We start from the raw sequence: 57,671 nt of genomic DNA on the forward strand, positions 1-57,671 counted from the left end.
TCATTTGCCTTTAGCCTAATGCAAATAGGCCTTAAATGTGGGTGTCTGAAAAAAATTGTCACGGAGAAAAAATGATGAAAGTCTGCTCAAAAATATTGGTTAGTTTTATGGTATTAGCTGCCTTTTGTTATAAGACTGACCTACCGCTTTTTGCCCAAACATCTGTGCAAAAACTTACCCCCGTTCTGCAACCGACCATGAATTTGCCGGATACCCGTATTGGCGATCATTGTTCTTTTATGCTTAACCTGCAAAAGGAACCGGTTTTCTTTTGTTTGACTGCCGTTGATCTACCTTCCGCCAACCCGCAAACACCTCAATATGAGTTTAAAACCTACCTGTATTCCAGAGCCATCAATGCGGCTGTTTCGTGGCGTGCAAAACCGGTGCAAGCAACTTGGATTCAAGAAGATATATATGATCAAAGCATTCATCAACTAATGGCAGATGGAAAAATTTTAATATGGCAGGGGGCTGGGAATGGGGGGTTAGGTGGGCCTGTTTTATTAGATAATCAGGGGTACCAAATCACCGTTCCAGGAATTTTCCGGTTAGGGAAAGATCAGGTTTATCAACCGGTGGATTTAACAAAAATACAAGATCCAGAATTTATTAGTACCCCAGATGGTAGATATATTTTGGTTTTTTCTGAAACGAAGAATGGCCAGAAGCTTTGGAAGGTTTGGGGATTAGCGGAGGTATCGGACAAATTTGGCAACGGCCAATTAATAACTGTATGGGAAAAAACTCTTCCCCTTACCGGAAATATTGATCGCGTGACGTTCTTTCAAACTTCCAATCAGCAAACCATCGTTGCCTATTCGGAAACAGTGAAGAACAAAGTAAAAATTCAGGTGATTAACTTTGGAAGATTAGCGCAGGCCGCAGCCCTTAGACCAATAGCGGTTTGGAAAAATACTTTTGAAATTCCAGGGTTTGATGCAGAAAAATTTTTGGAAAAACAATCGCTTATCAATATTCAAGAGTATAAAACCGGACAATTCCTTTTATCGGTTGGTGGGCTCGGTTCTGAAAAATCAAACACTTATACCAAGCAGTGTTTCTGGGTGTTTCGTGAGGGTGTTAATTTAAAGGATGGGTTTAGTTCGCCCGTAGTATGTAAAAACTATTATTCACATTCTGTAATTGATCAGCAAGGAAATCTGTGGTTAGCCCATTTAGAAAAAGCACCTTCCTCAGAAAGTCCTGATTTGGTGGTGGAGATTCTTTATCCATTCGTTTCACCATTTTGGGGGGATCGAGCATTCAAAAACTTAAAAATTAAATTACCGGCCGGGGTATTTTTAAGCGAATGGTCACTTAGCGGCCAATCGATCCCATGGATGGATACAATAGCGACCCAACCAGATCAAATGCCAAAACTGATGTTAGTGGTAGGGGGAGTGTATGAGGAAAAGATGGTGGATGTATTTTTAGAAATCGGTGCCAATGGGAACATGGAAAAGCCTTTTATTCTGCCAAGGCCAACAGGGGATAGTTTTGTAAGGGCGAAAGACGTAAATACGTTTCAGCCTACCTTTTTTGCAGGAAAAATAAGTGCGGATCAAAAATATGTGTGGATTTCTGGCAGATATTGGTGGCCTTTTTCTACATTGTTACCCGGCGGTAATTCCCGCAGCCAGTTATTCTATGTGCCGCTTAGTCCATAATATGTGGATAATAAATTTTGGTTTATTTTTGATGGTTCAGTAATTTATTAATTAGTATTCAAAGTTTGTTTGGTGAACCAAACTGGATATCAATCTGCTTTTACTAACGGAGACAAATTCATGGGCAACATATTTTTCAAACGATTGCTTCTTCTTCCCTTATCAATTGTTAGTTTTTCAGGATTATTTTTTTCGTTATCGGCGGAAGCGGCTGAGTGGCAGAAAATGGAGCTGCCGCAACCGTCAGCAACTGTTTTGCAGGGGCGCGGCTTATTTCAATGTGAATTAAAAAGCTTCCCCTCTGCCCAACGGTTATTTTACGGCTGCCGTGTGGGAGCAACTGGTTCTTCAGCCAAAACCAGACCTTATGATTATTGGGTGGTTGAATTAGATAATCAGGGCAAAAAAAAGCAAGAATGGGTGATCAAGAACGTTAGTGAGGGAAACAAGTTGTTTTCGGCCTTAATCATTGCGGCCGACAACCAGGATTTCTATTTGGCGGTAACAGAACTGGATGATGAGGCGAATAAGAAGAACCGCGATGTACAGGTTTTAAGCAGCTGGTTAATCAAAACCCTGAAAATTTATCGTGTTTCAAAAAATAACAAACAAGAAGCCATTGATTATGGCTGGGTAACAGGGTCATTGAAAACCTTGCCAGCCGTTATGGTGCAACCATCAGGCTCTGCTGGCAAACGTCCGGCCTGTTTATGGATTGCCATTGGTCGCCCATCAGAGGCCAGTGATAACAATGACGGTGCTTTCTTTGAAATTGTTGAACAATGCTATGACCGCAAAGGTAAGGAGCGGTTACGCATCATAGCCCAATGGAAAGGGGATCCAAAATCCGGCTGGTATGAATTATCATTTTTGGGTAGCAACGGGGGTAGTATTCAAGTCGGCGGGGAAAAGTTTGAAATTGGCGCCAAAAAAGCAGTGTTTCAATCGGCATCCCAATTATGGCATTACAGTCTTATTGAGGGGAATCCTTCAATGTGGGAGCAACAAGCCCGTCGGCCTGCGGGATCGCAAACATACACTTACGCAAAACCTATTTTAGCCAATGATATTTATGGGTTAAACGGCTTTTTTTATAGGAATTCAACAAAGGTAGAAAATGCTGAAACGCACATTATCATTCCCAATGTCTCATCAAAAACTGTTGAACTTCTCATCCATCAGGAACCAAAGGGCGGTGCCCAACCCTCCGCAAAAGCTGAATGGCCTATTATCGGGAAAATTGATCTGACCAAATTACTGGCGCGCTACCAATTGGCGGGGGCTAAATATCTGTGGGATTCATCCCTTATTCAAGGCCCAGATAAAGGTTGGGTGCTGGTTGTTTCACAATTAGACGGTGCGACGTCTATGATTCAAGCTCCTGGTATGCTTTATACCTTTCTGTTGAAGGCGGATGGCAGCCTTATTCGAGAATTGCCAGCAGTGAAGTTAAATCGTCCGAGACCTTCGGATAGCCAGGTAGAAATCCTTCCGGGATTAAATGACCGTACTGCTTTCTTATTGCTCACGGGAACGGCTCCAAATGATCAATTGAGCTTGTGGCGCTTGCAATTGGATCAGTAAAAATATTTGGGAAGGGTGCGCCAAAAGTGCACCACTCGTAAAATACAGAATATCTTGATATCGGTTTCATAATTGGTGGGCGCGGCAAGGATTGAACTTGCGACCCCATCCGTGTGAAGGATGTGCTCTCCCACTGAGCTACGCGCCCGCTCCTGGTGAGCAGGTATTTATCATTGGCTCACCATAAAAACCTTGGGATGATTGGTCAATCATTATTTCCACTCAAAATCGAAATGATATTTTATTTTCCATTCCCTAAAATAGTGAAGATGATTTTTCGTAAAATCCACTGTTGCATATTTATCAATGACGTTTGATTTTAAGCATTGTGCAGCTGGCAATACTTGCAAAAATAACAGACTTCAGGCAGAATCAAGGGGCTTATGCGATAAATCATTCATGTGGGTTGTCTTCATTCGCATAAGATAAAACGTTTTTATTATCATTTTTTAAAAAAGGTGTGATATGACTTCATTAACAAAAATTACGGTTAGCAGCTTATTGATGGTTGGTTTATTGGGATTATCTGCTTGTGGTGAAAGCGATGCCGATAAGGCAAAAAATGCCGCGCGTGAAGGCTGTGAAAAAACATATAATCAAAACACAGCTATTGCAAAAGAACAGCGCGATCAATTGATTAAAGAATGCCAAGCAGCTATAAAATAGTTTCCTTCATTTGTTCTATGTCAAGATGCTTGCAGCTGCTGGTTGCAAGCATCTTTTCTGTGCAGGTAAGATGACGAATGCTTCCGCCAATAATTAAATGTTTTAAGGGAAAAAATAATGAAATCAACTTATAAAATATCATTAAAAATATTCTTAACCACCCTAAGTTTAGGGGTTTTAGCGGCGTGTGGGGATGGTAAGGAGTCGTTTATCCGCGACACATGCAAACAAGAGATGGATAAAAATCCGAAAGTTGCCAGTTTGCCGAAAGCCCAACAAGAGATGATCTTGAACATGTGTATTGAAGAAGCAACAAAGGCACTGAATAAGTAAAGTAATAATATAACCTATAGGTTGTTGTGCTTGATATAAAAACGGATCGTCCAAGAACCGGCGATCCGTTTTCTTTTTGATCAAAACCAATCAATTTTATGACGAATACTACCTAATAATCGTCATTATCTTTTATTTGCGTCGATGCTGATAATTTTTTTCTTTAATGCCGTGATTAATTTACCTAAATCCGCTGAACCTTTCAATGCGGTTGCAAAATCATCACGCATAGTGCTGGCTTGGCTTAATCCTTCAACCACAAAATCGGTAATAACGAAGGTTTCCCCCTCTGGGCGTAATTGCCAATCAATTTGTACTTTATCGGTCGCCGCCTTACCGATAATAACAGTTTGCACAATATAATTCGTTTTATTACTGATCGTGCGTGTAATCTCTAATTTTTGCCCGGAGTAAGTAGATAGAAGGGCTGCAAAATTTTTGGCATTATATTCCCGGAACACTAATAAATATTCCTGTTGTTGATCGGCCGAACCTTTCGTCCAATATCTGCCCACCACAAACTTAGCCAAGGCTGGTATATCGGCATAACGGTCAAGGAATTTTAACATCCGTTCTTCCCGAGTTTTTTTATCAAGGCCTGCAACGGTTAAGGTATGGATAGCCTCATCAGCAATGCCACGGATAAAATCCGTGGGCTTCGGTTGTTCCGCATGCAAAGTCCCTGCAAGACCGGTCATCAAGGCGACCAACATCCATTTTACAGAAAATCTTACATTTAAACCGCTCATAGGGCTTTTCCTTTAATGTATTTACATGAGTGAATGATAACATATTTCAACGGCTATGTTCAATGAATCCGCAAATTTTACTTTGGCTGTATCTCTTTTGCCACACTAGGGCTAAGACTATGGAATAGGCCTAATATAAGCCAAGGGTTAGGTCGTAAAATGAGAAGAAGGGGGTTTTTATCCGCCGGGATGGACTGGTATATTTTAAACGCCCGTCATTAATCAGCAATCCAGGGATATGCCATAAAAATTCCGACAGGATTTTCACAAGTGACGATATTTATTTAGATCATTGAAATAAAATTTACAGCCATTTTTCCACATGATGGCAAGCCACCAAACGGTCACCAACCGGACGTAGGGGGGGGATAGCCTGCGTGCACATTTCTGTTGCATGGGGGCAACGTTTATGAAAGGTACAGCCGGGCGGTGGATTAAGGGGCGATGGCATTTCGCCTTTTAAAACAATGCGTGCTTGGTGAAGCGGACGATCAACGGAGGGGGTGCTGGCTAGTAAAGCTTGCGTGTAAGGGTGTAGGGGTTTTTGGAAAATCACTTCCTTCGGGCCATGTTCAACGACTTTTCCCAAATATAACACCGCGACATCATTGGCAATATGTTTCACTACACTCAGATCATGGGAAATAAACAAATAAGATAACTGAAATTCATGTTGTAAGCTCGTCATCAAATTCAATACCTGGGCCCGGACGGAAACATCTAGGGCAGATACTGGTTCGTCGGCTACCACAATTTTCGGCTTCAACATTAAGGCGCGGGCAATAGCAATCCGTTGCCGCTGACCGCCCGAAAACATATGCGGATACCGTTGCGCATGTTCTGGCCGCAACCCGACCTTCTGCAACATTTGCTCGACTTTCTCACGCCGTTCCGGGGCCGAAAGGGAGGTATTTATTTTCAAGGGTTCGGCCAGCAATACGCCGATCTTTTGGCGAGGATTTAGGGAACCATAGGGGTTTTGGAAAACCATTTGAACAAATGGCCTGAATTTTTTTAATAAAGATTTGCTGGGATTGCTGAGATCTTGCCCATCTAAAAATAATTGGCCTGTGGTTGGGCGCTCAATCATGGTTATCATGCGGGCCAAGGTTGACTTCCCTGAGCCTGATTCACCCACAACCGCCAATGTTTGGGCTGCTTTTAAAGTAGGCGTGGTATTCAATCGTTCAATCATGGATAGAAGATCCTAAGGGATAATGGCAACGGACAGAACGCCCATTGGCGTTGGCTTCAAGGGCTGGTAAATCTTGCCGACATTTTGTTTGACAAAATTGGCACCTGGGATGGAACAAACAGCCTTTTAAACGATCGTAAATTCCGGGTACAGTGCCGGGAATTGATAATAAGGCTTCCCCTTCCTTGCTTCTTTCCGGCAGGGCTTGCAATAAGGCAGCGGTATAAGGATGTTGGGGGTTTTTAAAAAGTTGATTGGCGGATTGTTTTTCAACCACTTGCCCGGCATACATCACCATAATATTTTCGGCCATTTCAGCCACCACCCCCATATCATGGGTGATTAAAATCAGCGACATGCCCGTTTCTTTTTGTAAATTCCTTAATAAATCCAATATCTGCGCTTGGATGGTAACATCTAAGGCCGTGGTTGGTTCATCGGCAATCAGCAGGCGGGGGTTGCAGGCAATCGCCATTGCAATCATCACCCGTTGGTTCATGCCACCCGATAATTGATGAGGGTAAGAATCCATCCGCTTGGCCGCAGCAGAAATTCCAACTTTTTCAAGCAGTTCAAGGGTTTTGCCGTAACGTTGACGTTTGTTGCCGCCCTGATGTATGGCTAAGGTTTCCATGATTTGGTAACCAATGGTAAAACAGGGGTTTAAGCTGGTGGTTGGTTCTTGGAAAATCATCGCCACGTCTTTGCCGAGTAGCGAGCGTCGTTTGGCTGCCGAAATGCCTAATAAATTCATATTGTTAAACGATAATTGATCGGCGCGAACCTGGCCAGGCCATGGAACTAAACCCATGGCCGCCAACATCGTAATGCTTTTTCCGGAGCCTGATTCCCCAACAATTCCCAAGGTTTTCCCGGGCTCAATCGTCAAATCTAAGCCATCCACGGCTCGGAATGGCCCGCGTGAGGTTGGAAATTCAACAATTAAATTGCGTATTTCTAATAAACTCATTTTTTTACCGTTTTAATTTGGGATCAAGGGCATCACGCAGCCCATCACCCATCAAATTGAATGCCAGTACGGTGACAAGAATACATAAACCTGGCAAGGTAACAATCCAAGGATGTTGGATAATAAAACTTCTGGCCTCCGCTAGCATCGTTCCCCATTCAGGGGTTGGCGGTTGTGCGCCATAGCCAAGAAAACCCAAAGCCGCCGCATCCAAAATGGCACTTGAAAAGCTTAAGGTTGCTTGCACGATAAGGGGGGGCAAGCAATTGGGCAGTAAGGTTATGAACATCAAGCGTAAGGGGCCTGCACCTGCCACACGTGAGGCAATGACATATTCTTTATTAATTTCTGCAATAACCGCCGCTCGTGTTAAGCGGGCGTAATAGGGCAGCACGGTAATGGAGATGGCAATCATCGCATTGGTTAAACTTTTGTCCAAAATGGCTATGATCACCAGGGCCATCAAAAGGCTTGGCAGGGCTTGGATAATATCCATTAAACGCATAATGCAAAAATCAATCATTCCACCAAAATATCCAGCCATTAACCCCAGGGAAACACCAAAAATTAACGAGATAGTGACAACAATTAATCCGATGATCAGGGATAAGCGCGCCCCATAGATTAAACGGGAAAGAATGTCCCGCCCGACATTATCCGTACCTAGCAGATGCTCAATCATGCTGCCGTCAACCCAAGCGGGTGGCAATAAAAACCGTCCCTCAAACTGAAAAGTAGGATCATAGGGGGCAATTACATCGGCAAAAATTGCTATAAAAATCAATAGGGTAATAATAATTAATCCGATTAAAGCGCCTTTATTCCTAGAAAATTGTTTCCAAAATTCAGCAAACACACTCGGCACAGCCATGTTTTGTGGGGATACAGCTTCTGGTTCAACGGCCATGACGGATCCTTGGATTAATAAAACCATATAAAATATCAATAATAAAGTTAACTACCATGATGAAGGTTGCCACCATCAATACAGCGCCTTGCAAGACTGGATAATCGCGCCTATCTAGGGAATCAACCAACCATTTACCAATCCCAGGCCATGAAAAAATGGTTTCTGTCAATACCGCGCCCGCTAACAAAGCCCCTGTCTGCAATCCGATCACCGTGATGACGGGGATCAGGGCGTTGCGTAATCCATGAATAAAGATAATGCGGCCTGGTCTTAATCCTTTGGCCTTGGCGGTGCGTATATAATCCTCACCCATCACTTCGATCATCGACGACCTTGTCATGCGCGCCACAATGGCCAAGGGAATGGTACCTAAAGCCAAGGTTGGCAAAATTAAATGATGCAAAGTAGAATAGAAGGCTTGCCAATCATTTTGTAACAAGCAATCCAATAATAAAAAGCCGGTAATTGGTTCTATATAAAATTCAAGTGATATACGCCCGGATACCGGTGTCCAACCCAGGGCTATGGAAAAAAACAAAATCAACACCAGTCCCCACCAAAAGATTGGCAAGGATTGTCCGGTCAAGGCTGTTCCCATAGTGACATAGTCCATGGCTTTACCTCGGCGCAAGGCCGCTAAAATACCCATGGGTATACCAAAGACAATCCCAAACAACATGGCGGAAATAGCCAGTTCGATGGTGGCTGGGAAAAGTTGCCAGAATTCATTTAAAACCGGTTGGGTGGTGACAATGGAATTCCCCAGATCACCTTGGACAACTTGGGAAATGTAAATAACATATTGGTCAAGCAAGGGGCGATCGAGCCCAAGCCTGGCCCGCATTTCTTCCTGCCAGCGTGGGTCAACAGACCTTTCCCCTAGTAGGGCGGTAATAGGATCTCCCTTAATCAGGCGGACCATTGAAAATGTCAGCAGGGTCACACCGATAAAAGTGGGGATCAGCAATAAAAATCGGTTAAGAAAAAACGCAGCATGGGGCTGTCCAACCAAACAAGAAAAATTTATGAAATCTTCATTCGTCACTTACCAATAAACAAAGTTATTTCGGAAAAGTAAACTACTCTTTTGATATCAGTTAAAATAGTTCGATTATCAACACGAAATTGTGCATTTTTTTCCCAAATAGCTGGTTTAGGCAAAAAATAAAGTGGGCGATATCTATTCGATAAAGCCCACTTTATTACGTAAAAACAGCAATATTACTTCAACTCAACCCCATAGAAATCATTCGAACCAAACGGGCTGATTTCGTAACCAACGACGTTTGACCGGGTGATAACGGTTGCGACTGAATGGGCAATGGTAAACCAAGGCGCTTCTTCTTTGAAGATCACTTGAGCTTGTGCATACAAAGTAGCACGTTGCGGTTGATCACTGGTTTGGCGGGCTTTAACAATCAAATCATCAAAAGGCTTAAAGCACCAACGGGCTGTACTGGAACCAGCAGAGGCACATGATAATAAATTACCAAAGAAATTATCAGGATCCCCATAATCACCCGTCCAACCCAAGAGGGCCATATCATGATCGCCATCACGTAGATGCTGTAAATAGGCACCCCATTCGTAACTGACCAACTTGGCTTTAATACCAACTTTGGCCAAATCCGCTTGCATCATCTCAGCCATGGCTTTGGCATTGGGGTTGTAGGGGCGCTGTACCGGCATCCACCATAAAGTGGTTTCAAAACCATTCGGATAGCCAGCTTCTGCCAACAATTTTTTAGCGGCAGCTACGTCGTATTTGTAATCCTTAATGGATTTGTTGTAGGACCAAAGTGTGGGTGGAATCGGGTTAATAGCAGCTGTACCTGAACCCAAATAAATGGCTTTAACAATATTGGCTTTGTTCAAGGCCATATTAATAGCTTGACGGACACGCTTGTCGTCAAACGGTTTTTTCTGGGTGTTAAAACCAAGATAGCCAATGTTAAAACCTTCTTGCTGCAGGACGCGCAGGTTTTTATCAGCTTTCATCGCATCAATTTCCGCCGGATTTGGGTAACCCATCACGTGGCATTCCCCTTTACGGATTTTTTGGAAACGAATGGACGCATCTTTGGTAATGGCAAAAACCAGATTATCAATCTTGGCTGAACCACGCCAATACTGAGCATTTTTGGTGTAACGGATGACTGAATCCTTTTGGTAATTGACCAAAACGAAAGGACCTGTGCCGATTGGGTCATTATCCAACTTCTCTGGCGTGCCAGCCTTCAACAATTTATTCCCGTATTCCGCAGATAAGATTGAGAAGGAATGCAATGTCAAGATGCTGATGAAAGTTGCATCCGCTTTGTTTAAAACAATCCGAACGGTATAATCATCAACTTTACTGATTGATTTGATTAAATTTGGTGCATCAACTTCATTAAAGTAGGTGTAAGTTCCACCAGATACTTTGTTGTAAGGGTGGTTTGCATCAAACATGCGGTTAAAGCTGAACACAACGTCGTCAGCATTGAAAGGACGTGTAGGTGTGAAGGCTTTATTGCTGTGCCATTGTACGCCACGACGCAAATAGAACGTGTAGGTCAAGCCATCATCCGAAATTTTCCAAGATTCTGCCAAACCTGGCACGGCCTCGGTTGAGCTGCCACGCACTTCAACCAAACGGTTGTAAATCGCAATGGACGAAGCATCAAAAGTTGTCCCGGCGGTGGCTAGTTGCGGATTAAACGTTTCCGGGCTGCCTTCCGAGCAGTATATAAGTGTTTTATTCTGGGCTTGCGCTAACGGGATTGCGGACAATGTCAGTCCAGCAACCGCTAAGGCTTGCCACAAATATTTCTTCATCGGTTTTTCTCCCTTAAAATTAGTATGATAACAGCTAGCTCATATAAGACAATTTAACCCTATGACGATAAATAAATGTCGTCAATACAAATACGAAAGCTAAAAAAGAGAAAGCATTTTTGGCGAAGGATTGTTTTTCGGATGAGAGTGGCTTTGCTGGATAAGACAAACCAATTTTACCCGTATATAAATTACTGCCATGTCAACGGAATGGTGCCGGGTGCGGGATTCGAACTCGCGACCTACGGATTACAAATCAGTTGCTCTACCACTGAGCTAACCCGGCAACAATATGCGTTTGTTTAGTAAACAAATTTTGGGGTATTGGTCAATATAAATATGGGGCTGATCTTCAATTGAATCCAGCATTGGATAATAATAAAGTGGGCGCCACCTATAATAATAGCGCCCAGTTTGGCAGTCAACCCCAACTATTATTGCAATTCAACCCCATAAAAATCATGCGCGCCAAACGGGCTAATCTGGTAACCAACCACGTTTGACCGGGTAATTTCAGTGGCGATTGAATGGGCAATGGTAAACCAAGGCGCTTCTTCCTTAAAAATAACCTGGGCTTGCATGTATAATTTCGTACGCTCACCGAGATTGCTGGTTTGGCGGGCTTTAACAATCAAATCATCAAAAGGCTTAAAGCACCAACGGGCCGTGCTGGAACCAGCAGAGGCACATGATAATAAATTACCAAAAAAATTGTCTGGATCGCCGTAAACCCCTGTCCAACCTAATAGGGCCATATCATGATCGCCATCACGTAGATACTGTAAATAGGCACCCCATTCGTAACTGACCAACTTGGCTTTAATGCCAACTTTGGCCAAATCCGCTTGCATCATCTCAGCCATGGCTTTGGCATTGGGATTATAGGGGCGCTGTACCGGCATCCACCATAAAGTGGTTTCAAAGCCATTGGGGTAACCGGCATCAGCCAGCAATTTTTTGGCGTTGGCTATATTGTATTCATAGTCTTTAACCGATTTATTATAAGACCATAAAGAGGGAGGGATGGGGTTAATGGCCGCTGTACCTGAACCCAAATAAATGGCCTTAACAATATTGACTTTGTTCAAGGCCATATTAATGGCCTGACGGACACGCTTGTCGTCAAACGGCTTTTTCTGGGTGTTAAAACCAAGATAGCCAATGTTAAACCCTTCTTGCTGCAGGACGCGCAGGTTTTTATCAGCCTTCATCGCATCAATTTCCGCTGGGTTCGGGTAAGACATGATATGGCATTCACCCTTGCGGATTTTTTGGAAACGAATGGACGCATCTTTGGTAATGGCAAAAACCAAATGATCAACTTTTGCCGGGCCCCGCCAATAATTATCATTTCTATCATAGCGGATGACTGAATCCTTTTGGTAATTGACCAAAACGAAAGGACCTGTGCCGATGGGTTCATTATCTAATTTCTCCGGCGTGCCAGCCTTTAACAACTGATCCGCATATTCCGCCGATAAGATGGAAAAAGAATTTAACGTTAAAATATTAATAAAGGTGGCATTGGCTTTTTTTAAAACAATCCGCACCGTATAATCATCAATTTTATCAACCGATTGAATTAAATTGGGGCCATCAATTTGGTTGAAATACGTATAAATACCGCCCGATATATGATGGTAAGGATGTTTTGCGTCCATCATCCGTTGGAAGCTGAATACCACATCATCGGCACTAAAAGGGCGGGTGGGGGTAAAGTTTTTATTGCTTTGCCATTGCACCCCATGCCGCAAGTAAAGGGTATAAGTTAAGCCATCATCCGAAATTTTCCAAGATTCCGCCAAGCCCGGTATGGCTTCCGTGGAGCTACCGCGTATTTCTAATAAGCGGTTATAAATGGCAACTGCTGAGGCATCAAAAGCGGTTCCTGAGGTGGCCAGTTGCGGATTAAACGTTTCCGGGCTGCCTTCTGAACAGTAAATAAGTGTTTTATTCTGGGCTTGCGCTAAGGGGATTGCGGACAGTGTCAGCCCAATAACAGCAATGGTTTGCCATAAATATTTTTTCATCGATGTCTCTCCCTTGAATTTGGTGCGATCCAACCGGCTGATAGAGGTAATTTCAACAGGTAATATAGGTTGATAAAAGATAAACGTCTATCAATATAAATATGCAGATAAGACAAAAAATATAATTTCTTGGCCCCTGTTTTTAAGGTTTTATGCGCCTAACTGCTAGGCATGGCAATGCTAACCACTGCTTGAGCTGCGATACCCTCTTCCCGGCCCGTAAAGCCTAAGCTTTCTGTGGTGGTCGCTTTAATATTCACGCGGTCATCGCTAATCCCCAGCAATCCTGAAATTTTTTTGACCATGGCCTCGCGGTGCGGCCCGATTTTTGGATTTTCACAAATAAACGTAATATCCGCATTCACAATCCTGCCTGCTTTTTTGGCCACCAAAGTCATAATATGTTGAATAAATATGCTGGAATCAGCCCCCCGCCAGCGCATATCTTTTGGTGAAAAATGCTGGCCGATATCGCCTGCGCCGATCGCGCCCAACATAGCATCTGCTAAAGCATGTAACCCAACATCTGCATCGGAATGCCCCTCTAAGGAATGATGGTTGGCAATTTTAATTCCTCCTAAGGTCACGAAGTTGCCTTCCTTATAGGCATGCACATCAAAACCTGACCCCGTCCTGTATTCATAAGAAGAGGGAAGTATTTTTTCAGCCCGCCTTAAATCTTGTTCAACGGTTATTTTCATATTGTCCTCATCGCCTATAATAATTAATGGCGGGATGCCTTGCGCCTCAAATAAACTGGCATCGTCGGTAAAAGTCTTATCTTCATATTGTTCATGGGCGGCCAATATGAGGGGGTAATGGAAAGCCTGGGGGGTCTGCGCGCGCCATAACCCTTGGCGATCAACGGTATGTTGGATGCGGTGATCCTTATCCGCGTATTTTAACGTATCAACCACTGCCGTGGCGGGTATGACTGCTGGTGCGGTTTGAAGAGCTATCAATAAGCGATCAATCAAGGCGGCATTAATAAATGGGCGGGCGGCATCATGAATCAGAACGTAATCAGGCTTTAAGTGTTGGATAGCTTCCAGGCCTTTTTTTACCGATTGTTGCCTGCTGGAACCACCTGCAATGAAGGGCAGTAACTTTAAACCCTGAACGGCTTCTTGATACCAATTCAAATGGTCAGGCTGCCCGACGACTGCAACCGCATTAATCTTGGGATGGCTGGTTAATATGTCCAAACTATACCTAATAATAGGTTTGCCGCCCAATTGGCAATATTGTTTAGGAAGCGAATGGCCAAATCGTTCGCCCCGACCGGCCGCTACTATCAAAGCAATTGTTTTCATGTCTTGATCAATCAGTTAAATAATTTTATCACCACAGGGGCATTTATCCCTTTATATCAAGCCACAGGTAAAGGGTTTGGTGACTTAAGTCAAGTAAAGGACAAGAGGCATGCAGGGTAAAATAATCCCATCAAGCATATGTTTTAAAACCCATGACCATTCAAATATGCGTTATTCAATTCCCTGGGTTTCTTGATTGTTAAATTGGGCAATAATGGGCACGTGATCGGAAGGTTTTTCTTCAGCCCTGGTATATTTATCAATTGTCACTTGCTGTAAACGGTCGGCGGCTTGGGGCGAGATCAAAAAATGGTCAATCCGTAATCCTTCGGCTCGCGGCCAACGTCCGCCTTGATAGTCCCAAAAGGTGTACAGGTTTTTCTCATTGGTTTGTAGCCGCAAGGCATCCGAATACCCAACATTAAGGATTGAGCGGAAAAACTGCCTTGATTCGGGGCGGCATAGGGCATCATCTTGCCAGGCCACCGGATCATAGACATCATCATCCGTGGGGATGATATTGAAATCGCCACCGATCACCACATTTTCTTCAAAAGCTAAAATCTTTTGGGCATATTGCCGCAATGCTTCCAGCCATTGCAGTTTATATGAAAATTTGTCGCCAGGATATGGATTGCCATTGGGCACATACACGTTAATGACGCGCCAAACACAAGGATTTGTTTCAATGATAGCTTCTACATAACGGGCTTGGGGGTCATGAGCCATTCCGGGTAAAAATTTATTTTCCAGCTGGATGGGATATTTACTTAATATGGCTACGCCATTATAGGTTTTCTGGCCGGATATAAGCAAATTATAGCCCATTTCCTCAATTTCTTTGGCAGGGAAGGTGTCCGCCATTGTTTTGATTTCTTGCAACAAAAGCACATCGGGGTTACGCCGGGATAACCAATTCAATAAATGTGGCAGATGGGCGCGGACGGAATTAATATTCCAGCTGGCAATTGATAATTTTTTCATCAAATCAACAAAATTATTAGTTTAATTGGCATATAAACCAAGTGCTTAATAAAATTCCTTCAATTAAAAATGTCGTTTTCCAAGAATGATTGATGGCTAAGCCATTACATTTTAGGGGCAAAAGAATTGCCGCATCCACAAGATGATTGGGCATTAGGGTTGCGAATTTGAAAGCCAGCGCCGGATAAATCTTCTACAAAATCGATTTCACAGTTCTCCAGAAAGGGTAGGGAAATATGATCCACCAGCAATCCGGTACCAGCTTTTTCAACCAATATATCATCTGGGTTTATCGATGTCTCTAGAGAGAATTGGTACTGGAAACCGGAACAGCCGCCGCCCAACACGGAAAGGCGTAAATATCCCTTTTTTAATTTTTCTTGATGCAAGACATGCAGGATTTGCTTCGCCGCCCTGTCTGTCAAGCGGACATGGGCAGGGGAAGGGTGGGGAGGTGGGGAGGTGTTAAGCGCAAGTTCCATCAGCATTACTCACATGTATAAAACTTCAATTTTAATGACTACCTTTATAATATAGGATCTCTGCCAGCATTATTCCAGATAAAACTTATCCGGTATCAGAAATAAAAAATCATCAAATGTGGTATTTCATTGGCCAGCTTGTTAATTTAAAACGATCAGGTATATGATATATATAATTAGAACCTTATGAAAAATAAGCTAGAGGATTGTGGCTTGCCTTACGTATCATTAGCACCCTTAAAACCTTACGCAACGCAGGCCAGTTCAGGCGGGAAAAGGTTGTATCCCGAGGTAGAAAGCCATTTGCGTTCCCCCTTCCAGCGCGACCGAGACCGGGTTATTCACAGCACGGCCTTTCGGCGGTTAAAGCATAAAACCCAGGTATTTATTGCCCATGAAGGTGACCATTACCGCACACGCTTGACCCACAGCATTGAGGTTGCACAAATTGCCCGTACCATTAGCCGTATTTTGGGTATTGATGAAGATTTGGCGGAGGCCTTGTCCTTAGCGCATGATTTAGGGCATACCCCGTTTGGGCATGCGGGCGAGGATGCTTTGTCTTTGGCCATGCAACCTTATGGCGGGTTCAGCCATAATGAACAAACATTCCGCATTTTAGTGGAACTCGAGAAAAAATATCCGGCTTTTGATGGCTTAAATTTGACTTGGGAATGTTTGGAAGGGGTTGTCAAGCATAATGGCCCTTTGATGGGGAAAATTGACCCGTATCATCCCGCAAAACCGGCCGGGAATCCTATCACATCCTTTATTGTGCAGTATTCTCAGGAGAAACAAGATTTGTTGCTTACCACTTGGCCGGGGATGGAGGCTCAAGTGGCCGCCATTTCTGATGATATTGCCTATAATAACCATGATATTGATGACGGTTTGCGGGCCAATCTTTTTACCCTGGAAAATCTGAAAGAAATTAGCTTAATTCAGGAGACTATTGAAGAAATCAACCAAGAATACCCCTATTTGCAACCGCAGCGGTTACGCCCTGAATTAGTGCGGCGGCTTGTCAATAAAATGGTCTTGGATGTCATTGAATATAGCGCTGCCCAAATAAATAAATACCGCCCCAAACATGTGACCGATATAAGGCTATTGCCGGAGGCCATTGTTTCATTTTCCCCCGACATGGCCAAGCAAGAAAAAATGTTAAAGCAATTTCTGTTTCGTCATATGTATCGGCATTATCAACTGAACCGTATGGCCAAGGGCGCCAAAAAAATGGTTCAGGAACTTTTTGAATATTACATTCAATCCCCGAATTGTTTGCCAGAAGAATGGCAAAAACCTGACCAGCAAGCGCAATCAGCGGGGACGGCAAGATTAATTGCGGATTATATTGCCGGAATGACCGATCGTTTTGCCATCCTTGAACATCGACGCCTGTATGATTCGTTTCACGCCGTCAGGTAAATCCTGTATTGCAAAATCCAAATAGCTTATTATGAGTAAACAGTAAAAATTTTCAAAAGTCTTTTAACGTTGGTGATTATGGATATCTATAAAAATTTCCACGAACAGGTCTTAGCAACAGTCAGTGCCATCTGGCCAAATGAACCCAAATTAATGGAACTTACCCATATCCAAGTGGAACAACCGCGGGAGGCTAAATTTGGGGATATAAGCACCAATGCCGCCATGATCGTGGGTAAAAAATTGGGCATGTCGCCGATGGTGGCCGCTAACCTTTTGCAATCCCATATTGCGAAGTACCCGGAAGTGGCTGAAGTGCATGTGGCAGCGCCAGGGTTCATCAATTGCCGGTTGCATGAAAAAATATGGCAACAGACCTTGAACGACATTTTACAATTGGGAATGGACTATGGCAATAGCAAGATCGGCAATGGCCAACGGGTTAATGTCGAATATGTGTCCGCCAACCCCACGGGCCCGCTGCATTTAGCCCATGCCCGCGGGGCCGTGGTGGGGGATGCCTTGGCTGCTTTGCTAGCCAAGGCTGGATATCACGTAACCAAAGAATATTATATTAATGATGCGGGTGCCCAAGTTGATGTATTAGCTAATTCCACTTATTTGCGGTATCAGGAAGCTTTAGGCGTTGATATCGGCCAAATTCCTGAGGGATATTATCCGGGAGAATATCTCAAAGAAGTGGCTGTTGCTATCGTTCAAAAAGATGGTGATAAATGGTTAAAATCCGCACCAAAAGCTTGGCTGCCTTTTTTCAGGAAATTTGCCGTCGGTTTTTTAATGGAAAATATTAAAGCTGATTTGGCGGCTTTAGATATCCATCATGATCTTTTTTCATCAGAAAAAGCTTTAATCGATCAAGGCGGCGTTACCCGTATGGTTGAGGAATTGGATAAAAGGGGGTATATCTACACAGGAATTTTGGAAGCCCCTAAGGGCAGCAAAGCCCATGAAGATTGGGAACCCAGGCCACAAATGCTTTTCCGGGCAACGGCATTTGGGGATGATGTGGATCGGCCTTTACGCAAATCCGATGGCAGTTGGACTTATTTTGCAACCGACATTGCCTATCAATATAGTAAATTCACGCGCGGGGATACCGTCTTAATTAATGTGTGGGGGGCAGATCACGCCGGCTATATCAAAAGGCTGCAAGCAGCGGTGACCGCCGTTACCGATAAGCAAGGACAGTTGGTGGCCAGAATTTGCCAGATGGTAAGGCTGCTGCGGAATGGCCAGCCTGTTAAAATGTCAAAAAGGGCCGGAACCTTTATTACATTAAAAGAGGTGATGGATGAGGTGGGCCGGGATGTTGTACGCTTTATCATGCTAACCCGTAAGAATGATGCGCCTTTAGATTTCGATTTGGCGAAAGTGATTGAACAATCACGCGATAATCCGGTCTTCTATGTGCAATATGCCCATGCCCGCGCTTGTTCCATCCTGCGCCGGGTGCAGGATGAGCAACCCCAGTGGAAAATAAGTCATCAATCCCTTTTAAAAGCAGATAAGACCTTATTGGCAGATGAGGCGGAAATAGCTTTGATCAAATGGATGGGAAGTTGGCCCAAGGTGGTTGAGGCGGCCGCTTTAGCACAAGAGCCGCACCGGATTGCTTATTACTTATATGACCTGGCTAATTTATTCCATATATTATACACAAAAGGTAAAGCGAAGGATGAAAGTTCCTTGCGGTTTATTATAGCCGATCAACCCGCGATAAGTTTTGCAAGATTAGCCCTGGTGCAATCCTTGGCAAATGTGATAAGCTGTGGGCTGAAAATTATGGGCGTTGAACCAGCAAGGGAGATGATAGGATGACCCCCGCACAATCAGCTTACAAACAGCCTTTTATGGATAATATGGCAGGTGGCAATCACCCGGATAATTCGCAAACCACAGATCATGTAGCGAATCAGCACCTGCGTCATCCAACAGGTAATACTTGGATTAATCGGCCTATTGATATGGAAGATTGGCGGGAAGATCAGCCTGTTGCAAGACAAGAATGGTCATTGCAGATAGATGATTTTAGTTTAGGGGGTGTCCCCACCCAAGACAAATCCGGTAGCGGGCCGACCGAATCTTTCCAACAGCCGGAAACATGGGAGGATGATCAATCCTATGACCAAACTCCCGAAAATAATTCTTTTTACGCGCAAGCACCCATGCAGCCGAAATACCAGACCCATGCTACTTTTCCTCAAAATTCCGGCAACAACTTAGAATCTAGCCAACGTTCCAGCCATCCAGGTAGTTCTGTGTCACCGACGATGGCTAGTCAGCATTTGTCAGCACCCGCAACGCCTTATGCCCAACCGGCGTCATTTACGGGGAATGCCAACCCACATTTTTCCGCAGCAACGGCGCCAGAAGAATCATGGGATGAACAGGGTATCCCGCAAGACGCGTACGCCGATTCGCAAGATGAATATGCGGCAGAAGATACCGCAGAAGATACCTATGAATCAAACGTTCCGCAATTTCTGCAAGGTCAAGCGGCTTCATCCCCCAAACCTTCCGAAAAAGCTTATCATTCTAATAATGCCGCGCCTAAATGGCGGAAATTTACGTATATAGCTGGTGGCTCTTTGGTGGTTATGGTCATTGCTGTCTTGGCGATGTGGCCAGCCAGTAAAAAACCTGCATCTGGTGGGGTTGAAACCTTGCCCTTGATTACGGCAGAAGCAACCCCGGTAAAAATTAAGGCTGAGCCTAGTTCTTCGGGTGATCCAGCGACGGGCGACCTGCAAATCTATCAAGGGATGAATGGGGCTAATTTCGATCCTGAGGCAGTGGAACAATTATTGCCTAGGGGAGAAAACCCCCAGAATCCGTCGCAACTTGCCCAAATAGATAATCCGAACGGCAATAATGATTTAGGCAATCCTAATAACGCCAATAGTGGCGTTCCTGTTAATAATGCGTTAACAACTATTTCCTTAGATAGGCCACCGGTAAAACCACTGGTAACCGGGGCAGTACTAACACCTACAAATGCGGGGGTAGCTGCTAATAATTCTTCACCACCCCTCACGCAGCCGACCGCTATTACAACACCGGCCAGTGGTATTTATTATGCCCAGCTGGCCTCCGTACGTACGGTTGATGGGGCGCAAGCCGCCGCATCAAAATTCCAGCGCGATTTAGGTAGTGTTTTAGGGAATGTTAAAACATCTGTGAAACAAGTGGATTTAGGGGCGGGTAAAGGCATCACCTACCGTGTTGTGGTTGGGCCTGTGCTTGACCGTAATACAGCCAATACTTTGTGCCAAAGTATCAAGGGTAAAGGGCAAGATTGTTTTGTTGCCGTTATGCCATGATCAGCCCGGTTATTTTTGGGCTTTCGGGAAAGCATCTAACCGCGGCTGAAAAGAAGTTATTAAAGCAGGTTGAACCTGCGGGATTTATTTTTTTCAGCCGCAACATTGAAGACCCTAAGCAATTAAAAGAATTGATCGAGTCCATTTGTCAAATACAAGGGACTAAGAAACGGTTGCTGTTGATTGATCAGGAAGGGGGGCGCGTATCCCGCTTAAAGCCGCCTTATTGGCGATTGCCGCCGCCTGCAAAGTATTTTGGCAACATGGCCAAGGCTAATCCAGCCCAGGCAAAAAAAGAATTGGAGCATAATGTCCATTTAATAGCCAGGGATTTACATGATCTAGGCTTGAATACCGTATGCGCCCCTGTCCTTGACCTGATTATTGAGGGACAAGATCCCATTATTGGTGATCGCGCTTTTGGGGATGATCCCCAGTTGGTCGCAAAAATGGGGCGGTGGCTTGCCGAAGCTTATATAACACAAGGCATATTGCCGATTATTAAGCATATCCCCGGGCATGGCCGGGCTTTGGTTGACAGTCATCATCTGCTACCTAAAATTACGACCGATCTTAAAACCCTGGGGCAAAGCGATTTTATTCCTTTCCAATCTTTGGCAGATATGCCAATGGCGATGACGGCCCATGTGCAACTAATGGCCGTGGATCCACGGGAAACAGTCACGACTTCCCAGCAAGTGATCCAAGAAATCATTCGGGGTATGATCGGGTTTAAGGGAATATTATTATCCGATGATATTGCCATGAAGGCTTTATCCGGTTCGGTTGCGGAGCGGACGATAAAATCCCTTCAAGCAGGTTGCCAGCTTATCCTTCATTGTAATGGCAATATAGATGAAATTCAGGAAATGATTGCAGCTGCTGGGAAGGCTGATCTTGCCACCCAACAGGCGTTCGAACAATTATGGCAAAATTATTTGCGGTAAATATTGCTGGCGCCCTATTTTTGCTGATGAATATCCCATCAATTTTAAAAATAGTCCCTAGCCGTCGACATTCCCCATCATCATTCCTATATCATCCAGTGTGTTGCATGTTCCCTAAAACTTTATGAGGTAATAACAGCTAAGATGGAAAATATTTTACAAAACCTATCAATTATCGCTTTGCCTATTTTATTAGCCATTACCTTGCATGAGGCCGCCCATGGGATTATGGCAAAATGGCGGGGGGATGATACCGCTTATAAATTGGGCCGGGTTAGTTTAAACCCTTTGAAACATGTTGATTTGTTTGGAACCATAGTAATGCCCGTGTTATTGTATCTGGCAAGTTCCGGCAGTTTCTTATTCGGCTATGCGAAACCTGTTCCTGTCAACGTCCAAAAACTGTTTGTCCCCAGAAGGGATATGATTTTGGTTGCTTTAGCAGGGCCATTGATAAATTTGTTGATTGCCATGCTATCGGCCTTATTGCTCAACCTTACGCATATTTTGCCGGAATATGCCCAAAATTGGGCGGAACAAATGTTACTTTTTTCCATATTTTTTAATGTGCTCATTGGCTTGTTTAATTTACTACCTATCTTGCCGCTTGATGGTGGCAGGGTGTTATGGGGGATGTTGCCACCCGCCTGGGGGCGTATTTTTGCCCAAAGTGAAAAATGGAGTTTCCTGGCTTTATTAGCGATCATCATCTTATTGCCCATGGTTGGCCAGCAATTCGGGCAAGATTGGAATATTATTCGCACGATCATCGGCGGGCCCACAGAGAAAATTGCCGAAAAAATTATTCAAATAGCGGTGTTTTAGGATTTTTCTGCTTTTTCTTCGGATGACAATTTGTTTCAGATCATTTTTTGCAGTGGAATTATTCTAAACAGGCTGTTGTTGGCGATATTGTCATAAACTGTAATAAAACGTTTGTTGCTATAGTTAAGCATAATATTTAATAATTGGCACCAATATATATCGACAAGTTATAGTATTGTTTGAGTTGTTTTATCATGAAAGGATTTATTATGAAAAAATTAATTTCGATTGCTGCCTTAGCTGGAGCCCTTGCTTTAACCGGCCCTGTTGCCCAGGCACAGGATACAGGTTTATATGTTGGGTTAAAAACATCCTTGTTCTTTAGCCCAAAGGCGCAGAACAATTTAGAAATTAAGAATTTTAACACATTAAATCAGAAACTGAGCACGGGATTTGGTTTGAATGCAGCGGTTGGCTATGATTGGGGTAAATATTTGCGGACAGAATTCGAGTTTGGTTATAAGTTCCAAAAAGCGGATAGTCTTTACCTTGGGGGCCAAAAAGTTGTTGAGACGAATGGTAAAGTGCGTCAATTCACCATGATGTCGAACATATATGTCGATGTTCCCGTAGCTGCCAATTTCGAAGTTTTTGCAGGGGTTGGCTTAGGGATTTCGGTGATTGGGGCGCACAACTATACAGTTGAAGGGCAAGATATAAAGATCATTAAAGGCGGTAATGCTGCCTTTACCTATCAATTCATGGCGGGTGTGAGTTATGGCTTGGCCAGCAATTTGGATTTAGTGTTAGAATATCGCTATACCCAAACCGTACAAAAGAGTGTTAAAAATGATGCTGGGCTTCGGATTAAAGCTGATTTCAATGCCCATAACATGGGTGTGGGTATCCGCTTCAAATTCTAAAAGAACTAAAAGATAATCCGTTGACACATAAAAGCCGGAAAGATTTCTTTCCGGTTTTTTCTTTTCCTTCAATAGAAAAAAAGATACAAGGTGGCCTTATAAGGATTATCAGAGATAGGTTGCCAGTTCCTTGTAAAAGCTTATAATGTTTGTCATGCAATCATTGTCGATCGATATATTTCAAAGGCAAGGGGAAATGCCATGTATTTTAAACGGTTGCCAAATACCCGTTTATTCTTATGATGGATACATTGCCTAACTGACTTAATAAGGTAGATATTTGAAGGAGGGTTTGTCGATGGGTAGTTGGAGTTGGGTTCACTGGTTAATTGTTTTAGGGATTGTCTTGGTGTTATTTGGCGGTGGCGGAAAAATTCCCCGGCTGATGCGTGATTTGGGCCAGGGCGTGACGGCTTTCAAAAAGGGCATCAAAGAAGACAAAAACCCGAAAGACAAGATCGCTGCGCCAAATGAAGAAAATTCAAATGTCAAGATATCAACCAATAATCGGGATGAAGGGGAAAAATCATAAAAGTCTTTAAGACTAAATCTTAAAGCAGCGAAGTACTGATCAGGTTTTAGGGTTCAAGAAGCATGTTCGATATTGGTTGGAGTGAAATTTTTATCATTGCTTTCCTGGCCTTAATCTTATTAGGGCCTAAGGAAATCCCCGTTGTTTTGCGGACGGTGACCCACTTAGTGCGGCGCCTTCGTGGGGTTGCCGCTGATTTTCAGCAGGGGATGGACAAAATTATTCGGGAAACCGAATTGGATGAAATGAAAAAAGATCTACAAAAAATCAATCCCCAGCAACTTTCCCAAAACATCGAATCCGCCATCGATTTACCTTCATTTGGAACTAACCCGATGGATATTCTGGAACCTCAGCAAAAATCAAACACAGCTTTTGAAACCAAGCCGCTTTCATCTGCCGCCGCAACCAAAGCGGGCGCTGATACCCTATCCTTGACAACCAATCCGCCCGCAGGTGAAAAAGATCCCCTTATGATGAGCGAACAATCAGAAAAAACCATGCCCTTGCTGGAACATTTGGTGGAGTTACGCCGGCGTTTGCTCTATAGCGTGGTGGTCTTTTTACTGCTCATGGTGGGATGTTTTTATTTCGCGCAAAATATTTTTGATTTTTTGGCGAAGCCACTGGCAAATATTTTGCTGCAACAAACCGGACGACGATTTATTTTTACCGATCTAACCGAATTTCTTTTCACCCAAATCAAAGTCTCTTTTTTTACAGCGCTCAGCATTGCCTTTCCGTTATTTGCCCATCAATTATGGAAATTCGTAGCTCCCGGGTTATATAAACAAGAACGACTGGTGTTGTTACCTTTTTTAATGGCCAGTCCTATATTATTTATGGCCGGGGCAGCGTTGCTTTATTATGTGCTGCTGCCCTATGGGTGGGAATTTTTGCTCAGCTTCCAAACTGCAGGCGGTCAAGGGACTTTAGCGGTGGAATTTGAGGGGAAAGTGAGTGAATATGTAGGCTTAATTATGAAATTAATTTTTGCCTTCGGTATTTGCTTCCAATTGCCTGTGTTGCTGATTTTACTGGTTCGCGCCCGTATTTTGACAGCGCAATCCTTAGCCAAGAAAAGACGCCATGCTATTGTTTTGGTTTTTATTGTGGCTGCTGTTGTCACCCCCCCTGATCCTTTTAGCCAGGTTGCCCTGGCGCTTCCTTTGGTTGTTTTATACGAGGTGTCAATATGGTGCGCCCGCCTGATTGAAAGAAAACGCAAGCAAGTGAAAAAAGATGCTGATGATGCTCCAAAATCTTAAAGCAACCAAAAGAAGACTGGCGAAATAAAATAAGTGCTGATTGTAAACTTTGCTTGACAAATAGCTTGTTCCTTAGAAACTAGAATAATGAAAAAAGCTTGATAAAATATGCAAGCCAAAGGCTTTTAAAAACGAATTCTTTCTGATCCGCAGGCAAATAATGATCGATATAAAATTTATCCGTGACCATCCGGGCGATTTCCAAAGTTACTTGAATAGGCGCGGGATTAAGATGGATCCCTCGGAAATCCTTAAAATTGACAGCGAACGTCGTCATGCCATTACCGAATTGCAATCATTGCAGCAGCAACGCAATGATTTGTCCAAAGAAATTGGGCAAGCGCGAAGTAATAAATCCTTATCCGAAAAATTAATGGCCCAAGTTGCTGCCATCAAAATTTCCATGGAAAGCTTCGAGAAGAAAGAAAAAGAACTAACCGAAAGGCTGGAGCAATTCTTGTTGCATATGCCAAACATCCCCCTCGCGGAAGTGCCGGTTGGAAAAGATGAAAAAAGCAATGTTGAGGTGAAGCGTTGGGGGACACCTAAAACATTTTCTTACCCGGTGCTTGCGCATGATGATCTGGGGGAAGCGTTGCAGCTGATGGATTTTAAGGCGGCGGCCAATCTTTCAGGATCGCGTTTTGTGGTATTAAAAGGGGTGCTGGCGAAGCTCGAGAGGGCTTTGGCTTCCTTCATGCTGGACTTGCATACCCAAGAATTCGGTTACACCGAAATTTTACCCCCCTTTTTGGTCAGGGATCAGGCTTTATTGGGTACCGGTCAACTGCCAAAATTTGCCGATGACCTTTTCCGCACCACCCAGGGCTATTGGTTAATCCCTACCGCCGAAGTGCCTTTAACCAATTTGGTGGCTGGCCAAATCCTTGATGAATCCCAATTACCTTACCGGGTTACCGCCTGGACCCCTTGCTTCCGCTCTGAGGCGGGGGCTGCTGGCCGGGATACCAAAGGAATGTTGCGTCAACATCAATTCAGCAAAGTCGAGTTGGTAAGCATTGTTCAGCCGGAAAAATCCGCTGCCGAACATGAACGCATGACGGCTTGCGCGGAGACGGTTTTAGAGCGCTTAGGATTGCCTTACAGGCGTGTTTTACTATGCTCCGGCGACATGAGTTTTACGTCGCAAAAAACCTATGACCTGGAAGTATGGTTGCCTGCCCAAAAACAATACCGTGAAATTTCCAGCTGTTCCAATTGTGGGGATTATCAAGCGCGTAGGATGCTGGCCAGGTTTCGCAGCAAGGGCCAGAAAAATACACAATTTGTGCACACGCTGAATGGTTCTGGGCTTGCCATCGGCCGCACTTTAATCGCCGTCATGGAAAATTATCAGCAGCCGGATGGGACAATTTTGGTTCCTGATGTGTTAAAACCTTATCTGCCCGGAGTGGAAGTCATTGGCAAGCCCCGTTAAAACATTAAATGATATTGCCCAATTAAGGATTTTGGTTACGAATGATGATGGCATTTTAGCGCCAGGAATCAAAGTATTACAAAAAATAGCCATGTCGCTTAGTAAAGATGTTTGGGTGGTGGCGCCAGCCGTTGAGCAAAGCGCCACCGCCCATTCCCTGACCATTCGTAGGCCCTTAGAGGTCAGAAGATTATCCCCCAGGCGTTTTGCGGTGGAGGGCACGCCAACCGATTGTGTCTTGCTTGCTGTTAATCAATTGATCAAAGGGCGAAAACCGGATTTGGTGTTATCAGGGGTTAATCGGGGCGCTAATTTGGGCGAAGATATTACCTATTCTGGCACGGTTGCCGCGGCAATGGAGGCCACTTTGCTGGGCATACCGGCCATTGCCTTCAGCCAGTCGCGGCATAAACAACATGTGTATTGGACGGTTGCCGAACATTATATTCCCGAAATTATCAAAAAAGTTCGGGATATGGCCTGGCCCAAAGGGGTGTTGCTGAATGTTAATTTTCCCCATTGTCCGGTCAATGAAGTGAAAGGAATCCGTGTGGCAGCCCAGGGCTTGCGGATTGGTGCGGTTCAAGTGAAAGCGGTGGAAGACCCAACCGGCAGGCCTTATCTTTGGATTGGTGATTTTAGTGACCATGCCCCTCAAGGTAAGGAAAGCGATTTAGAGGCGGTGCAAGCCCACTATGTTTCTGTTACCCCCCTGCATTTAGACCTGACCCATTACCCTACCTTACAAAAATTGCAGAAGGTTTTTACGTGAGTCTAGAGGCCCGAAAAATACGCTTGATTATGTTGTTGCGGCGTTCGGGTATTGCCGATACCCAAGTGCTATCGGCAATCGAAAAAATCCCTCGGGAAACTTTTGTGCCGCAATCATTCCATGATCGGGCTTATGAAAATGAAACATTGCCGATTGGTTATGGGCAAACCTTAAGCCAGCCCCAGGTGGTGGCTTTAATGACGCAGTCGTTAGAGCTTAATAAATCGCATAAGGTACTGGAAATTGGAACTGGCTCGGGATATCAGGCATCCATTTTATCTTGCTTGGCACGGCGGGTTTATACGATCGAACGATATCGCCCCTTATTGCAGCAAGCCGAACAACGTTTTGCCGCTTTACGCTTAAGCAATATCGTCACCAAATATGGGGATGGCAGTTTAGGTTGGCCGGAACAAATCCCATTTGACCGTATTATTTTAACGGCCGCTGCGGGCGACATGCCGGAGCGGCTTTATCAGCAATTAGCGGTGGGTGGCATTATGGTTTTGCCCATCGGCCCGGAACGAGGCGAGCAAAAAATTTTAAGGGTCATTAAAACAGCAGAAGGGCCAGTTTATGAAGAGGGGCCCAAAGTGTTTTTTGTCCCCTTGATTTCTGGGGCATTACCAGATGACAAAGGAAGCAATAGGAAAACCATTGCCTAGATAAAATGTAAAATCATCCGATGTAGGCGTTGCAATTTATGAACATCACGGTATAGTTCATCGGTTGATAAAAAATAAAAATTATATATGAAATTAATTAAGGGTATAAACGATGTGGATTAGCCAAGCTTTCGCCCAAACTGCAACTGAAACCAGCGCCCCAACACAAAATACGCCAAGTATTTTGATGAATGTGTTGCCGTTAGTACTAATATTTGTCATCTTTTATTTCTTGTTGATCAGGCCCCAACAACGGAAAATGCGGGCTCACCGGGCCATGGTGTCCGGGTTGCGTCGCGGCGATAAAATTTTGACCTCCGGCGGTATTATCGGGGTGGTTCACAAAGTGTTGAATGATGGCGAAATCCAGGTGGAAATTGCTGAAGGGGTGCGGGTTCGCATTGCCCGGGGTTCGGTGAATGAAATCCTTTCAAGGACGGGGGATGGCAAAGATCAAGATAATCAAAGTGAAGACAAAAAGGATCTTGCCATTGCTGCCCCGACCTCACCCAAAGGAAATAAATAATCAATATCGGATTATAAACGCATGCGCCTATATGTTAGCCGTTGGAATAGTGTAGCAATTTGTGCCCTGCTTTTAATGATGGCCTTTATTGCCGGGCAAAACCTTTTTTCGAAAGAGGATGTGGCGAAGCTTCCCAGTTGGTTGCCTAAAGGTCATGTAACATTGGGGCTTGATTTACAAGGTGGGGCGTTATTGTTATTAGAGGTTGACACCGCCAGTGTTGTCCGCACCCAGCTGAACAATGCGTTAGATGTTGTCCGCACCACCTTGAAAGAATCAAATATTGCTTTCAGACCGTTAACACTGAACAGTGATAATATTAATATTCAATTGGTTCGCGCCTCTGATGCAAGTTTGGCCCAGGAAAAATTGAAAGAATCCTTAACGGATTTTGTCGTGGCAGCGGACGAGCAGGCAAATCTGGTGCTAAAGATTAAAGAGAGCGCTTTAAACAATATTAAAGCGCGCGCTGTCAACCAATCAATCGAATCGATTAGGCGGCGGGTTGATGAAACTGGTACGCTAGAGCTAAGCATCCAACGGCAGGATGAAGATCGCATCATATTACAAATACCCGGTATCAAAGATTTAACCCAGATTGAAGAGCGGTTGGGTAAAGTTGGCCGGCTGACATTCCAACTAGTGGATGAAACCGTTTCCCAAGACGCCATTAGAAGGGGCGATATACCTGCTTCATCCCAAATTGTGCAAATGGCTGATTCGGAAAATGCAGGTGTTGCGGCGTTGGCTTTACAGCGGCGGATTATTGTGACGGGGGCAGAATTAAGTAATGCCAGCTACACGCTGCATGAGGGCAGCCCGGCGGTTGCATTCCAATTTAATTCGGCTGGGTCCAAGCGTTTTTCAGAAATGACCCGGGAAAATCGTGGGAAGCGTTTCGCGATCGTTTTGGATAATAAAATTATCAGTGCGCCGCGTGTTGACAGCCCAATTTTTGGCGGTTCGGGGGTTATTTATGGCAGTTTTACGGAAGCAAGCGCTGCTGAATTGGCATTGCTCCTGCGGGCTGGTGCCTTGCCTGCGCCCTTGAAGGTGCAACAAAATACCTTGGTGGGGCCTGAATTAGGGGCGGATTCTATCGCTGCCGGTAAAATCGCCTGCCTGATTGCCATTATCTTCATCGGCATCGCTATGATTTTATTTTATGGGTTGTTTGGGTTGTTTGCCAATATCGCCTTATTATTTAACGGGATTTTATTGTTGGCATTGCTTTCCTTATTAGGAGCCAGCTTAACTTTACCCGGCATCGCCGGTATTGTTTTAACCTTGGGTATGGCGGTTGATGCCAACGTGCTGATTTTTGAACGCATTCGGGAAGAAATGCGGAATGGCCGCAGTGCTTTGTTGGCTTTGGATTATGGGTTTAACTCGGCGCGCGGCACAATTATTGATGCGAACTTAACCACCTTGATCGCTTCCTTGATTTTATTTTTCTTAGGAGGGGCAGGGCCTGTTCAGGGTTTTGCCATCACTCTGTCTTTAGGGATCATTACGTCTGTCTTTACCTCCATCACCGTTACCCGGATGGTGATTGGCTGGTGGCATAAATTAACCCACGCTAAAGTTGTGCCGCTTTAAAGCGGACAGGAGAAAATTCATATGTTTCGTGGTATCCACCTGATCCCAGCCAATACCAAAATTGATTTTATGCGTATTCATAAAGCGGCTTTGGTCTTTTTTCTATCATTACTGATGGGCACTTTTGTTTTACTGGCCACCAAAGGGTTGAAATTCGGCATCGATTTTGATGGCGGCATTTCCATCCAGATGCAGGCAAAACCCCCGCAGGCTGTTGATATTGTTGAAATACGTGCGCTTCTGGCCAAAATTGATTTGGCTGAATCCGCCTCCATCCAAGAGATTGGTGGTTTACGGGAAGTGATGATCCGTCTGCCGGTATCTGAAAATACCTCGCAAGATGTATTGGTCAGTAAAGTCAGGCAATTACTGGCTGAAAAATATGATTATCGCGGTAGCCAGTTTATTGGCCCAAAAGTTGGGTCTGAATTGGTGCAAACCGCTATTCTTGCCTTAGCCATGGCCCTATTTGGGATTTGTATTTATATTTGGTTCCGCTATGAATGGCAGTTTGGCGTGAATGCAATTATTACTATCCTTTATGATTGTGTCACCATGGTTGGGTTATATTCACTGCTGGGGTTGGAATTTGACCTGAATGCTGTGGCTGCCATTTTAACGATTGCTGGCTATTCGATGAACGACAAAGTGGTTTTATATGACCGGGTGAAAGATGAAATGCGGCGTTATAAAAAGATGCCGCTGGTTGATATTTTAAACCTGGCGATCAACCGTACCTTATCCCGTACCACCATGACAGGGGGGTTAACGCTTTTGTCGGTGATTGCCCTTTACCTTTTTGGCGGCAAAACGCTTGAGGGGTTTTCAATCGCTCTCATGTGGGGGATTATCATCGGCACCAGTTCCTCAATCTATGTGGGAACGCCCATATTATTATATATGGGTATCCGCAAAAACAACGTTCCTAATCAGGCGGCTGTTACCAATAGCAAGAAAAGCTAAGGAAATATACAGCTCATAAGATTCCATATCTTCTAAAGTATGGTCGCCAACTTAACTGGTCTTGTATGATGCTTTAAGGCTCTAGGCTATAGAAAACAGGGGTCTGATGCAAATCAAACCCCTGTTTTGTCATATCAATACCAAAGCTTAATTAATAAATATTTTGGGTGGCGACCATGGCGAACAACATGGGGATAGACAACATGGTGTTCGTTCTTGAAAACAACATGGCGCGTCTGGCGGCTTTTGCTTTTTGAGCGGGTTCCACCACAACTATGCCTAAGGCTTTCTTTTGGTTGGGCCAAATCACAAACCAAACATTAAACCACATGATGGTGGCTAACCACATGCCAATGCCTATAGATAAGTTTCGCGGGGCATATTCATATAACCCCAGGGAATAGGCTTGCAGTAAATAGCCATTCAAATGCGCTAAAACAATGCCGGTAATGATGGTGGCCATAGCGGCCCAACGGAACCACCATAAAGCTTTGGGGGCAATGACTTTGGAAATTGCCGGTTCTTGCTCATCGGGAATCTTAGGCATACTGGGGATTTGCACAAAATTGAAATACCACAGCAAACCAATCCACATAATGCCGCTAATCACATGCAGCCAGCGGAAAACAAAAGCCCAGAAATTGGTATCGAGATGGAAGCCTTGTAAAAAAAAGTATAAGGCAAATGATAAACCGGCCAGCACAAAGCCCGCCGCAACGGTTTTTGGTAAAGATGATAGTAATTGTCCCATTTGATTTCCTTGTTATCTTTATTGTTCAATTATTAAATTATACCGGGTGGATGAAGAACAACCAGAATATAGTTGGTCATCTTAATCATCTCTCACGTAGGCAGCAACAAATTACTGCACATCAGTGCTTATGGCTTAAAGGGCAGCAATCAGAAAAATGAAGATTTAGTTTAAATAAAAAATCAAGTGAAGTAATATGTATAAACTAGGTAAAATATCAATGGATCAGCTGATGAGCAAAAAAACTATTTCTTATGTACCCAAAGACCATAATTGTTTGTCGCCCTATCTGATGATCAATGGTTTAGGCGCATTCATAAAGTTTGCCCAAACGCCAGGGGGGCCCGGGGGGGGGGGCGGGGGGGGGGGAAGGGGGGGGGGGGGGGGGGGGGGGGGGGGGGGGGGGGGGGGGGGGGGGGGGGGGGGGGGGGGGGGGGGGGGGGGGGGGGGGGGGGGGGGGGGGGGGGGGGGGGGGGGGCCGGGGCCGGGGGGGGGGCGGGGCGGCTTTTAAGGTCCGGGGGCAATAGTTGGTGGGTTGCCAAACATATGGAAGATGTTTCAGATAAAAAAACGCTTTAATATAAGAAGATCAGCGACAACCTCAGAAACAGTCGAGCATAATGGCCCACGCTTCCTTTGACTATTGTTATCAAATTGTCCGCAAGAATGATCCAGACAGGTATTGGCTGTGCCTAACGGCGCCCCGCTTCAAACAGCCCATCTTGATGGCTCTTTGCGCGTTTAATGTTGAATTATCACGGGTGGGGGAATTGACCAAGGATCCTTTATTGGCCCAGATCCGTCTGCAATGGTGGCGTGATTGGATTGACCAAATATCAAATTCTTCTTTAAGAGGGGCCGTTTCGTATATTCCTATATCTTGGCTTTTAACCCAAACCTCTTTGCAGGCTGATCATCTCAAGACCCTTATTGAAGGCCGAGAACATGAAATAGATGGGCCGATTAAAGATTACAATCAATTCCTTCTTTATTTGGACCAAACATCGGGGCATTTAAGTATGGTGATTGCCCAGCAACTTTATCCAAATCCTTTGTCGGTAATGATGAGGCAATGTGCCAAACTAATCGGAATAGCTTGGGGAATTTTGGGCGTTATCAGGGCCATTCCTTTTCAAGCTAGTGCAGGGCGTTGTTTGCTGCCGCAAGACTTGATGAAAAAAAACAATTTATCAGAACATACCGTATTTTTGCCCGATAACCGTCTTTTTCTTCAAGAAATTTGCAGGGATTTGGCGACATATGCCCAACAATTGCTTCGGGAAGCTAAAAATATAGCGCAAGACAATAACCTGATTCTGGTCAAATTTTTGCGTGCACAACGACAATTGGCGGTACTATATCATAGGCGATTGGAAAAGGCTGGCTTTAACCCGTTTGCTCCGTCGATAATTCCTGCACCCCCCCGCAGGATTTGGCAAATTTTATCTAGTTAAGGAAAATCTCCCAAGCAAGTTGATCATAAATATTACGCGTATATTTGAATGTCGATTGGGGGATAATCGTTCAAAAAAACAAAGGGCTTAATAATGAATATTGATATCCGGTTGATGACTAACCAAGACTGGCCGTTTATCAGATTGATTTATTTAGAAGGTATTGCGACCGGCAACGCTACCTTTGAGCAAAAAGTAACCAATGAATGGCAAAGTTGGAGCCAGCAACATTTGCCAATTGGGCGCTATGTTGCTGAAATGAAGCAAAAAATATTAGGTTGGGTGATGCTTTCGCCTATTTCGAATCGGTGTGCCCACCAAGGTCTGGCGGAAGTCAGTATTTATGTGGCGGAAGAAGGTAGGGGCAAGAAAATTGGTTCTGCCTTATTAGCAAAAACGGTTCAAGAGGCAGAAAAAAACGGTTTATGGACTTTACAGTCACAAATTTTTCCAGAAAATACACCCAGTATTATGTTACATCAAAAATTTGGATTCTGAGAAGTGGGCTACCGGGAAAAAATAGGCCGTCTAAACGGGAAATGGCGGAATGTGGTGCTCATGGAACGCAGCAGCCCAAATATTGACTAACCTAATAGGGCTAATAAAAATCCGCTGTTTTTGTTAAATATCCACTTCCTTCACAAAGCGGGCGTTTTGCTGGATGAAAGCAAAGCGGCTGTCGGCTTTCTTGCCCATGAGTGATTCGACAAACTGCCCAACTTCTTTCCATTCGGAACTGAGATCTGTCGTTTCAGGTACATAACGCTTAGGAAGGGTAACCTGCAATAACAACCTTTTTTGGGGATCCATCGTTGTTTCTTTTAATTGTTGGGCAGGCATTTCGCCCAAGCCTTTAAAACGGCTGATATCCACTTTGGTTTTCCCCTTAACCAGTTTTTTTAAGAGTGCTTCTTTATGGGCATCGTCAATCGCATAGTGGCTTTTTCCACTGATGTTCAGGCGGTATAAAGGTGGCACGGCCAAATATAGATGGCCTTGTTCAATCAGTTGCGGCAGTTCCTGGTAAAAAAAAGTCATCAATAAGGATGCAATATGGGCGCCATCCACATCGGCATCGGTCATGATGATAATTTTTTCGTACCGTAATTTTTGTTCATCATATTTATCGCCCGTGCCGCAACCCAAAGCTTGCAATAAATCATTGAGTTCTTGGTTGTTTTTTAATTTATCGGACGTGGCGCTCGCCACATTTAGGATCTTCCCACGTAGGGGAAGAACGGCTTGATTATCCCGGCTTCTGGCCTGCTTAGCTGAGCCGCCCGCCGAATCCCCCTCCACCAGGAACAATTCGGTTCCAACCCGGTTTTGTTGGGTGCAATCCGTCAGTTTTCCCGGCAAACGCATCTTCCGCCCTGGGACTTTACGCTGTGTATCTTTTTCCTGGCGGCGCTGGATGCGTTCCTCGGTACGTTCCAAAACCAGATCAACGATTTGTTGGGCACGTTGGGGGTCAGCAGACAGCCAGTGGTCAAAGTGGTTTTTAATGGTATTTTCAACCATTTTTGTAGCCTTTGGGCTGGTTAGTTTTTCTTTAGTTTGCCCTTGAAATTGCGGTTCAGGAATAAAAATAGATAATAAAATAGCCGAATTGGTAACCACATCTTCCGCTGTTATCAAATTGGTTTTCTTATGGTCAATCAACTGGCCGTAATCCTTGAGTGAGCGTAGCAGCCCGCCGCGCAATCCCGCTTCATGTGTGCCGCCCTCGGGGGTTGGGATCGTGTTGCAAAACGAGGATAAGAACCCAACGTCACCCGCGGACCAACTGATGGCCCATTCCATTTTACCCTGCTGATCGGTAAGCTCGCTTTGGCCACAAAATAAATCCTCCATAACCGGTGCTGGTTCTTTGGGTAAGCGATATAATAGGTAATCTTGTAACCCTTTCGGGAATATAAACCGTTCCCGTGCGGGGCAGGGGGTTGCCAGGTTATGTACCAATTCTTCCGGGCATTCCCAATCAATCGTTATCCCTGCAAACAAAAAGGCCTTAGCCCGCGCCATGGTATATAATTTTAAGGGGTGCATGAGAAGGTTGCCGAAAATTTCCGGATCGGCGTGAAAAATCACCGTTGTACCTTTTTCGCGGTTGCTTGCTGTTGCGGCCACTAGGCGGGTGGTGGGTTTACCCTTGGAATATTCCTGATAATATAATTGTTTGTTACGTACCACTTCGACCCGCAGATAATCGGATAAAGCGTTAACCACCGATAACCCAACCCCGTGTAACCCCCCAGCAACCTGGTAGGTATTGTTGTTGAATTTGCCACCTGAATGCAGCGTGGTTACAATCACTTCAAGAGCGGATAGGGTGGGAAATTTAGGATGCGGGTCCACCGGAATGCCGCGGCCATTATCGCTGACCGTCACCCGGCCTTGCATATCAAGCTTGATCACAATATGGTTAGCATGGCCGTTTAAAGCTTCATCCATGGCGTTATCTAAGATTTCGGCAGCTAAATGATGCAAGGCGCGTTCATCCGTGCCGCCGATATACATGCCAGGACGCCGGCGAACAGGTTCCAAGCCCTCCAGCACTTCAATATCGCGGGCGGAATAGGAATTTTGATAATTAAATAGGTCTTCTGTCATTGAGGTATACGGATGCAAATTAAGGGGTTTCTGGTCTGTTCAGTGAATAGATGCTTAAATGATTCGGTTGGCTTATGGCAAGATGTAAACGGTTTGCGAAAAAATAATTGGCAAAAAATAATTTATTGCCTGGCTATCATTTTTATTTTATGAACTATAGACGGCTATTAAATGTTAAAAACATTTAGGCTGCTTTAATGATTTTATTCAGGACGGGGCATCATGACATTTCAAGAATTTTGGAAAGCCTACCTCAAGGCACACAGCAAATCCGCAACCCGTTTGGGTCATTATTTCGCAACTTTAGTAGGGGCTTCTGGGGTTGTTGTCAGCATATTAACAGGGCAGTGGTACTGGGTAGTTATTACCATTGCTTGTGGCTATGTTATTGCGATTTTATCTCACTGGGTGATTGAGGGGAACCAACCTTTAATCAAAGTGAACGCTTTTTATGGCGCCATTTCGGATATACGTATGTCGTTTTTATGTGTGACCGGGCAATTGAATAAGGAATATACCAAATTAGGTATCACCAATAACGGCTGGTGTGCTGTAAAGCCCGCTTCATCCCATTCAAGCAAAAATCCTTAATTTTTCTTGCGATAACAAAAGGCTGCGGGCATTTCTGCCAGCAGCCTGGGTGTGTGGCGGTGGATATGCTTTATAAGGAATAATACATTTTGAATTCCACGGGATGTGGCGTCATGTCGTAGGTTTGGCATTCCTCCAATTTCAATTGGATGTAGCTGTTGATGAGTTCCTTGCTGAACACGTTCCCTTCCAATAAAAACTGTTGATCCGCTTTCAGGGCAGCCAGTGCTTCCCTGAGTGAGGTGCACACCGCGGGGATTTGCTGCAATTGTTGAGGTGGTAATTCATACAAATTGACATCTAAAGCCTGGCCGGGGTGGATTTTATTTTTAATTCCATCGAGCCCTGCCATCAGGATCGCTGCGAAAGCCAAATAAGGATTGGATAAGCCATCAGGAAAACGCATTTCTACCCGTTTCCCTTTCGCATTGTTGGAATAAGGAATGCGACAGGAGGCCGAGCGGTTGCGCGCAGAATAAGATAGCAATACGGGCGCTTCATAGCCCGGCACCAGGCGTTTATAACTGTTGGTGGTGGAATTGGTAAAGGCGTTTAAGGCGCGCCCATGCTTAATCACGCCGCCAATGTAAAACAACGCCGTCTCGGATAAGCCAGCATAGGCATTTCCGGCAAATAAGGGTTGGCCATTTTTCCATAAGGATTGATGCACATGCATGCCCGAGCCAGCTTCCCCCTTCATCGGTTTTGGCATAAAGGTTGCGGTTTTACCGTAGGAACTTGCCACATTACGCACCACATATTTATAAATTTGCAACCAATCCGCACTTTTCAGGAGTGAGGTGTATTTGAACCCCAGTTCATGCTGGGCGGGCGAGACTTCGTGGTGGTGTTTTTCAATATCCAGCCCCATATCCCCCATGACGGACAGCATTTCAGCGCGGATATCATGGCTGGCATCACTGGGGTTGGTAATCGAATAGGCGCCTTTGCTGTCGGGGCGGTAGCCATGATTGCCTTCATCCATCTTACGCCCGTTTTGGCTAGGGGTTTCATCGGAATGGAAGCTGGCCAGTTGCCGCTGCGCGCTGCTTTCAAAACGCATATCATCAAAAATGAAAAATTCAGCCTCAGGCCCGACATAGACCGTATCGGCAAACCCGCTGCGCTTGACATAGGCCTCTGCGGATTTGGCTACAAAGCGCGGGTCGCATATATAGGGTTGGTTGGTGCTGGGCTCAATCACATCACAAATGATATTGAGGGTATTTTGGGCAGCAAACGGATCGATATTCATGGTGCTTAAATCGGGCAACAAAATCATATCCGATTCATAGATAGCTTTCCAGCCCGGCACGGAAGACCCATCAAACATCAAGCCGGTTTTCAGCAACTGGTCATCAACGGCATTGATGGCATAGGTGATGTGGTGCCAACCACCGCGTAAATTCGTAAAACGGAAATCGACATATTTAATATCTTTTTCTTTGGTCATTTTTAAAAATGTATTGATATCGGACATTGCCATGTTCCTGCTGCTAGGGGGATAAATGATAAGGGGCGTCATAATGACCCTGCTTTATAGGCGGGGCTTAATCCGCCAGCAAGGGATTTTTCATCCATAAAGCATAAATTTTTTAGAGATAGCGGGGAATTTCGGTTGTTTTTTAATGGCGTTGAAGTTATCGTGATAATCCCCAATGCTGAAATCATTGGTAATGATGAGCGTATGTATCAATTAATGTCCTTAATGTGCTTGTCAGAAACCCAGCCAGGGATGGGTTTGTGTAGGGCAAGCTTTCAAGGGTGGTGCGATTGCTGTTCCCATAAGCTGTAATAATACCCTTTTTGACTAATTAGGCTTTGATGGGTGCCGCGTTCGGTAATCCTGCCTTGCTGGAGCACCAAAATTTCCTGGGCATGGATCACATTGCTTAAGCGGTGGCTGATAATCAACGTGCTGGTTGCTTGGGAAATCTTGTTGATATTGGCAATCAATGCCGCCTCGGTTTGGGCGTCAACGGACGCGGTGGCCTCATCAAAAATAAACAAGCGCGGTTTTTTCAAAATAGCCCGGGCAATGGCCAAACGCTGTTTTTCGCCACCCGATAGTTTCATTACTGCTCAGCCTACAATAAAGCTTGATTATTGATCCTTCTTATCCACGCATGTTTCCCATTCCGCGTAAGTCAACACCCCGTTGTGATCGGCATCGCACCCGCCCATTAATTGCCGGTTGAAATTCAAGCATTCGCCACGGCTGATTTGTTGGTTTTGGTTGGCGTCGATCAAGGTAAAACGTTGCTGGATAATGGTTTGCAGCTGCTTTTTATCGGCCTTGGTATAAAATTCCAGGAAAGCGCTGATTTCAGCCAGGCTTAACTGGTTGTTTTGATTGCCATCCAGGCGGTTGAAGCGTTGTAGGCATTCGCTGTCCACCTCGCCATAGGTTAATTGCTGGTCTTTATTCCAATCCACCTGTCTAAACCATTCTTGTGACGCCGGATCAATGGCCAAGGCCACTAAGGGTGAAAGAACAACGCCCATGAGCAAGCAGGAAAACCAGGTTGTATAGCTTAAAAATCGCATAGGATTGTCCCTTATTAAGAGGTGGATGATTGAACCGTGAAATTTTAGGGGGCGACAAGCAATAAATGCTGACGGCGGATTTCATACAGGGAAATGGCAGCCGCATTGGAAACATTCAGCTGGTCAATGGGTGGCAAAGTGGGCAGATGCACCATCAAATCACAATGTTCCCGGGTCAAGCGGCGCAGGCCGCTGCCCTCCGCCCCCAACACTAAGGCGATTTTTTGCGGCAATTCCACCATCCCGATGGCATCCACGCTGTCATGGCTAAGCCCCACGCACCAAAACCCGTCTTTTTTCAATTGTTCCATGAAGCGGCTGAGGTTGGCAGCTTTGATCATGGGTGTGACATCCAAAGCGCCTGAGGCGGCCTTGGCCAACGCGCCGCTTTCAGGGGCGCTGTGATGATCGGTTAAAATGATGGCGGCGGCCCCGAAGGCCGCACATGACCTTAAAATGGCGCCGACATTTTGCGGATCGGTCACTTGGTCAAGAATGACCAATGTGATAGGCTGTTCCGGCGCATTCGTTTCCATTACCATGTCGATATCAGCCTCAGCCAACGGGCTAACCAGCGCGATAATATCTTGGGTGACCGCATTTGGGGCGCATTTTTGCAGATAATAGGTGTCAATCTGCTCAATCGTTAAGCGGCGTTTTTTGGCGAGTTCCCCAAAAACCCCCGGCAATTGCTGAGGGAAAGTCGAGGCCAAGCGTTTGATCATCCGCTTGGGGTTGGATAGCGCTGCATGCACGGCATGGGTGCCATACATCCAATAATCCTTGCCCTTGCCAGAACCTTCGGGGACGGAAGAGGGGGATGGGTGCTTGGTGGGGCGTTGTTTTTGCATATCAACCTGAGGGTATGTTTTGACGGGAATAAATTTCTTATTACTCACCTTTCCTGAAATAACCTTTCCTGTAAATAAGTTTTTCATGGGATGAATTTGTGGTTGACAAATTGGCGTAATCCGACAAATCTAGCGGGTGTTTATTAGCCCGCCGAAATATATCATATTTCATGCGTATGGAGAGATGCCCGAGTGGCTAAAGGGGATGGTCTGTAAAACCATTGGCTCCGGCCTACGTAGGTTCGAATCCTACTCTCTCCACCATCTTTAAATCCTAAGATATCCATTAATATCCAAAAATACGATATTATATCTAGGGTTTTATAAGATTTATCGTCCAACGCGATCTAAGAAAATTTATTGACATCCGATAAAAATTGGGGGTATTTTTAGGGGTACAATTTATTCCCTCATTTCTTTTATACCCCCATGCCATTAACTGATATCCAAATCAAAAGTGTTAAACCATTACAAAAACCATATAAGCTAACGGATGGTGAGGGTATGTTCTTATATATCCATCCTTCAGGCTCTAAATACTGGCGTTTAAAATACCGATTCGGTAATAAAGAGAAATTATTGGCTTTAGGAATTTATCCTGAGATTTCTTTGTTTATGGCTCGTCAGAAACGTGCGGAAGCCAAAGAATTATTAATTTCAGGTATAGATCCTTCAACTTATAAAAAAGAACAAAAGCTTATTTCTTCCTTAAAATTGGGTAATACATTTGAAGAAATTGCTTATGACTGGCATTCCAAACAAAAAGACCGTTGGACTGAGCGGTATGGGATACATACATGGAAAAGGCTAAAAGCTGATTTATTTTCTGAGTTAGGTAATAAATCGATTAAAGACCTTACGGCTTTACAATTATTATCCGTGTTGCGGAAAGTTGAGGCACGCGGTGCAATTGAAATTGCGCACCGACTTTTACAAACCACGGGACAGATTTTTAGATATGCAGTTGCCATTGGAAAAGCTGAAAGAGATATTTCCCATGATCTTAGAGGAGCTTTAAAAACTCGCAAAAAAATAAGTTTTAAAAGTTTAAAAGAAAATGAACTACCGGAATTTCTCACTAAATTAAATCATTATGATGGGGAGCTGCAAACTAAATTGGCCCTTATGATGGCTCTATTAACTTTTGTTCGTACAACTGAATTAAGAGGGGCGCGTTGGGAAGAAATAGATTTCGATAAGGCAGAATGGCGATTGCCAGCAACAAGAATGAAGATGCGTGAACTTCATATTGTACCATTATCAACTCAAACATTATTCGTTTTAAAAGAAATTCAGGCTATAAGTGGAAATCGAGAATTCCTTTTTCCAAACCGCAATAATCCCCAAACCTTTATCAGTGAAAATACTTTGCTATATGCCTTATATCGTATGGGTTACCATTCTCGGGCCACAGTACATGGTTAGAGAAGATTTTTTATACACCTATTGAGGCTGCAATACGTTGGTGCAATTTGCTTGAACAAGAAAATGTTATTATAAGTGCCTTAGCGTTGAATAATAGCCATATACCAATTTTAGGGCAATTTACCCAATGGCCTTGTTTACGAAATAACTCTTTAAAAATAATTGATGCCATTGAGCATGGTAATTTACCTTATGGTCGTGATGGTAAACTAGTCCCTTCTGGAGAGCAAGTGGCCCGTGCTCGTCTAACAATAAGGCATATAGATCTTAAAAAATGGATGACATTAAATTATCCAGATCAAAAACCTGCATTTCTTTTTGATGAAATTGAGCGTAAAACGCACTCTGCTTTTAATATGGAAAGTTTTCAATCTTTGCAGGCTGATCGTGATGCTATTAACGCTAATCTTAAAAAGAAAACAGAACTTTTTAATAAGCTTCAAAATTCTTATAATGCCTTACAAGGAGAAAGAGATTCTTTACGGGCAATGGTTGAGCAAAAAGAGCCTCCTCTCGAACGCGCTGAAACTACTTATCTAAATGTCATTGGCAGTTTATTGGCACTTTTATTAGGCAAATCTCCTCAAGGAAATCCATATTCATCATTTGAAACTGAGGCTGCGATAATTTCAGCAATGTTAGCATATCATCATCACAAGCAGGGGATTTCTGCTCGAACATTACAAGGAAAGTTTGCAGAAGCTAAAAGAAGTTTAGATTCTGAGTAACCGCACCTGCGGTCGGTTTAGCCGCACTTGCGGTGACTTAATATTATTAAACTTCTTAAGATCGCCTCAGGTTAATTCGAACACTGAGGTAACAATGATCAATAAGCATTCAATTCCAGAAACCGGCTTCATACGTCTTTCAACAATTTTAAAATTCATTCCAGTTGGTAAATCAACCTGGTGGGCTGGTATCAAATCAGGGCGCTTTCCAAAACCAGTTAAATTAGGTGTGCGTACCACTGCCTGGCGTGTTGAAGACATTACCCATTTGATATCATCATTTGATGAAAAATCATTTTTGTAAAAAATCAGCCAACTGAAATCGATCCTTAAAACATTAAATCTAATAAATTTTTTCAGCACAACTTAATGCTTAATATCAGGATCGAAATCGTGAATAATCCCTCTTATAATATGACCTTTGAAGAAACCCTTCAAAAATATTCCATACCGCCTTCTAATAAACCCATTTCCAGCAACGGCTTCACGCGTTGGGGATCTGAAGGCCGCTATTGGGCCAAAATAGTTTCTCAAAATGTGATTATCTTTGGAGATTGGAGCCAAGGAATTAATGAGGTTTGGCAGGCAAAAAACGAAAACCAACATTTTTCCCAGCAAGAATTAAAGGATAAGGCTTACCAAGTTAGAAAAGCACGGGAAGAAGCTGAAATTGAGCGGCAACACTATCAAGAAAAAATAGCAGTTATTGCTTTAGAACGCTGGAATAACGCTTCATCAAATAATGTTCAGGCACATCCTTATATCATTAGGAAAGCCATTCAGCCTTTTGGTATGCGGTTGGAAAGTCTGAACTTGCTTATCCCTTTATATGATGTAGGAGGCAAATTATGGACGTTGCAAACCATTGCTCAAGATGGCAGCAAACGTTTTTTGCCAGGTGGAAAAAAGAAAGCCTGTTTCCATACGCTTGGTTTATTGAAAGAATCAAACCTGCTTTATGTATGTGAAGGATTTGCTACTGGAGCCAGTATTCACATGGCTACGGGCATTCCCACAATTATCGCTTTTGATGCTTACAACCTAGATCCAGTAATAGAAGTTGTAAAATCCGCTTATCCAGAAAAAACAATTATTATCTGCGCGGATAACGATCAATGGAAAGAACTCAATGTCGGTAAAGAAAAAGCCAAAGCTGCATCAGCAAATTACAATTGCCAAGTTGTATTACCATATTTCTCGCCAGAATGTTTGAAAATAGTCCAAGAGAAAGAGACGAACCCAACAGATTTTAATGATTTGCATGTTTTGCAAGGATTAGATGAAGTTAAAAACCAATTAAGTAATAAATATGCGGCTGAAGAAAAACCAGAAGAAGTTTTTCTTAGATTATCCCGTTTGAAACCTTATGAATATGACAAAATAAGTAAAGAGGAAGCTAAAAGACTTGGAATTAAAAAATCCACATTGGATATCGAAGTAAAATATCTGCGTATAAATCTTAATCAGGAAAAAGACAGAAGCATATTTTTTCCTGAAGATCAAACTTGGCCAGAAGAGGTCAATTTAACAAATCTATTAGATGGCTTAGCTATCATCTTTAAAAGATATGCGGTTTTGCCGCCTCATAGTGACGTTGCGCTGGCTTTGTGGGTGGTATTCACTTGGTGTATTGATAGAATGCATACATCCCCAATTTTAGCAATCTGCTCTCCTGAAAAACAATGTGGCAAGACCACTTTGCTAAGTATTCTAGGAAAATTGGTTTTCCGTTTTGTTCCTACTTCCAATATATCCTCTGCTGCTGTCTATCGTTTGATAGAAGACTATCAACCAACTTTGATTATAGATGAAGCCGATACTTTTATTAAGGAAAACATAGAATTAAGAAATATATTAAATGCAGGTCATACACGTCCTATGGCCTTTGTTATTCGCAGTGTAGGGGAAGAGCACGAGCCAAGGCCGTTTAGCACGTGGGGAGCAAAAGCAATCGCTTTGATTGGGAAGCTACCTGATACCCTTCATGATCGTTCTATTGTGATTGAACTAAGAAGAAAGTTAAAAGAAGAAAAGACCGAAAAAATTCGATATGCTGATCCGCAGATATTCAATGATTTGCGAAGCCAACTAAAACGCTTTGTACTAGATGCAGGAAATCAATTAACGTTAATTCGCCCTAAACTGCCTGAGGATATTTCAGACCGAGCGGCCGATAATTGGGAACCGCTACTAGCTATTGCAACTATGGCGGGCGAAAATTGGCTTAAAAAAGCTTTAGCAGCCAGTAAGGCATTATCTGCATTTATTCAAGATGCCAAAAGTATAGGAACTCAATTGCTAACCGATATTAAAGAAATATTTGAAAGCAAGAATGTGGATAGAATATCATCAGTTGATTTAATTAAAAATTTGACTAAAGATGAAGAAAAACTTTGGGCAACTTTTGATAAAGGAAAAATTATTACTCCAAGGCAATTAAGCAAAATTCTTCGTGATTATAAAATTACTACAAAAAGCACCCGATTGGATGATAAGCAAAATTTAAAGGCATATGAACGAAAACAGTTTGAAGAAGCTTTTTCTTGTTATCTTTCATCAATTTCCAACCCTATAACCGTCACGCCGTCACAACTCAATGAAGAAAAGGATGTTAGCGTTTCGGATGTGGTGGAAATACCGTTCCCAATACGGTCTCTCGTCACCTCTGACATGGCAGATAATTTGATTTGTGACGTTGTGCCAGATAAAGGCAACCAAGTGGAGGTGGAAATATGAATGCTATTTCTTTATTGGCCTTAGCCAATCAAAATAATGTGCGTATCACCGCCAAGAATGGAAAGCTGATTATCAAAGGAGAAAATCAAGCCGTTCAAATAATTTTGGCTACTCTTAGAGAGCATAAAGAAATTATTTTAAGCTACCTTAAGCAGTATCAGCAGGAAACAGCATATCGAGATATGTATCAGGAAAGAGCAGCCCAATATGAATATGAAGCAAAAATGCCGCAAAACGAAGCAGAACGATTGGCTTACCAGGAAACTTTAACAAGTTTTATTGAAAATATACATCCTCTGACTCATGCTCAATTTGAAAAAATCATCTTTCAACCAATTATGCATTAAGGATTCATATGTCTGAAAAATCTAAAATTGTAAGACAAAAAAAACGGATTGAATTACCAGTTATTTCAGAAAGCGAACCAATCCATCCCTTTAGTGGTTCACGCGTTGGGGAATTTAGCCATGTTCTAATCAACCAAGTTGGAAATGCTTTGTGGCTTAAACATAGTAATGAGCAAGAAAAAGATCATCAAATCCAGGCCATTTTAACGGCCATGATGGGGATTAAACCTCAAGATGAAATTGAAGGGATGCTTGCCGCACAGATGGTTGCCACCCATAATGCAGCGATGGAGTGTTTTAGAAGATCAATGATGGCTGAGCAGACGACTCAGGGAATAGAGTTAACCCTCAATCAAGCTAATAAGCTAACTCGGTCTTATGCTGCGTTAGTAGAAAGCCTGAACCGGTATCGTGGCAAAGGAGTGTCTGAACAAAAAGTTACGGTGCAACATGTTAATGTATCGGATGGGGGCCAAGCAATAGTAGGTAATATCCAAAAAAAGTAATTTGGTTATAGCGGCCGCACCAACATATATTCTGAATTGCTTTGAGCAATTTTATAGACTAAGGGGGAAACATTATCTTGCTCCCCCCAACGAGCGCCAAGATCATAACATTCAATCAATTTTAATTTAATAAAATGCGGCACGAGAATAGGAGGGTTAAGTAATTCATAAAAAGCGCGCATCTTTAACCATAATTTGATCGAAGAAAAATAATCTCTATTTTTAATCAAGCCTAAAAATTTTCTTATTTTTTGTTTTATAATCAATGCAAATTGAGCAAGCTCCTGATAAACGAAAAAATCTAGAAAAATCCAATCTATATATGGATCATTAAGTTTTGGGTTATCTAGATATTTCACAACTAAATCACTAACAATGCTAACTGTAATATGGTCAGGTATAAAACGGGTATCAACCTTTTTATATTTTTTAAAAAAAATTAACGCGTCTTGGTGATGCCAAAATATTTTTGAGTTGGTTGACTTCTTTAACGAAGAGGTGTTTTGAAGTAAGCTCTCTTCGTCTTCCTTAGGAAACATTCTAATTCTTATAAGGCTAAGGAATTCTTCCTTTTCTTTATTAATATTTTTTGAAGAGCAACAATTTCTTTACTTTGATCTTCCGTGTGAAAATGGAAAGAAATTATTTTTGCTTCATGGCATTTATTTTCTTCAAGATAATAAGAGCGATAATCTTCAGCGAAAGATCTCTCTAAATCACCTCTAAATGTTAAAATTTTAACTATTAAACTTGCTTTATGTTTTTGATTAAAGGCCGCTTCTGATAATAACTTAAATTGATCAGGAGATACTCCTATTTCAAGATAAATATTGTCTTCTTCTCTGAAATTTAAATGCCCAAATACAGCCTTTTTTTGATAATTAACGACATTAATTTCAATATGAGAAAAGGATTTTTAGAGTTTATTAATTCTATTCGATCCTTTTCTTTTAATCTTCCAATACAATTAATTCTTTTCTGATGAACAGGTATTTCTTTATCCAGAAAAATATTTTCCTCTTCCAGTAAGGTTTTTTCTGAGTTTCGACTTTCTTCTGAGAATGCAAATGTTTCTCTAAATTGAAAGTTTTCTAATTCCAGAATTAATTGATCGGGCAGCTGACGTAACTGATATTTTTGGCTATCTTCAGCTGGCTCATTTTCATAGAGTCGATCGTTAATTTTTTTCATTGATGATCTTTAGTGAAGGGATTGATCAATACAAGTGCCGTAAAATTGAGAAATTACGGGTTGAATAATACTAATATGTCGTGACATTACAGCCGGAAAAGTATGATCTGAAAGTGAGGCACTTAAAAAAAGCGTAGTTAATATTGGATTGCCGCTAGAAGTAATTTCTAAAAAAGATAAACTCTTTTCGGTGCTAAGAACATATACATCTGATGCTCCATTATTACCAACCATCCTAGCGGTCATCTTATCTTGATTTATATTATCAAAGATTATAACCGCATCTTGTGGTTTAGTAGAAAAATCAGATTTTGTAGATTTAAATTCTCCATTACTATCCCATCCGGCGCTTATCCCAGGTATGTTGAAGGTACATCGCATGGTTTTTATTCCATCAGCATATATGGATAAAGAATATGACAAATATATAAACAAAATTAGGGTTAATTTTTTCATCATTTCTTTCCAAGAAAAGAAGGAGTTTGGTATGGTTTGGTGCAGAGAGTGAATGCTTCCGAAACCGCTATTTCGATAAGCGCAGCTGCAGCATTATTTCGATTTTGCGGTTTATCTTTTAAATACTTTATAAAAATATCGAGTAATTGAGTTGAGTTAACATCTGACGGAATAAATTTGCAGTTTTTTATCCCATTTTCTTGAAGATGCGCAATGGTTAATTGAAGAGCATCTGTTACTCCCATTACATAGTAAGCACAAACTTCTTGGATTATTTCATAATCTAAATTCTTTTTCTGGATTGGTTCGCATAATTTATAAAAATCATTGCCCATAACCAGCGCAAAAGATGGCGTAGAGCCAGCAAAAATAGATAAGAAAAATATTAAGAAAAGAATTTTTTTCATTTTATCTCTTCAATAGTTGGATTATAAAAACCTAAACTATTAGCCTCAATTTGTTGCTTATAGATTTGTTCAAGGTCTATTTCTTTCTGACGACCTGATAAATGTTTAATTAATAAGTTGTAAGATTTTATTGTTAAGAAAATTATTGTAGGAAGCCCGAATATGAAAAATAGAGATTGTAAACTTTTCATTTCTCTACCATTCCTACCATAACTGTCGCCGGTAATAGCATACATCAAAATTATAAATACCACAAAAGTGGCCAAACCAACTAAAATTGATCCTCCGAGAGCCAAAGGTCTGCTTTTTTCGTCTAAATTTTGCCATTCTAAAATCTTTTCTTTAGAAATCACTAAAGAATGAATTTTGCCATTTTTTTTATAAGAAATATTATTTTCATCAATCATAGTTTTTCAATCCCCAAAAATTTAGCTACTTATATTATCCTGTAAATTTTCTTAGTATGATCCTCCATAATTTTATAAAATTATAATTATTTACAAGTTACATTATTGCCTATGGTCTGACAGTAATAAGTCTTATTGCCAATACGATACGAACTGAATTGACTAGGACGTGGCGTAAAAGTCGTTGTAGGGGCAGGAGGGACCGTGTAAGCAGAGGCTGCGGCATTTCCTAATTGCTGACCTAAATTTTGAAAATAAGCGCGCCGAGCTTGAGCTTTTTGTTCTGAGACATACATATTGCAAGCGGCAAAATCATCTGTCCCTGGTGTGAATCCATAGCTAGAGCATTTCTCTTCAGAACTAGCAGCACATGATAATAAAAGTGATAGGTAGGATGATTAAAAAATTCTTTCATAGGGATTCTCCCATTTAATTAACGTTACAACAGTAACGTATACTCTTGTAACATCTTGTGCAACTTTTTTTCTATGAGAGAAAAAGTCAGTCAGGAAACTCAAGAAAATATTATTAGTGCGCTGATAAATGAGCGTAAAAGGCTAGGACTATCTCACGAAAAACTTGCAGAGCTATCAGGTTTACATCGAACAGCCATTTCTCATATTGAAAATCGAAGACGCAATCCAACACTCATAAGCTGTCTAAAAATATCTTATGCGTTAGGTAGTTCTTTAGGGGATATTATCAAACAAGCTGAGTTAGCTAAAAAATAGTACTTAACTAATTTGCTCTATATTTTTGATGGTAGATTTAATTGTTCTGATAAGTTCGTAAAACTCTTGTCTTTGCTGTAAAGCAGTTTTTGTGTAGTGACCATTTTTATATTTCCCATGCTTCTTGCCGCAGGGCGCGCCCGAAGATTTACCGCCATGCATTCGGCATCGCCCATTGGGCATAGCAGGGGATTGGCAAGTTCCTGAAAGCCGAGTTCTTGCCCCACATCGACAGGCTTCATTTGCTTTTAATAAAGCTTTCTGCCAATTTGAATTTTCCAATGCTGTTTTTTCCTGGGTGCATGGGGTCATACGAAGTTTATTTTATTTAATACCCACCCCTATCTCTATCAAATGGGGGTACAATTGGGGGTATATAAGAAATTATCTTATAATAATATCCATATATATCAATATGATATTAAGCTAATATGTATGATACTCTCCCACCATTTCTTCAACCCGCCTTAATCGGCGGGCTTTTCTTTATGCAAAATCCCAATTCTTGGACGGTTGCAGATTGGGTAGGCATCAATGGTGCTATGAATAACTCAATCTACTATAGCCCCAAAGTTCTTTTAAAAACTGGCTGGCGGTCTTTAAGCCTTCTGGGTCGATGCTATGGCCAAGATTTGGCCTATTCATGAACTGAACGGGTACGTTGGCGTCTTTTAGGGTTTTTTCGGCATTTTTGCTTTCTTGGAAAGGAATCACCATGTCTTGTTCGCCGTGGATGAGAAGGGTGGGTGGGTAAGAAAGGATTTCTTGCTTGAGCAAATGTTTGGCAATCATGGCACCTGAAAAACCGATCAAAGCGCCCAATTGTTGGCGTTGACGGAAGGCAACATGCAATCCCATCATGGTGCCTTGGGAAAAACCAATAAGGGCAATGCGACTATGGGGCAGGTTTAAGCGTTTCGCCTGATGGCTTATAAAGTCTTCAATATATTCCGAGCTATGCCGGGCCGCGGGCAGTAAAATGAAAGGGTCCAGTAGCTGTAATCCGAACCATTGATACCCGTTTACACTTTGGTCACAGCGATAGGGTGCGTTGGGGGCTATAAAGAAAGTGTTGGGCAAATGTTGATGAAAAGCAGGGGCCAGCGAGATTAAATCTTCACCATCAGACCCATATCCATGCAAAAAAATGACCAAGGAATCATAAGGTCCCTCGGTATTATCGGGGTAATACGGTCCATCTAATTTTTCTTTAATCATTATCGTTGCTCCGCTTCCACCAAGCTTGTGATTGGCAGATAAGAAATTAATTTCCAAAATGAAAATTCAAACTTTATTCTTTCTACCCGATAGTATGAATGATTAAGCTCTAAGTAAAGCCTTGAAAGGCAATATTCTTGACTTAAATTTTAGGGCATTTCCTTATATGCTAAACCGGTTTTTTGTGCATTTATATTGGCTTTTTAAGCGATTTGATGGTAATATCGCCATCACGGTGATTTTATATGGCAGCATATGGGCAATCATTCTCCCTTCCAACCCACCTATCGGCAATATATCATTTTTTGGATTAAAAGCCGGTTGCTCAGGGTAAAACGGGCTTTAAGAAATCTTTCGCTGCACCGCGTCAAAAGATTTTCTTTTAAAACATTTACCGATCAAACATTGCTGATTTCCGAGTCAATTTCCTTCTTATGGACAGAGATGAATGCGGCAGAAAAATTTTTGCAAGCAGGTAAAGTTGAAAATTTGCGACTTGCCACCAGGGCTTTAAACGGCTTGCATATCCCGGCCAACCAAATTTTCAGCTTCTGGCGTCATGTTGGGCGGCCAAGCAAATGGCGGGGCTACCGCCCAGGGCGTGAGTTACGGCAAGGTTGCATTATCCCAACCATCGGTGGCGGGCTTTGCCAATTGTCGAATGCCTTGTATGATTCAGCTTTAAAGGCGGGTTGCCTCATTCTTGAACGGCACCAGCATTCCCAAATTATCCCTGGTTCTTTGGCTGAGCAAGGAAGAGATGCAACGGTTTTTTGGAATTATATTGACCTGCGGTTTTTCTATCATCACGATTTATATATCGAAATATATCGAATCTGTCCTGTCCAAAGATCAGTTAATCGTTCGTTATTACGCCGGAAATAAACCATCATGATGGATATCAATCACGAACCCGGTAGCTGTGCAAGCTGCGGTGTGCATAGTTGTTTTAAGAACGCTGAGAAAAAGCTTGCGGATAAAAAACTGGGGCGGACGGCTTTTATGGTCGATCAATATTGGCCAGAATTTGATGATTATATCCAGCGTACACGGCAAGCTGGCGATTTGTTATTTTCGCCTTTGGATGGCCACCGTTGGCATAAAAATCAGTATCGTTGGACATTAGATGGTTTTGGGGATGGTTTTGGCAAAGTTTACCACCGCAATCTTCTCACCCTCTACCGTGCTTGGCGTTCCCGTCGTTTGGGTCAGCAGGGGGCTGCACGCCAACAGCATTTGCTGCAATATGATCAGCTTTTTGCTCGCTCCATCCGCCGACAATTAAGCTATGATGTTGGTCATTTGGTGATAGGGCAGAATTACCTGCTGCCTTTTTATCAGCAAGGTAGCTTGGGTGGGCGTACATATGACGTATTAATGAACAGGTTCGCCTTAAAAATTTTGCAAAAGAATCTTGACCAAGCCACAATCAAACACCCAGGCAGTCAGACTTTAAAAGATTTTCGCGTTTCCGCAACGATGATAGAAAGCGAATGGAAACTCCTGGAGCAAGCTGAAAGAATCATGACGCCCCATGGGTATTTGGCCGGGCTATTTCCCGAAAAAACTATTTTACTGCCTTGGCAATTGCCTAATATTTTAAAAAAACCTTCTCTATCCAACCAGATAGTTTTCTTAGGGCCCACGGTTGGACGCCGCGGTGCTTATGAAATGCGCGCTTTATTAGACAAGATAAAAATTCCTTTAACTGTTTTGGGCAAAAACCTGGAGCAACTTGATTTTTGGAAAGGGTATCCGGTGGTGGAGAAGGCATGGGGGGATACTTGGCTTGAAAATGTAGGTTTGGTGATTTCACCGGCCTATATTGAAAATCAACCGCGCCGTTTATTGGAGGCGGAAGCAGCAGGTATTTCCATCATTTCTTTGCCCCAATCCGGCTTGTTGCAACCTATCCAGTTAAAGGGTACTCACCTTCAGGAAAAAGAAATATACCAACACTTCCTTAATGTTATCCCAAATGATACGGTCACCCCCGTGAAAGTTAGATGACAGCGACAAATATTGCAGATGGCGGCAATCCATGATCTTATTTGACAAAGCAACAGGCGCTTGTTAGAAACCGATACAGGCTGTTCATGACTATGATCATCGCCATTCACATTCAAATATAGGATTTCCAAATGGTTTTAGCTTCTGAATTGGCGGCCCTTGGGCAGGTATTGCTGATTGACCTGGTTTTAGCTGGGGATAATGCCATTGTGGTTGGATTAGTGGCTGCCCGCCTTCCCAAAGAGCAACGGGCGAAAGTGATCATGATCGGTATTTTGGCCGCGACTTTCATGCGGATATTATTTGCCGTCGGCACATCCCAGTTGTTGCAGATCATCGGCTTAACCCTGGCGGGGGGAGTGTTGTTATTATGGGTTTGCTGGAAATTATGGCGTGAAATTGCGGCAGCCAACCAGCAAGAAGATGCAAATGACCCGGCATCTGCACAATCATTGCAGCAAAAACAACCTAAAACCATGCGACAAGCAATTATCCAGATTGTCCTGGCTGATATTTCGATGTCTTTAGACAATGTGTTGGCGGTCGCTGGGGCTGCTCAAGAACATACCTGGGTATTAATTGTGGGCTTGAGCGTATCGGTGGTTTTAATGGGTGTGGCCGCAACGGTGATTGCTAATTTACTCAAGAAATATCACTGGCTGGCCTATGTGGGGTTGGTCACTATCTTGTATGTGGCGATCAAAATGATTTGGGAGGGATGGGAACAAGTGTTCCATTTTTAATTTTGAGGTTGGTGTGCCTATCGCAAGGGTTTAGGTTATAACCGTGTTTGATGTAAAGCTTGGATAAGGCTCAGATATTGGCTATCATCGGGTTCAATGACGCCGTGCCTGATCATAAAATCGATAATGACCATCCCCGTGTTAAATTTGAATTGGTCTGTGTTTTCAAGAAGCTCTTTGACTTTTTGGATGGGGTATAGATAAAAGTCACTGACTTCACCGTCTTGATTAACGGGGATGAAGCTTTCCGGCAGCTCCAAATCATAACAAAAAATCGTATCTTGGCGTAGCCCTTCCTGTAATTGCATGACGTAAGACAAAGCGCCAACCGGGATGGCATGTTGGGATAAATCTTTAGGGATTCCTGCCTCTTCTTTGGCTTCTTTGATCAAATTATCTAACAGGCTAATGTTGATGGGCAGGCCGCCTGCCACCAAATGATCCAGTTTTCCTGGCGCGACAGGCCGGGTTGCCGAGCGTTTTGCCACCCATAATTTGATATTTTTGCCCCGCCCAATAAATCCATTCATGTGAATGCCGTATCCTTTTATCCCCATTTTAACCACTGCTGCCCGTTCAATTTCTAAAAAAGGGGCTTGGCCCCAAGCGGGGGATACCGGGTAATTTTCATTCCGCCATCCCTCTAATTTCCCGTGCTTGTATAGATCACGTAATACAATTTCCACCGCTTGGCTGCGTTGGTTATAGGTCTTTAAACCCAAGCTTAAATGAATAGATTGATCCTTTTGCTGAAAAACGGATGGGTATTTTAATAAGTCAGGGGCAAAATGGCGATGGATCCACCCGACCTGTTGGGATTCAATCAGGAATGGCAGGAATTCGTCTAAATGATATTGGTGACATTCTTGGATACGACGCAGGAGGGTCATGATAAAAATGTTTAAAAAATTTGTAATAAATAAGCTTTTAAATAGGCGGTTTCCGGCAAGGCCGGATGAATGGGGTGGTCAATTCCTGCCTGGCCGCAATATAATACTTTTGCCTGGCGTTTGGCATCATTTAAACCCAAATTGATTTGCGCCAAAAGATCAGCAGCGCTCATATGGTATGAGCAAGATGCAAAAAATAAAAACCCTTCTTTCTCAACCACCGCTGCCGAAAGCTTAGCTAATTTGCGGTAACCACGGCTACCGGCCACCAAATCTTTATTGCTTTTGATAAAGGCTGGGGGATCAACAATCACCACATCGAATTTTTGATTTTGTTGCTGCATGTCCTCAAGCGCCTTAAAAACTTCCTGTTGTTGCCAGGAACAAATGTTTTGCAGCTTGTTTTCCGCAGCGGCCATCGCGGCCAATTCCAGCGCTTCTGCCGAACGGTCGATCCCCAGAACTGATTTAGCGCCCGCCTTGGCAGCCTGGACAGCAAATCCTCCCGAAAAGCAATAACAATCCAATACCGTTTTATTCTTGCAGAACGTTCCTACAAAATGCCGTTGATCCCGTTGATCAAAAAACCATCCGGTTTTTTGGCCTTCACGCAGATTAGCAAAAAAGAAAGTTTGATTTTCCTGAAAACGGACAATATCAGGGACTTGGCCGATGATTTCCGGGCCGGTAATGCTCAACCCCTCAAGCTCACGGATAGAACTGTCGCGCCGGAGCACGATACCTTTAGGCACCAAGACGGATGAGATCAGCGATTGGCAGTGCTGCCAAATGACTTCGCTTGCACCTGTATTTAACTGAATGACAAGGATATCGCCAAATCGGTCGATCACCATGCCGGGAAAACCATCAGCCTCCGCATGGACCAGGCGGTAAAAAGGTTCCTTTAAAAAATTCTTACGTAAATTAAGGGCCCATTCCAAGCGATGCCGCCAAAAATCAATATCAATTGATTCACCTGGATTCCAACTGATAACACGGCCACAAATCAGTGAACGTGTATTTAAAAAAGCGATCGCTATCATTTTCTCCTGCTGATCCAACACGCGCACAAACTGGTCAGGAGGAAATTTTTTGGCCATTTTCATATCAATTTCATTGGAATATATCCAAGGATGTCCTTGGTTTATCCTTTTAGTTGCCCGGGCAGTTAGGGTAATACTTGGCCACAATATCAAAGCATCATTCCTTTTCTTGTTTTGGTGGGGTTCTTTAGGTCATGGAACGGATACGGTTAACCGCTTCTTGCCAACCCGCATATAAGGCCAGCCGTTGATCCGCGGCCATTTTTGGTTCGAATAGGCGTTGGGACTTCCACAAATGCGATATTTCAGCAAAGTCAGCGAAGAAGCCAGCCCCCAGACCCGCGAGATAGGCAGCCCCCAAAGCAGTGGTTTCGGTAATTTGGGGGCGTTCGACCGGCACCCCTAAAATATTGGCCAAAAACTGCATCAACCAGTCATTCACGGTCATGCCACCATCCACCCGTAATATTTGGGGTTCATAAGCGCCATCTAATCGCATGGTTTCCAATAAATCCTTGGTTTGGTAGCATACGGCTTCCAGGGCCGATCTGACGATTTCTGCAATGCCAACATCCCGGGTCAAGCCAAAAACCGCCCCTCTTGCCCTGGGATCCCAGTAGGGGGCACCTAAGCCTGTGAAGGCTGGCACAAAATAAACCCCTTTATTGCTGGACGTGCTGGCGGCCAGACGCTCAGTCTCACCGGCAGCCCCAATCAATTTTAATCCATCCCGTAACCATTGGATGGCGGCACCCGCGACAAAAATACTGCCCTCCGTGGCATAAGCCAAATGATTCTTGGTTTGATAACCGATGGTCGTTAACAGGCGATGCTGGGAAGTCACAGCGTTTTCCCCCGTATTCATCAACATAAAGCAACCGGTGCCATAGGTGCTTTTGATCATGCCGGGTTGAAAACAGGCTTGGCCGATCAGGGCTGCTTGTTGATCACCGGCAATACCTGTAATGGCTATTTGCCGGTCAAATAGCCCGGTTTGGGTAACGCCAAAGGTGCCGGAGGAAGGCCGTACTTCCGGCAATAACCCCGCGGGAATATTAAATAATGCCAGTAATTCCTGATCCCATTGATGGTCATGGATATTATATAGCGATGTTCGTGAGGCATTGGTTGGATCGGTTGCATGGACTTTACCACCCGTCAGATGCCAGAGTAAAAAGCTATCAATTGTCCCGAAAGCCACCAGGCCTTTCTTGGCTTTTTCCCTTAATCCCTCCACATGGTCTAGGATCCAACGAATTTTGGTTGCGGAAAAATAGGGATCAATTAATAAGCCGGTCTTTTGTTGAATTTTTTCTGACCAGCCTTTTTCAATCAAAGTATGACAAAAGTCAGCCGTGCGTCGATCTTGCCAGACAATTGCTGGATAAAAAGCCTTGCCGCTTTTTTTATCCCATAAAATGGTTGTTTCCCGTTGATTGGTAATCCCCATGACGATCTTAGAATGGGGGGGCAGTTTGGCTTGCTTTAGAACATCTGCACATAATTTTAAGGATGTTTGCCAAATTTCCGTTGGGTCATGTTCCACCCAACCGTCCGCGGGGAAAGACTGTTTTAATTCCTGCTGTGCGGTGAATAGGGGTTTTGCCAGGTGATCCAGAAGGATTGCCCGTGTGCTGGTAGTTCCTTGGTCAAGCGCCAACAAAAATTCAGAGGATGCCATATTTCTACCCTTGCAAATTTCATTTTATCATTTGACGGTATGAGGTTGAAGTCAAGAAGCATTTGCCGGATAACTTGTCTTTTGAAAGCGGGAGTTGTCAATCCCATGGCTATAATTTTCCAAAAAGGATGCAATTTTATGTGAGTTGATAGTTGCGGATGACAGGAAAATCACTTATGGTAGCCGCAAAATTTTACCCCTCAATTATTGATGGAAGGAATATGAATTTTATCGTGTCAACATCCCGCACCCAATCTTTCCCTAACAAACCCATTCCCTTAATCCAGCATTTTTCAGATCTGGCGCAGCGATATGATGCCTTTATTATCGATCTTTGGGGTGTGTTGCATGATGGCGTGACCGCTTGTCCGGGTGCTGCTGACTGTATGCGTCAATTAAAAAAATTGGGCAAAAAAACCTTATTATTATCGAATGCGCCCAGGCGCGCGCGGGTTGTGGCGGAAGGAACGGCTAAAATTGGCTTCACCCCTGACCTTTACAATTATATTTATTCTTCAGGCGAGGAAACCTGGCAGCAGTTGAAAGACCGCCGCGACCCTTGGCACCGCCGGTTGGGAGAAAAATGCTTGGCAATTGTCGGTGACAGCGATCTCAATTTCTTTGAAGGGCTGAATCTGAAAATTGTCCAGCAGCCGGACCAGGCAGAATTTTTCTTAGCCATAGGGGCCCGTCATTTCGGTGAGGAAGTGAAGGATTATGAAGCTGTCCTTAAACAGGCCATTAAATATTCCTTGCCCCTGTTATGTGTCAATCCAGATTTGGAAATTATTCGCAACGGCAAGCGGGAAATTTGTGCTGGTGCTTTGGCTAAATGTTATGAGGAATGGGGTGGCGAAGTCCGCTATCACGGCAAGCCCCATCCGGCAGTTTATCAAGAATCCTTAAAGCTTTTGGGCAATGTCCCAAAAAACAAGATATTGGCAATTGGCGATGCCTTGCGAACGGATATTGTGGGCGCACAGACGATGGGGGTGGATAGTTTATGGATATTAGGGGGGATCCACGCCGAATCCTTGCAATTGGATAAACCCCAGGGTTTAGAACAGCGGGTTGCCCAGCAATGCCAACAGGCAGGATTATCGCCGATTGCGGCCTTGCCAAAATTCATTTGGTAAAGCCCATCCGCAATTCTTGCCATACATTTGCTGCAGGAAGGCAACCAATTCAGTTGCGGGTTATAAAATTACGGGTAACATAAGGGAAAATGATTACCTGTATGTTCCTTAAGGATCACCCATCATGGCCAAAAAAACCTCTTTCCCGCATCCCGGCATCCAAGATTGGCAAAAAATTGCCCAAAGTGAATTAAATGGCCAGGATCCTTGGCAAGCCTTGAATTGGCCAACGCCTGAGGGGTTGGATATAAAGCCTTTATACACCGCCGATGATGTCAAAAAATTGGATGTACTGCAGGAATTGCCAGGTATCGCGCCCTATACCCGCGGGCCCCGGGC

The 57,671-nt window shown here is 43.4% G+C and carries 58 protein-coding genes, 3 tRNA genes and 1 pseudogene (1 of these 62 only partly in view); 34 read left to right on the forward strand and 28 right to left on the reverse strand.

The genetic code is table 11. From position 1 onward, the window contains the following. Window positions 1–71: 71 nt before the first annotated feature. Complete coding sequence (locus IPP67_06540; GenBank protein MBL0338815.1) at window positions 72–1,670, forward strand: hypothetical protein; 1,599 nt, start codon at window positions 72–74, stop codon at window positions 1,668–1,670. A 120-nt stretch (window positions 1,671–1,790) separates the two neighbouring features. After that, window positions 1,791–3,254 (forward strand): hypothetical protein, encoded by a 1,464-nt coding sequence (locus IPP67_06545; GenBank protein MBL0338816.1) that lies wholly within the window; start codon window positions 1,791–1,793, stop codon window positions 3,252–3,254. 73 nt (window positions 3,255–3,327) lie between these two features. Here IPP67_06545 and IPP67_06550 read toward each other — a convergent pair. Continuing rightward, window positions 3,328–3,402: transfer RNA gene (locus tag IPP67_06550), tRNA-Val, on the reverse strand. Window positions 3,403–3,719: 317 nt separating this feature from the next. On the opposite strand from IPP67_06550, the gene IPP67_06555 reads away from it, so the two are divergent. Continuing rightward, window positions 3,720–3,920 carry a hypothetical protein gene (locus tag IPP67_06555; GenBank protein ID MBL0338817.1) on the forward strand — a complete coding sequence of 67 codons (201 nt, stop codon included), beginning with the start codon at window positions 3,720–3,722 and terminating at the stop codon, window positions 3,918–3,920. A 117-nt stretch (window positions 3,921–4,037) separates the two neighbouring features. Next, entirely contained in the window at window positions 4,038–4,253 is a 216-nt protein-coding gene (locus tag IPP67_06560) for a hypothetical protein (protein MBL0338818.1), read from the forward strand. A 125-nt stretch (window positions 4,254–4,378) separates the two neighbouring features. On the opposite strand, the gene IPP67_06565 is transcribed toward IPP67_06560, so the two are convergent. The 11 genes from IPP67_06565 to erpA form a co-directional block, all read right to left on the reverse strand. Then, window positions 4,379–5,002, reverse strand: coding sequence for an ABC transporter substrate-binding protein (locus IPP67_06565; GenBank protein ID MBL0338819.1), 624 nt, complete (start codon window positions 5,000–5,002; stop codon window positions 4,379–4,381). 304 nt (window positions 5,003–5,306) lie between these two features. Next, window positions 5,307–6,197 (reverse strand): dipeptide ABC transporter ATP-binding protein, encoded by an 891-nt coding sequence (locus IPP67_06570; GenBank protein ID MBL0338820.1) that lies wholly within the window; start codon window positions 6,195–6,197, stop codon window positions 5,307–5,309. After that, window positions 6,190–7,167, reverse strand: coding sequence for an ABC transporter ATP-binding protein (locus IPP67_06575; protein ID MBL0338821.1), 978 nt, complete (start codon window positions 7,165–7,167; stop codon window positions 6,190–6,192). The genes IPP67_06570 and IPP67_06575 overlap by 8 nt, the downstream gene beginning before the upstream one ends. 4 nt (window positions 7,168–7,171) lie before the next feature. Beyond that, a complete protein-coding gene (locus tag IPP67_06580) occupies window positions 7,172–8,074 on the reverse strand; it encodes an ABC transporter permease subunit (GenBank protein MBL0338822.1) in 903 nt (300 codons plus the stop codon). Next, window positions 8,064–8,999, reverse strand: a complete 936-nt coding sequence (locus IPP67_06585; protein MBL0338823.1) for an ABC transporter permease subunit — start codon at window positions 8,997–8,999, stop codon at window positions 8,064–8,066. The genes IPP67_06580 and IPP67_06585 overlap by 11 nt, the downstream gene beginning before the upstream one ends. Window positions 9,000–9,298: 299 nt before the next feature. Next, complete coding sequence (locus IPP67_06590) at window positions 9,299–10,894, reverse strand: ABC transporter substrate-binding protein (GenBank protein ID MBL0338824.1); 1,596 nt, start codon at window positions 10,892–10,894, stop codon at window positions 9,299–9,301. Window positions 10,895–11,105: 211 nt separating this feature from the next. Next, window positions 11,106–11,180 (reverse strand) — tRNA-Thr (locus IPP67_06595). A gap of 148 nt (window positions 11,181–11,328) precedes the next feature. Further along, on the reverse strand, window positions 11,329–12,924 hold the full coding sequence (locus IPP67_06600) for an ABC transporter substrate-binding protein (GenBank protein MBL0338825.1): 1,596 nt from the start codon (window positions 12,922–12,924) through the stop codon (window positions 11,329–11,331). 158 nt (window positions 12,925–13,082) lie between these two features. Then, a complete protein-coding gene (locus IPP67_06605; protein ID MBL0338826.1) occupies window positions 13,083–14,237 on the reverse strand; it encodes a bifunctional 2-C-methyl-D-erythritol 4-phosphate cytidylyltransferase/2-C-methyl-D-erythritol 2,4-cyclodiphosphate synthase in 1,155 nt (384 codons plus the stop codon). Between the two features lie 171 nt (window positions 14,238–14,408). Next, window positions 14,409–15,221: an exodeoxyribonuclease III gene (xth, locus tag IPP67_06610; protein ID MBL0338827.1), complete on the reverse strand. Its 813-nt coding sequence runs from the start codon at window positions 15,219–15,221 to the stop codon at window positions 14,409–14,411. A gap of 104 nt (window positions 15,222–15,325) precedes the next feature. Further along, the gene (gene erpA, locus IPP67_06615; GenBank protein MBL0338828.1) at window positions 15,326–15,703 is read right to left on the reverse strand and encodes an iron-sulfur cluster insertion protein ErpA; all 378 of its coding nucleotides are present in this window, start codon (window positions 15,701–15,703) and stop codon (window positions 15,326–15,328) included. Window positions 15,704–15,889: 186 nt separating this feature from the next. Here erpA and IPP67_06620 point away from each other — a divergent pair, with 186 nt between their 5' ends. The 14 genes from IPP67_06620 to secF all read left to right on the forward strand — a co-directional run bounded on the left by IPP67_06620 (window position 15,890) and on the right by secF (window position 30,870). Continuing rightward, window positions 15,890–17,131 (forward strand): deoxyguanosinetriphosphate triphosphohydrolase, encoded by a 1,242-nt coding sequence (locus IPP67_06620; protein MBL0338829.1) that lies wholly within the window; start codon window positions 15,890–15,892, stop codon window positions 17,129–17,131. Window positions 17,132–17,209: 78 nt separating this feature from the next. Further along, the gene (locus IPP67_06625) at window positions 17,210–18,970 is read left to right on the forward strand and encodes an arginine--tRNA ligase (GenBank protein MBL0338830.1); all 1,761 of its coding nucleotides are present in this window, start codon (window positions 17,210–17,212) and stop codon (window positions 18,968–18,970) included. After that, window positions 18,967–20,472, forward strand: coding sequence for an SPOR domain-containing protein (locus IPP67_06630; GenBank protein MBL0338831.1), 1,506 nt, complete (start codon window positions 18,967–18,969; stop codon window positions 20,470–20,472). Before IPP67_06625 ends, IPP67_06630 begins: the two co-directional genes overlap by 4 nt. Continuing rightward, window positions 20,472–21,419, forward strand: a complete 948-nt coding sequence (nagZ, locus tag IPP67_06635; GenBank protein ID MBL0338832.1) for a beta-N-acetylhexosaminidase — start codon at window positions 20,472–20,474, stop codon at window positions 21,417–21,419. The genes IPP67_06630 and nagZ overlap by 1 nt, the downstream gene beginning before the upstream one ends. A gap of 144 nt (window positions 21,420–21,563) precedes the next feature. Next, window positions 21,564–22,244 (forward strand): site-2 protease family protein, encoded by a 681-nt coding sequence (locus IPP67_06640; GenBank protein ID MBL0338833.1) that lies wholly within the window; start codon window positions 21,564–21,566, stop codon window positions 22,242–22,244. Between the two features lie 209 nt (window positions 22,245–22,453). Further along, a complete protein-coding gene (locus IPP67_06645) occupies window positions 22,454–23,107 on the forward strand; it encodes a porin family protein (protein ID MBL0338834.1) in 654 nt (217 codons plus the stop codon). A 298-nt stretch (window positions 23,108–23,405) separates the two neighbouring features. After that, window positions 23,406–23,639: a twin-arginine translocase TatA/TatE family subunit gene (gene tatA / locus IPP67_06650; protein ID MBL0338835.1), complete on the forward strand. Its 234-nt coding sequence runs from the start codon at window positions 23,406–23,408 to the stop codon at window positions 23,637–23,639. Window positions 23,640–23,701: 62 nt separating this feature from the next. Then, window positions 23,702–24,907, forward strand: coding sequence for a twin-arginine translocase subunit TatC (gene tatC, locus IPP67_06655; GenBank protein MBL0338836.1), 1,206 nt, complete (start codon window positions 23,702–23,704; stop codon window positions 24,905–24,907). Between the two features lie 160 nt (window positions 24,908–25,067). Then, window positions 25,068–26,345 carry a serine--tRNA ligase gene (gene serS, locus IPP67_06660; GenBank protein MBL0338837.1) on the forward strand — a complete coding sequence of 426 codons (1,278 nt, stop codon included), beginning with the start codon at window positions 25,068–25,070 and terminating at the stop codon, window positions 26,343–26,345. Then, complete coding sequence (gene surE, locus IPP67_06665; GenBank protein MBL0338838.1) at window positions 26,329–27,117, forward strand: 5'/3'-nucleotidase SurE; 789 nt, start codon at window positions 26,329–26,331, stop codon at window positions 27,115–27,117. The genes serS and surE overlap by 17 nt, the downstream gene beginning before the upstream one ends. Then, window positions 27,114–27,782 carry a protein-L-isoaspartate(D-aspartate) O-methyltransferase gene (locus tag IPP67_06670; protein MBL0338839.1) on the forward strand — a complete coding sequence of 223 codons (669 nt, stop codon included), beginning with the start codon at window positions 27,114–27,116 and terminating at the stop codon, window positions 27,780–27,782. Before surE ends, IPP67_06670 begins: the two co-directional genes overlap by 4 nt. A 112-nt stretch (window positions 27,783–27,894) precedes the next feature. Beyond that, a complete protein-coding gene (yajC, locus tag IPP67_06675; protein ID MBL0338840.1) occupies window positions 27,895–28,308 on the forward strand; it encodes a preprotein translocase subunit YajC in 414 nt (137 codons plus the stop codon). Between the two features lie 21 nt (window positions 28,309–28,329). Continuing rightward, on the forward strand, window positions 28,330–29,907 hold the full coding sequence (secD, locus tag IPP67_06680) for a protein translocase subunit SecD (GenBank protein ID MBL0338841.1): 1,578 nt from the start codon (window positions 28,330–28,332) through the stop codon (window positions 29,905–29,907). Between the two features lie 21 nt (window positions 29,908–29,928). After that, window positions 29,929–30,870: a protein translocase subunit SecF gene (gene secF / locus IPP67_06685; protein ID MBL0338842.1), complete on the forward strand. Its 942-nt coding sequence runs from the start codon at window positions 29,929–29,931 to the stop codon at window positions 30,868–30,870. Window positions 30,871–31,021: 151 nt separating this feature from the next. Here the strand turns inward: secF and IPP67_06690 are convergent, their stop codons facing one another. Further along, window positions 31,022–31,621 carry a urate hydroxylase PuuD gene (locus IPP67_06690; protein MBL0338843.1) on the reverse strand — a complete coding sequence of 200 codons (600 nt, stop codon included), beginning with the start codon at window positions 31,619–31,621 and terminating at the stop codon, window positions 31,022–31,024. Between the two features lie 620 nt (window positions 31,622–32,241). Here IPP67_06690 and IPP67_06695 point away from each other — a divergent pair. Both IPP67_06695 and IPP67_06700 read left to right on the forward strand, forming a co-directional pair. Beyond that, window positions 32,242–33,075 carry a squalene/phytoene synthase family protein gene (locus tag IPP67_06695; GenBank protein MBL0338844.1) on the forward strand — a complete coding sequence of 278 codons (834 nt, stop codon included), beginning with the start codon at window positions 32,242–32,244 and terminating at the stop codon, window positions 33,073–33,075. Between the two features lie 93 nt (window positions 33,076–33,168). Further along, window positions 33,169–33,663 (forward strand): annotated as a pseudogene (locus IPP67_06700) (N-acetyltransferase). Window positions 33,664–33,696: 33 nt separating this feature from the next. Here IPP67_06700 and parE read toward each other — a convergent pair. Next, complete coding sequence (parE, locus tag IPP67_06705) at window positions 33,697–35,688, reverse strand: DNA topoisomerase IV subunit B (protein ID MBL0338845.1); 1,992 nt, start codon at window positions 35,686–35,688, stop codon at window positions 33,697–33,699. A 222-nt stretch (window positions 35,689–35,910) separates the two neighbouring features. Here parE and IPP67_06710 point away from each other — a divergent pair, with 222 nt between their 5' ends. After that, the gene (locus IPP67_06710) at window positions 35,911–36,279 is read left to right on the forward strand and encodes a DUF962 domain-containing protein (GenBank protein ID MBL0338846.1); all 369 of its coding nucleotides are present in this window, start codon (window positions 35,911–35,913) and stop codon (window positions 36,277–36,279) included. A gap of 70 nt (window positions 36,280–36,349) precedes the next feature. On the opposite strand, the gene glnA is transcribed toward IPP67_06710, so the two are convergent. The 4 genes from glnA to rlmB form a co-directional block, all read right to left on the reverse strand. Then, entirely contained in the window at window positions 36,350–37,765 is a 1,416-nt protein-coding gene (gene glnA, locus IPP67_06715; GenBank protein ID MBL0338847.1) for a type I glutamate--ammonia ligase, read from the reverse strand. Window positions 37,766–38,037: 272 nt separating this feature from the next. After that, window positions 38,038–38,355 carry an ATP-binding cassette domain-containing protein gene (locus IPP67_06720; protein ID MBL0338848.1) on the reverse strand — a complete coding sequence of 106 codons (318 nt, stop codon included), beginning with the start codon at window positions 38,353–38,355 and terminating at the stop codon, window positions 38,038–38,040. Between the two features lie 27 nt (window positions 38,356–38,382). Then, complete coding sequence (locus tag IPP67_06725) at window positions 38,383–38,826, reverse strand: hypothetical protein (protein ID MBL0338849.1); 444 nt, start codon at window positions 38,824–38,826, stop codon at window positions 38,383–38,385. 44 nt (window positions 38,827–38,870) lie between these two features. After that, window positions 38,871–39,677: a 23S rRNA (guanosine(2251)-2'-O)-methyltransferase RlmB gene (gene rlmB, locus IPP67_06730; protein ID MBL0338850.1), complete on the reverse strand. Its 807-nt coding sequence runs from the start codon at window positions 39,675–39,677 to the stop codon at window positions 38,871–38,873. Between the two features lie 178 nt (window positions 39,678–39,855). Here rlmB and IPP67_06735 point away from each other — a divergent pair. The 7 genes from IPP67_06735 to IPP67_06765 all read left to right on the forward strand — a co-directional run bounded on the left by IPP67_06735 (window position 39,856) and on the right by IPP67_06765 (window position 45,419). Further along, window positions 39,856–39,941 (forward strand) — tRNA-Tyr (locus tag IPP67_06735). A gap of 165 nt (window positions 39,942–40,106) precedes the next feature. Then, entirely contained in the window at window positions 40,107–41,102 is a 996-nt protein-coding gene (locus IPP67_06740; GenBank protein MBL0338851.1) for an integrase arm-type DNA-binding domain-containing protein, read from the forward strand. Then, the gene (locus IPP67_06745; GenBank protein MBL0338852.1) at window positions 41,060–41,830 is read left to right on the forward strand and encodes a protein kinase; all 771 of its coding nucleotides are present in this window, start codon (window positions 41,060–41,062) and stop codon (window positions 41,828–41,830) included. Before IPP67_06740 ends, IPP67_06745 begins: the two co-directional genes overlap by 43 nt. A gap of 94 nt (window positions 41,831–41,924) precedes the next feature. Next, a complete protein-coding gene (locus IPP67_06750; GenBank protein ID MBL0338853.1) occupies window positions 41,925–42,134 on the forward strand; it encodes an AlpA family phage regulatory protein in 210 nt (69 codons plus the stop codon). Window positions 42,135–42,223: 89 nt separating this feature from the next. Continuing rightward, window positions 42,224–44,566, forward strand: a complete 2,343-nt coding sequence (locus IPP67_06755; GenBank protein ID MBL0338854.1) for a DUF3631 domain-containing protein — start codon at window positions 42,224–42,226, stop codon at window positions 44,564–44,566. Further along, complete coding sequence (locus IPP67_06760; GenBank protein MBL0338855.1) at window positions 44,563–44,913, forward strand: hypothetical protein; 351 nt, start codon at window positions 44,563–44,565, stop codon at window positions 44,911–44,913. The genes IPP67_06755 and IPP67_06760 overlap by 4 nt, the downstream gene beginning before the upstream one ends. 8 nt (window positions 44,914–44,921) lie before the next feature. After that, window positions 44,922–45,419: a hypothetical protein gene (locus tag IPP67_06765; GenBank protein MBL0338856.1), complete on the forward strand. Its 498-nt coding sequence runs from the start codon at window positions 44,922–44,924 to the stop codon at window positions 45,417–45,419. Window positions 45,420–45,424: 5 nt separating this feature from the next. Here the strand turns inward: IPP67_06765 and IPP67_06770 are convergent, their stop codons facing one another. The 5 genes from IPP67_06770 to IPP67_06790 form a co-directional block, all read right to left on the reverse strand. Continuing rightward, window positions 45,425–45,958, reverse strand: a complete 534-nt coding sequence (locus IPP67_06770) for a hypothetical protein (GenBank protein MBL0338857.1) — start codon at window positions 45,956–45,958, stop codon at window positions 45,425–45,427. Between the two features lie 310 nt (window positions 45,959–46,268). Next, window positions 46,269–46,610, reverse strand: a complete 342-nt coding sequence (locus tag IPP67_06775) for a hypothetical protein (protein MBL0338858.1) — start codon at window positions 46,608–46,610, stop codon at window positions 46,269–46,271. A gap of 9 nt (window positions 46,611–46,619) precedes the next feature. Then, on the reverse strand, window positions 46,620–47,069 hold the full coding sequence (locus tag IPP67_06780; protein MBL0338859.1) for a hypothetical protein: 450 nt from the start codon (window positions 47,067–47,069) through the stop codon (window positions 46,620–46,622). Further along, window positions 47,066–47,473: a hypothetical protein gene (locus tag IPP67_06785; protein MBL0338860.1), complete on the reverse strand. Its 408-nt coding sequence runs from the start codon at window positions 47,471–47,473 to the stop codon at window positions 47,066–47,068. The genes IPP67_06780 and IPP67_06785 overlap by 4 nt, the downstream gene beginning before the upstream one ends. Continuing rightward, complete coding sequence (locus IPP67_06790) at window positions 47,470–47,880, reverse strand: hypothetical protein (protein ID MBL0338861.1); 411 nt, start codon at window positions 47,878–47,880, stop codon at window positions 47,470–47,472. The genes IPP67_06785 and IPP67_06790 overlap by 4 nt, the downstream gene beginning before the upstream one ends. Before the next feature lie 488 nt (window positions 47,881–48,368). Here IPP67_06790 and IPP67_06795 point away from each other — a divergent pair, with 488 nt between their 5' ends. Next, window positions 48,369–48,611 (forward strand): helix-turn-helix transcriptional regulator, encoded by a 243-nt coding sequence (locus IPP67_06795; GenBank protein ID MBL0338862.1) that lies wholly within the window; start codon window positions 48,369–48,371, stop codon window positions 48,609–48,611. 3 nt (window positions 48,612–48,614) lie between these two features. On the opposite strand, the gene IPP67_06800 is transcribed toward IPP67_06795, so the two are convergent. Then, the gene (locus tag IPP67_06800; protein ID MBL0338863.1) at window positions 48,615–48,893 is read right to left on the reverse strand and encodes a hypothetical protein; all 279 of its coding nucleotides are present in this window, start codon (window positions 48,891–48,893) and stop codon (window positions 48,615–48,617) included. Window positions 48,894–49,151: 258 nt separating this feature from the next. Then, window positions 49,152–49,829 carry a dienelactone hydrolase family protein gene (locus tag IPP67_06805; protein MBL0338864.1) on the reverse strand — a complete coding sequence of 226 codons (678 nt, stop codon included), beginning with the start codon at window positions 49,827–49,829 and terminating at the stop codon, window positions 49,152–49,154. Window positions 49,830–50,084: 255 nt separating this feature from the next. On the opposite strand from IPP67_06805, the gene IPP67_06810 reads away from it, so the two are divergent. The 3 genes from IPP67_06810 to IPP67_06820 all read left to right on the forward strand — a co-directional run bounded on the left by IPP67_06810 (window position 50,085) and on the right by IPP67_06820 (window position 52,582). Then, window positions 50,085–50,714: a VanW family protein gene (locus IPP67_06810; GenBank protein MBL0338865.1), complete on the forward strand. Its 630-nt coding sequence runs from the start codon at window positions 50,085–50,087 to the stop codon at window positions 50,712–50,714. 6 nt (window positions 50,715–50,720) lie between these two features. Next, window positions 50,721–51,839: a hypothetical protein gene (locus IPP67_06815; protein ID MBL0338866.1), complete on the forward strand. Its 1,119-nt coding sequence runs from the start codon at window positions 50,721–50,723 to the stop codon at window positions 51,837–51,839. A gap of 131 nt (window positions 51,840–51,970) precedes the next feature. Next, the gene (locus IPP67_06820; GenBank protein ID MBL0338867.1) at window positions 51,971–52,582 is read left to right on the forward strand and encodes a TerC family protein; all 612 of its coding nucleotides are present in this window, start codon (window positions 51,971–51,973) and stop codon (window positions 52,580–52,582) included. A gap of 35 nt (window positions 52,583–52,617) precedes the next feature. Here IPP67_06820 and IPP67_06825 read toward each other — a convergent pair whose 3' ends face one another. Genes IPP67_06825 through glpK form a run of 3 tightly spaced genes read right to left on the reverse strand, consistent with a single transcriptional unit; the run spans window position 52,618 to window position 56,196 of the window. Next, the gene (locus IPP67_06825; protein ID MBL0338868.1) at window positions 52,618–53,472 is read right to left on the reverse strand and encodes a DUF4743 domain-containing protein; all 855 of its coding nucleotides are present in this window, start codon (window positions 53,470–53,472) and stop codon (window positions 52,618–52,620) included. 11 nt (window positions 53,473–53,483) lie between these two features. Continuing rightward, window positions 53,484–54,668: a class I SAM-dependent rRNA methyltransferase gene (locus IPP67_06830; protein MBL0338869.1), complete on the reverse strand. Its 1,185-nt coding sequence runs from the start codon at window positions 54,666–54,668 to the stop codon at window positions 53,484–53,486. 34 nt (window positions 54,669–54,702) lie between these two features. Further along, a complete protein-coding gene (gene glpK, locus IPP67_06835) occupies window positions 54,703–56,196 on the reverse strand; it encodes a glycerol kinase GlpK (protein MBL0338870.1) in 1,494 nt (497 codons plus the stop codon). Between the two features lie 176 nt (window positions 56,197–56,372). On the opposite strand from glpK, the gene IPP67_06840 reads away from it, so the two are divergent. Next, complete coding sequence (locus IPP67_06840) at window positions 56,373–57,332, forward strand: TIGR01459 family HAD-type hydrolase (protein MBL0338871.1); 960 nt, start codon at window positions 56,373–56,375, stop codon at window positions 57,330–57,332. 124 nt (window positions 57,333–57,456) lie between these two features. Then, window positions 57,457–57,671 carry the beginning of a methylmalonyl-CoA mutase gene (scpA, locus tag IPP67_06845; GenBank protein MBL0338872.1) on the forward strand. It continues 1,945 nt past the right edge of the window, so 215 of the gene's 2,160 nt are visible here — the first part of the coding sequence; it begins with the start codon at window positions 57,457–57,459; the stop codon falls past the right edge of the window.

It is taken from the genome of Rhodospirillaceae bacterium, from assembly GCA_016722635.1.
Lineage (GTDB): Bacteria > Pseudomonadota > Alphaproteobacteria > JAEUKQ01 > JAEUKQ01 > JAEUKQ01.

What these genes read in the sequence shown, in the direction of transcription:
- IPP67_06585 (MBL0338823.1), bottom strand. Translation starts at nt 8,999, where the DNA reads ATGGTCCGCCTGATTAAGGGAGATCCTATTACCGCCCTACTAGGGGAA.
- glnA (MBL0338847.1), bottom strand. Translation starts at nt 37,765, where the DNA reads ATGGCAATGTCCGATATCAATACATTTTTAAAAATGACCAAAGAAAAA.
- glpK (MBL0338870.1), bottom strand. Translation starts at nt 56,196, where the DNA reads ATGGCATCCTCTGAATTTTTGTTGGCGCTTGACCAAGGAACTACCAGC.
- IPP67_06840 (MBL0338871.1), top strand. Translation starts at nt 56,373, where the DNA reads ATGGTAGCCGCAAAATTTTACCCCTCAATTATTGATGGAAGGAATATG.
- IPP67_06545 (MBL0338816.1), top strand. Translation starts at nt 1,791, where the DNA reads ATGGGCAACATATTTTTCAAACGATTGCTTCTTCTTCCCTTATCAATT.
- IPP67_06825 (MBL0338868.1), bottom strand. Translation starts at nt 53,472, where the DNA reads ATGACCCTCCTGCGTCGTATCCAAGAATGTCACCAATATCATTTAGAC.
- IPP67_06760 (MBL0338855.1), top strand. Translation starts at nt 44,563, where the DNA reads ATGAATGCTATTTCTTTATTGGCCTTAGCCAATCAAAATAATGTGCGT.
- IPP67_06770 (MBL0338857.1), bottom strand. Translation starts at nt 45,958, where the DNA reads ATGTTTCCTAAGGAAGACGAAGAGAGCTTACTTCAAAACACCTCTTCG.
- IPP67_06600 (MBL0338825.1), bottom strand. Translation starts at nt 12,924, where the DNA reads ATGAAAAAATATTTATGGCAAACCATTGCTGTTATTGGGCTGACACTG.
- parE (MBL0338845.1), bottom strand. Translation starts at nt 35,688, where the DNA reads ATGACAGAAGACCTATTTAATTATCAAAATTCCTATTCCGCCCGCGAT.
- IPP67_06580 (MBL0338822.1), bottom strand. Translation starts at nt 8,074, where the DNA reads ATGGCCGTTGAACCAGAAGCTGTATCCCCACAAAACATGGCTGTGCCG.
- IPP67_06740 (MBL0338851.1), top strand. Translation starts at nt 40,107, where the DNA reads ATGCCATTAACTGATATCCAAATCAAAAGTGTTAAACCATTACAAAAA.
- IPP67_06750 (MBL0338853.1), top strand. Translation starts at nt 41,925, where the DNA reads ATGATCAATAAGCATTCAATTCCAGAAACCGGCTTCATACGTCTTTCA.
- IPP67_06775 (MBL0338858.1), bottom strand. Translation starts at nt 46,610, where the DNA reads ATGAAAAAAATTAACGATCGACTCTATGAAAATGAGCCAGCTGAAGAT.
- IPP67_06725 (MBL0338849.1), bottom strand. Translation starts at nt 38,826, where the DNA reads ATGCGATTTTTAAGCTATACAACCTGGTTTTCCTGCTTGCTCATGGGC.
- secF (MBL0338842.1), top strand. Translation starts at nt 29,929, where the DNA reads ATGTTTCGTGGTATCCACCTGATCCCAGCCAATACCAAAATTGATTTT.
- IPP67_06645 (MBL0338834.1), top strand. Translation starts at nt 22,454, where the DNA reads ATGAAAAAATTAATTTCGATTGCTGCCTTAGCTGGAGCCCTTGCTTTA.
- IPP67_06590 (MBL0338824.1), bottom strand. Translation starts at nt 10,894, where the DNA reads ATGAAGAAATATTTGTGGCAAGCCTTAGCGGTTGCTGGACTGACATTG.
- IPP67_06575 (MBL0338821.1), bottom strand. Translation starts at nt 7,167, where the DNA reads ATGAGTTTATTAGAAATACGCAATTTAATTGTTGAATTTCCAACCTCA.
- IPP67_06565 (MBL0338819.1), bottom strand. Translation starts at nt 5,002, where the DNA reads ATGAGCGGTTTAAATGTAAGATTTTCTGTAAAATGGATGTTGGTCGCC.
- IPP67_06780 (MBL0338859.1), bottom strand. Translation starts at nt 47,069, where the DNA reads ATGATGAAAAAATTAACCCTAATTTTGTTTATATATTTGTCATATTCT.
- IPP67_06815 (MBL0338866.1), top strand. Translation starts at nt 50,721, where the DNA reads ATGATGGATATCAATCACGAACCCGGTAGCTGTGCAAGCTGCGGTGTG.
- secD (MBL0338841.1), top strand. Translation starts at nt 28,330, where the DNA reads ATGCGCCTATATGTTAGCCGTTGGAATAGTGTAGCAATTTGTGCCCTG.
- IPP67_06710 (MBL0338846.1), top strand. Translation starts at nt 35,911, where the DNA reads ATGACATTTCAAGAATTTTGGAAAGCCTACCTCAAGGCACACAGCAAA.
- yajC (MBL0338840.1), top strand. Translation starts at nt 27,895, where the DNA reads ATGTGGATTAGCCAAGCTTTCGCCCAAACTGCAACTGAAACCAGCGCC.
- xth (MBL0338827.1), bottom strand. Translation starts at nt 15,221, where the DNA reads ATGAAAAAATTATCAATTGCCAGCTGGAATATTAATTCCGTCCGCGCC.
- rlmB (MBL0338850.1), bottom strand. Translation starts at nt 39,677, where the DNA reads ATGCAAAAACAACGCCCCACCAAGCACCCATCCCCCTCTTCCGTCCCC.
- IPP67_06625 (MBL0338830.1), top strand. Translation starts at nt 17,210, where the DNA reads ATGGATATCTATAAAAATTTCCACGAACAGGTCTTAGCAACAGTCAGT.
- tatA (MBL0338835.1), top strand. Translation starts at nt 23,406, where the DNA reads ATGGGTAGTTGGAGTTGGGTTCACTGGTTAATTGTTTTAGGGATTGTC.
- IPP67_06560 (MBL0338818.1), top strand. Translation starts at nt 4,038, where the DNA reads ATGAAATCAACTTATAAAATATCATTAAAAATATTCTTAACCACCCTA.
- serS (MBL0338837.1), top strand. Translation starts at nt 25,068, where the DNA reads ATGATCGATATAAAATTTATCCGTGACCATCCGGGCGATTTCCAAAGT.
- IPP67_06820 (MBL0338867.1), top strand. Translation starts at nt 51,971, where the DNA reads ATGGTTTTAGCTTCTGAATTGGCGGCCCTTGGGCAGGTATTGCTGATT.
- IPP67_06805 (MBL0338864.1), bottom strand. Translation starts at nt 49,829, where the DNA reads ATGATTAAAGAAAAATTAGATGGACCGTATTACCCCGATAATACCGAG.
- IPP67_06570 (MBL0338820.1), bottom strand. Translation starts at nt 6,197, where the DNA reads ATGATTGAACGATTGAATACCACGCCTACTTTAAAAGCAGCCCAAACA.
- IPP67_06720 (MBL0338848.1), bottom strand. Translation starts at nt 38,355, where the DNA reads ATGAAACTATCGGGTGGCGAAAAACAGCGTTTGGCCATTGCCCGGGCT.
- IPP67_06620 (MBL0338829.1), top strand. Translation starts at nt 15,890, where the DNA reads ATGAAAAATAAGCTAGAGGATTGTGGCTTGCCTTACGTATCATTAGCA.
- tatC (MBL0338836.1), top strand. Translation starts at nt 23,702, where the DNA reads ATGTTCGATATTGGTTGGAGTGAAATTTTTATCATTGCTTTCCTGGCC.
- IPP67_06605 (MBL0338826.1), bottom strand. Translation starts at nt 14,237, where the DNA reads ATGAAAACAATTGCTTTGATAGTAGCGGCCGGTCGGGGCGAACGATTT.
- IPP67_06555 (MBL0338817.1), top strand. Translation starts at nt 3,720, where the DNA reads ATGACTTCATTAACAAAAATTACGGTTAGCAGCTTATTGATGGTTGGT.
- IPP67_06785 (MBL0338860.1), bottom strand. Translation starts at nt 47,473, where the DNA reads ATGAAAAAAATTCTTTTCTTAATATTTTTCTTATCTATTTTTGCTGGC.
- IPP67_06695 (MBL0338844.1), top strand. Translation starts at nt 32,242, where the DNA reads ATGGCCCACGCTTCCTTTGACTATTGTTATCAAATTGTCCGCAAGAAT.
- IPP67_06790 (MBL0338861.1), bottom strand. Translation starts at nt 47,880, where the DNA reads ATGATTGATGAAAATAATATTTCTTATAAAAAAAATGGCAAAATTCAT.
- IPP67_06540 (MBL0338815.1), top strand. Translation starts at nt 72, where the DNA reads ATGATGAAAGTCTGCTCAAAAATATTGGTTAGTTTTATGGTATTAGCT.
- IPP67_06765 (MBL0338856.1), top strand. Translation starts at nt 44,922, where the DNA reads ATGTCTGAAAAATCTAAAATTGTAAGACAAAAAAAACGGATTGAATTA.
- IPP67_06640 (MBL0338833.1), top strand. Translation starts at nt 21,564, where the DNA reads ATGGAAAATATTTTACAAAACCTATCAATTATCGCTTTGCCTATTTTA.
- IPP67_06690 (MBL0338843.1), bottom strand. Translation starts at nt 31,621, where the DNA reads ATGGGACAATTACTATCATCTTTACCAAAAACCGTTGCGGCGGGCTTT.
- IPP67_06810 (MBL0338865.1), top strand. Translation starts at nt 50,085, where the DNA reads ATGGGCAATCATTCTCCCTTCCAACCCACCTATCGGCAATATATCATT.
- IPP67_06630 (MBL0338831.1), top strand. Translation starts at nt 18,967, where the DNA reads ATGACCCCCGCACAATCAGCTTACAAACAGCCTTTTATGGATAATATG.
- erpA (MBL0338828.1), bottom strand. Translation starts at nt 15,703, where the DNA reads ATGGAACTTGCGCTTAACACCTCCCCACCTCCCCACCCTTCCCCTGCC.
- IPP67_06795 (MBL0338862.1), top strand. Translation starts at nt 48,369, where the DNA reads ATGAGAGAAAAAGTCAGTCAGGAAACTCAAGAAAATATTATTAGTGCG.